Origin of the sequence: Specibacter sp. NPDC078692 (assembly GCF_040686835.1) — a bacterium.
Classification (GTDB): Bacteria; Actinomycetota; Actinomycetes; order Actinomycetales; family Micrococcaceae; genus Specibacter.
This window is the reverse complement of record NZ_JBFBLV010000026.1, coordinates 1-53537: the sequence shown is the minus strand read 5'-3', so window position 1 is coordinate 53537 and position 53537 is coordinate 1. Positions and strand designations below refer to the sequence as shown.

The window sequence follows — 53537 nt, the reverse complement described above, 5'->3', positions numbered from 1 at the left end:
CTACCGGCCGAGGGGCCACAGCGTGGGCCCACGGCCGCGAGGGACCCGGCGCGAGCTTGCGAGCGGTGGGAGCGGCTGGGGAGCGCAGCGAGGTTGGGGAGGGCGGTAGGCGCTACCGGCCGAGGGGCCACAGCGTGGGCCCACGGCCGCGAGGGACCCGGCGCGAGCTTGCGAGCGGTGGGAGCGGCTGGGGAGCGCAGCGAGGTTGGGGAGGCCGGGAGGCGCTACCGGCCGAGGCGGGCGTTCTTTCTGCGAGCCAGCTTGTACTTCTTCTTCTCGTTGAAGAAAACGGCGGCTGGGCCCATGAAGCACAGGACCATGGCAGCGACGCCGAGGATGATCTGCAGCAGCGTCGCCACGTCTCCAGGAGTGCTGACGCCCATGTAGCGCGAGAATGAAATCAGCGCTAGTCCGGTTCCGGCAAGACGCGCCCAGCCCATTCCCTTCTTCAGGAACAGAGCAATCAGCACGTACAAGATGACTGCTGCCACGGCTACGACAATGGTGGTTCCCACGGTCGCTACGGACATCATCTCCAGCATGTCGGTGGTGATGTCCTCGACGCCTGTCGCCTCTAGCTTCGTGATCGTTTGCTCACGATAGGCATCGGAGCCGGCATGCAGAACCCCGAGGATAGCCGCGATGATTTGAGCAACGGCAGCACCTATCAGCATCAGGAAGATGGTGTTCATGACGGGCGGCGCAACGGGCGCGATGGGAGCCTGCGGGGGCCGCGCATCTTGACCGGCTCTGCCGTTGTTAGGCGTCCGTTTCTCGCGTGGCTTCTCACTCATGGCTGGCATTCTTGATCGGAGTTGAAGGGGATATTCGTTGCTGAACCGAACACCACTAGATCGTGTAGTGCACGCCCGCTACTGCCGCCGCCACATCTCCTGTGTACACTTCCCGGGCTTCGGCCACCACCGTATTGCTGTCGGTCCAGACCGGGATGTGGGTGAGGAGCAGGCGCTTCACATTCGCCCGTGCTGCAGCTTCTCCGGCACGCTTTCCGGTGAGGTGGACGTCCTTGATGTGGTCGTCACGCCCCTCTTCGAAGGCCGCCTCGCACAAGAAGAAGTCAGCGTTAAGGGCGGCATCTTCCAACCCCTGGCAGCTGTCGGTGTCCCCCGAATACGTCAGGACGGCCGTGCGGTTCATGCCGGTGCCGTCGTACTCGGTGACTTCCACGCGCAGCGCATAGGCCTCGGGAACGGGGTGGTTCACCGAGTAGGGCGTGACTTTGAAGGGGCCCACCGTGACGGCTTCGCGTTCCTGCCAGTTGATGAAGTCAAATTCTTCGCGCATGCCCGGATCTAGTTCCAGACCGTAGGCTGTGGCCAACCTATCGGCTGTCGCTGCCGGGCCCCACACTGGAATCCGTCCGCGGTGCCAGCCGTTCGGGCTCCACCGGACAGCCACGTGCAGGCCACACAGGTCCATGCAGTGGTCGGGGTGTAGATGGCTGAGGAAGATCGCGTCGATGTCCTCAAGATCCATGTACTTTTGAGCGGCCCCCAAGGCGCCGCTACCCAAATCAATGAGCACCCGCCACGGCCGAACGCCGTCGTGCGCTGTGAGCAGGTAACAAGACGCGGGCGACGCCGGACCGGGAAAGGACCCGCTGCATCCAACAATCGTCAACTTCATGTTCGCTCCCCCGTAACGTTTCCCGGAACAGCCAGTCTGCCCATGGAATCTTCCAAAACAAAATTTGAGTGCCGTGTGACCCCCGCACCGGACACATTTTGCCGGGCGGCGGCAATCATGTCGGGGGTGATTCGTGCCAGTGACGCTGTGGGGTAATGCGCTGAAACATGGCTGACCTGTTCCACGCCGCGCACCTCCGGGCCGAGGAAGCGCCGGGCGAGGACACCAAAACTGTTAGCGTCCCCGGTGGAGAGAAATTGGTGGGTCGGCGCAGACTCTGAAACACGTTCCAGATCGTGGTTCACCAGGGCCTTATAGACGTCCTTGGCGGTTTCCTCGGCACTGGAAACCAGTGTCACAGAATCCCCCATGACAAAGGAAATGACACCTGTCAGCAGCGGATAGTGGGTGCAACCCAGCACCAAGGTATCCACGCCGGCGTCCTTGAGAGGAGCCAAATACTCCTGCGCCGTGGTCAACAACTCTGGACCCGTAGTGATGCCAGATTCCACGAACCGAACAAAGTCGGGACATGCCACGGAGGTAATGGTGAGATCCGGTGCTGCAGCAAAAGTGTCGTTGTAAGCGCGCGAGCCCACCGTGGCGACGGTGCCAATGACTCCGACGTTCCCGGTCCTGGTGGCCGCAACAGCGCGGCGGACGGCAGGCTGAATGACCTCGATGACAGGAATGCCATAACGGGCCGTGTAGCGCTCCCGGGCATCGCGCAGCACCGCCGCGGAGGCCGAGTTGCACGCGATCACGAGGAGCTTGACGCCAGAATCGACCAGCTCATCCATGACCCCGAGCGCATTGGCCCGAACCTCGGCGATCGGTAGCGGACCATAAGGGCCCTTTGCCGTGTCCCCCACATACAGGATGGACTCGTTGGGCAGCTGATCAATGACCGCACGCGCCACAGTCAATCCGCCAACCCCGGAATCAAAAATTCCAATGGGCCGATCCGTCACGTCGCTGGCCCGGGGCCTCGCCACAGGTGTGTTCTGGGGATTGAGTGAATGTGTGCTCATGATCGATTCAACAATAGTTCGTTTGCCAGCCAGAGCGTATCAATTGCGCCCAACAACACAATTTTCTATTGCAGCCACAGGAGGCTACTTGCTCCGCGCCATCGCCGCCAGCATGGCTTGAACCAGACTTTCCTGGAGCCAGGAGACAAAGTTGTAGACCAGTGAAAGGTAACTTTCGACGTCGTCCGCCTCGCCCCAGTCTTGGACCTCGTGGATCCGGTCGGCATCCTCTTCGTCTCGGATCTCCAGCCGTTCGGCCAGCACCAGGCGGACGTCGTTTAAGGCCATGGCCCAGAGCTTGGCTGCTTCCTCGTTCAGGACCAACTTCTCGCTTTCCAGGCCCAAGGAGGCCGCACGGAGGGCGCCAATCTTGGTTTCCCGCAGCGAGCGTTCGGTGAGCTGACGGAACTCGAGGGCGGAGTCGGCGTCGTCCTTCACAGCGTCTGGAAGCAGCCGAAGGAGGGCGGGATCCACCGGCACGGAAACGTCCATGTCCAAGCCAATCAGGGCAGCCAAGGGGTCCTCATGCGCCGGGGTTTCCGGTTCGAGCATGGTGATGATGTCGGTGAAAAGTTTGCGAAGGAGGTCGCGTTCGGCAGGTTCTAAGAAACCGGTGATGCCGCGGCGGCCGGCGGAGAAGGCCTTAGCCACGGGGGCCGCCCTTCTGAACTGTCGCCCAGAGCCCAAAACCGTGCATGGCAACGGCGTGGGCTTCCATCTTTTCCTTGGCACCATGGGCCACGGCGGACTTGCCCTCGGTGTGGACCTCAAGCATTAATTTCGCCGCCTTTGCCTCTGAATAGCCAAAATAACTTTGGAAGACGTAACTGACGTAGCTCATCAAATTAACCGGGTCGTTCCACACGATTAATTCCCAGGGGATGTCCGGGGAGATGAGTTTGCGCGTTGATACTTCCCGGTCTGTTTCCGGGGCTGTGCTGACACTCATATGTCCATTCTAGTGTTGCCCCACTAAAGTGAATTCCGTGACTACTCCATCAAGCTGGGGCCAGCCCCGCACATCACTGTTTACGGATCACTACGAGCTGACCATGCTTCAAGCTGCTCTGCACTCCGGTGCCGCGCATCGCCGTAGCGTGTTCGAGGCGTTCGCCCGGCGCCTGCCCGACGGCCGCCGCTATGGCGTGGTGGGCGGAACAGGGCGCATCCTGGAGGGCTTGGAGCAGTTCCGCTTCGGTCCAGACGAGCTGAATTTCCTCGCCCAAAACAACGTTGTCAATGACGAAACTCTGTCTTGGCTGGCCGATTTCAAGTTCTCCGGCAGCATCTACGGTTATGCAGAGGGCGAACTTTATTTCCCGAATTCACCCATTTTGACCATTGAATCCACGTTTGCCGAAGCCTGCATCCTGGAAACCTATGTGCTGTCCATCTTGAATCACGATTCCGCCATTGCCTCGGCTGCCTCTCGCATGACAGGTGCCGCCGGCGCTCGTCCGTGCATTGAAATGGGTTCGCGGCGCACGCATGAAGAATCCGCTGTGGCTGCCTCGCGCGCCGCCGTGATTGCTGGCTTCCACAGCACCTCCAACCTTGAAGCCGGGTTGCGGTACGGCGTCCTCACCCAGGGCACCGCCGCGCACTCCTTCACCCTCCTGCACGACTCCGAGGAAGCGGCCTTCCGCGCCCAGATCGGTTCCATGGGCGCCGGCACCACGCTGTTGGTTGACACGTACGACGTCGAAACCGCCGTCCGCAAGGCCGTCGAGATAGCGGGCCCCGCCTTGGGCGGCGTGCGGTTGGATTCCGGCGATTTGCTAGCCCAGGCGCGGGACGTTCGGGCCTTGCTGGATTCGCTCGGCAACACGAACACGCGCATCACCGTCACCTCGGATTTGGATGAGTTTGCCATCGCAGCACTGGCCGCCGCACCTGTGGACTCCTACGGCGTGGGTACCTCCTTGGTCACCGGATCTGGCGCCCCTACGGCGTCGATGGTCTACAAATTGGTCTCCCGCGAAGGTGATGACGGCGAATTCGTCTCGGTTGCCAAGGCCGCCAAGGGCAAGGCCAGTGTTGGCGGGCGCAAGTACGCCACCCGCCGCCTGAACGAATCTGGCACCGCGACTGCTGAAGTGGTGGGCATTGGCCACCACCCAGAGGCGGACGCCAATGACCGCCCCCTGCTGGCTCAATTCATGAGCGACGGCGTGCTGGCCCCAGGTTGGACCGGGGCCGAAGGTGTAGAGCGAGCCACTGCGCGCCATGCCGCATCCATGGCAGAAATGCCCGGAGCAGCGCGACGGCTGCAGCGCGGGGAGCCTGTCATCCCCACCGAATACGAACAAGCAATTGCAGTAGCGAAGTAAAGGAAACTCCATGGCCAAGGCTCTCATCATTGTTGACGTGCAGAACGATTTCTGCGAAGGCGGTTCACTGGCCGTCACCGGCGGGGCCGATCTCGCCACCGAGATCAGCGAACTGCTCTCCGAGGCAACGGACTTCGATTTCATCGTGGCGACTCAGGACTGGCATATCGATCCGGGCACGCATTTCTCCGAGACCCCGGACTATGTCAAGAGCTGGCCGGTGCACTGTGTGGCAGGTTCAAAGGGCGCAGCTTTGCACCGTAATCTGGACACCGAGGACATTGACGCTTACTTCCGCAAGGGCAAGTACGACGCCGCCTACTCGGGCTTCGACGGACTTCTCGCACCCGAAGACGAGGTCGCCGTGGGCGAACGCGAGGCCCACGAATCGGTGGATGAGGACGGCGACGCCCCGATCAGTTTGGATGACTGGTTGCGCGAGAACGACGTCGACGATGTCGTCATCGTCGGCATCGCCACCGACCACTGCGTCCGCGCAACCGCCTTGGACGCCATCAATGCCGGTTACAACACCACCGTGCTGCGTGACTACGTCGCCGGCGTTGACGAAGACGCCAGCGAAGAAGCCCTCGAAGAACTCGAAGACGCGGGCGTAGAGGTTAAATAGGCTCATGCAACGACTGATCGGTAGTTAGCCACCAAAAAGGCGTTCTAACTACCGATCTCGGGGCTAACCCCAGCCCAAGTGAGAATCCAGGCCCCCAACTGAGAGGACAGGGGACTATTTGCGCCCGATGAACCAGTCTTGGAGTTTCTTCAACCGCGTCTGCAGCTGTTCTTCATTGGCCTGGGCCACGGCGGGACCGCCGCACATGCGGCGCAGTTCGCTGTGCACCATGCCGTGGGGCATGCCGGAACGGGCGCTCCACGCCGACACGTTCTTCGCCAGCTCTCCACGCAGATCCATCAACATGCGGTGATCAATCAGCGGCGGGGCTTCAGGCTCAGCCGCCGGGGCCTTCTTGCGCTTGCGCGTTTGCTGATCGGCCTGACGCTGGCGCAGCAACAGTCCCATCTGATCGGCGTCGAGCAGCCCGGGAATACCCAGGAAATCCAGCTCGTCTTCGCTGCCAATAGCACCGCCGGTGCCGAATTCACCGCCGTCGAACAACACGCGGTCAAAGGACGCCTGAGACTCCAGGGCTTCGAACTTGAATTTCTCCAGTGTGTCAGAGGCCTTTTCCTCGCGGTTGGCCTCCTCCATCTCATCGTCTTCCTCCATGAATCCGTCGGGATCCTTGTCGGGACGGTCAAGTGCATGGTCGCGCTCAAGCTCTAGCTGGTTAGCGAGCTCCATCAGGTTCGGTACCGACGGCAGGAAGATCGACGCCGTCTCTCCCCTTTTGCGGGCACGCACAAAACGGCCCACGGCCTGAGCAAAGAACAACGGTGTCGCCGTCGATGTCGCATACACGCCAACAGCCAGACGTGGCACGTCAACACCTTCAGAGACCATGCGCACCGCCACCATCCAGCGGTTATCGCCAGCCGAGTAGGCATCGATCTTGTCTGAGGCTTTGGCATCGTCAGAGAGGATTACCGTGGGAGACTCGCCCGTGATCTTCTTGATCTCGGCGGCGTAGGCACGCGCATCCTCGTGATCCGTGGCGATCACCATCGCGCCAGCATCTGGAACAGCCCGGCGTACTTCGGTGAGCCGCTTGTCGGCAGCGGCCAGAACGGCCGGGATCCACTGTCCCTCAGGGTTCAGCGCGGTCCGCCAGGCATGAGCGGTAACGTCCTTGGTCACGGCTTCGCCCAACGTGGCGGCCATTTCCTCGCCAGCACTGGTGCGCCACCGCATCTGACCCGAATACGCCATAAACATGACGGGCCGGACCACATGGTCCTTGAGCGCCTCGCCGTAACCGTAGGTGTAATCGGCTTTTGAGCGGCGGATGCCGTCCTTGTCCTCGGCGTATTCAACGAACGGAATAGCGGCCGTGTCGGATCGGAACGGGGTACCTGTCAGGGCAAGCCGGCGAGCCGCAGGATCGAAGGCCTCACGGATACCATCACCCCAAGACAACGCGTCACCACCGTGGTGAATTTCGTCCATGATGACAAGAGTTTTGGCGGCCTCGGTCTTGGCCCGGTGCAACAGCGGCTTACTGGCCACCTGTGCGTACGTCACGGCCACCCCAATGAAACCCTTGCCGTGGCGGCCGTCGGCATTCTTGAAGTTGGGGTCAATGGCGATCCCCACCTTCGCCGCGGCATCAGCCCACTGACGCTTAAGGTGGTCAGTGGGGGTGACAATGGTGACCCGGTTGATCATCCCGCGGGCAATCAGCTGGGTCGCGATATGCAGGGCAAAAGTCGTTTTACCTGCACCCGGTGTTGCCACCGCCAAGAAGTCCTTCGGGTTATCACTGAAGTACTTCTCCATGGCTTCGGACTGCCAGGCACGCAGCTTTTGGGCCGTGCCCCACGCCGCGCGCTCAGGATAAGCCGGAGGCAGCGACGGGCCACCAAACAATGTCTCCGTCACGAAATCTCCGCCATCCTTGTCACAGTCACACTTTCACGCTTCCGCACCCAATTCCGGGCACGGCCAATCAACGGCTTTTCGCCGGTAACATCAAAAATTACGAACCCCAGTTACTTCTTGGGTTTCTTCGGGCCCTTGCCCTTGCCGCCCTCAGGCCGCAGTCCGTCATAGACTTCTTTGCATTCGGGGCAGACAGGGAACTTCTGCGGATCCCGTCCAGGCGTCCACACCTTACCGCAGAGTGCGATCACTGGCTCGCCCGTCATGGCCGATTCCATGATCTTTTCCTTGCGCACATAGTGTGCGAACCGTTCGCTGTCGCCCGGTTCTACTTCTTGGCGCAATTCCTCGCGCTCAATAACGGCCGTTGAGCCACCAGTCTGACCGGGGCTGTGCAGGGGATCATTTTCGAAAGGATCTGGAGGCAAACTCATGAGACAAGTCTACCGTGTTCGCGTCCGCGACTCACCGAGGCACCAACTTTCCTGAAGGTGATTTCACTCCCCGCCAGGTGAGATAGCGTTGCCAAAAACACTGCATAAGGTGCGCTAGCGTCCTTTAAAACGGGCGACGGCGGGAGCCCACCTTTGATTCTCAGGTGGGCTCCCGCCGTCGAAAGTCTTTTTAGACGCCTTGCCAAGCAGGCTTGTTCTCGTAAGCGTGGCGGTAGCTGGCTGCACCGGCAAGCTTGGACGCCGCTGCCTCATCAATGATGACGGTGGCACGCGGGTGGAACTGCAGGATCGAGGCGGGGCACGATGCCGAGAGCGGACCCTCGACAAAATCGCGCACAGCGTCTGCCTTGCCAGCGCCGAAGGCAACCAAAACCAGGTGGCGGGCGTCCATGATGGTGCCCAGACCCTGGGTCACCACGTGGTGGGGCACCTGATCGATGTTGTCGAAGAAGCGCGCGTTGTCCTGGCGGGTCTGCTCGGCCAAGGTCTTGATGCGCGTGCGCGAAGCCAGCGAGGAACCCGGTTCGTTGAAACCGATGTGGCCGTTGGTGCCAACGCCCAGGATCTGCAGGTCAATGCCGCCGGCTGCGGCAATCGCATCCTCGTAGGACTGGCAGGCAGCTGCAACATCGTAGCTGGCTCCGTCCGGGCCGTGCACGTTCTCAGGGGAAACGTCTACACGGTTGGTGAATTCGCGGCGGATGACTTCGCGGTAGGACTCGTAGTGACCAACAGGCAAACCCACATACTCATCCAGCGCAAAACCGCTGACGCCTTCAAAGCTCAAGCCTGCCTCGTGGCGGCGGGCCAACTCGTCATAGATGGGCAGCGGGGAGGAACCTGTGGCCAGACCAATAACAGCGTTGGGCTTGTTGCGCACCAAAGCCTCGATCGAGTCGGCGGCAAGCGCCCCAATTTCCTTGCTGCTCGGGAGGATGATGACCTCCATGAAACACGCTTCCTTTCGCTGCCGCCCGGTAGGCGGCCCATGGCTTAATGCAGGGGCAAACACGTACAGCAGCGCCCCGTCGATACCGGCCGCACGCGGCGGTGGACAGGGCGCTATTGCCATGCATCTGCTGTGTAGCTCTAACCTTATCCAGAGTCAGCGGTGGACAGAAACGGTCTGCAATAACTCTGGCCCGCGATTGTTATATTGCTTCGCCCCGAAACGGATGCCAAGGAACACGTACAGTGCGCCCAGGCCAACACCGGCAGCCAATGCCAACCAGGCAAAGAGTGCCAGCTGAGTCACCGCACCAATGATGATCAGCACGATAACAGGGACCGCAAGAAGACCCGCTCCGCCAAATCCTGCAAGCTGGATGATTAGCGTGGAGAAGTTATTGCCCGGTTTGGATTTCATGGGGCTCTCCCCCGGCAATGGCACCACCATGGTGAACCTCGAGGAGAACACACTGGCCAGCCCCAGACCTGCACCTGCGGCACCCATTAACATGCCAAGCGCCGCCGGCAAGATCTGCCAGTCTCCAGCAACCACCGACCCGGCCACGGCAAAGAGCAGTCCCAGCGGCAGTGCCAATACGGCCGCCGCCATGACGCGTCCAGTTCTATCTGCCTTGCCGGAAACCCCTGTGGCCAGGTGCAGCGCAAAGGCGGTGTTGTCGTAGGAGATATCAGCCGAGATACTCCAAGCCACCATGAACGCCGCAAACGCTCCACCGTAACTAAGGATCGGCCCTACAGCTTCAAGTCCAGCAGTCTGTGTGCCACCAAACACCATGACCAGCGGAATCAACGGCGCAATGAGAAGCCCGGCGCTGTAGCGCGGATCCCGGAACCAATACGTGAGGCAACGCGCGGCAACGGCCCCTGTGGGGGTCTGCGGGAAAAGGGCAAAGAAGCCCAGCTTGCCAGCAGCCCTGCGGCCGCCACCGGAGAAGGCAGGAGTCACCAGAGCTTTAGCCAGGCAGGCCTGCCAGATCCAGGTCAGAACAGCAACGGTGCCCAGCGCGATCAGCAATTTCAGCCCCGCCGGCCCCCATGCGCCGATGGCGATGTCTGCGGGAACTGCCCACACGGCACCCAGCGGCGTCCAGGACAAGGTGTTGGCCAGCTGAGGCAAATACACCGAAAAATCACTGATGCCTGTGGAAACACCGGCAATGATGGGTCCCATGAGCATGAGCGGAACCAGCACCACAATGCCGCTAACATCCTTGAAGCGGCGCGACGAGGCCAGGCTGGTGCTGGCTGCGGTGATGGCGCGTGAGGCAATGATGCACGTCAGCGCACCGAGGGCGCCACAGATCAAAGGGGCCACGGCCGCCGCCGGATAACGCCACCATCCAACTGCGGTGCCCATAGCGGCAACAAGCGTGACTGCGCCAGGGACACCGATGAAGCTCGAGAGTGCCAGACCTGCCAGCAGTTGTTTCATAGGAATCGAATAGGTGACAAAGCGAGCCGGGTCAAGTGTCATATCTAGGCCGGAGGCCAACACAGGTATGACCAGCCAGCCCACCAACAGTGCAGAACCGGCCAGTATGATCACCATGCCCACCAACTCTGCATCGCCCGTGCTGCCGGCAAAGCCCAGCCCCACCAGGAGCATGCCCAGCACACCCAGACCGTACAGGGCGGCGAAGATCAGTCCCACCAGTTGCCAGGGACTGCGTTTGAGGGAGTTGCGCAGCAGCGCAACTTTCAGCCTTAGGAGGTGCGCAACCATTGCAACCCCGCAGTCTGGTTCCGGCCGCCAACAAGCTCTACGAACCTATCTTCCAAGCTCTTCTCGCCACGCACCTCATCCACGGTGCCTGCCGCAAGAACTCGTCCAGCAGAAATGACGGCGACGTGATCGCACATCCGCTGGACCAAATCCATGACATGACTGGAGACAATCACAGTACCGCCGGAATTCACGTAGTCGTGCAGAATGTCTCGGATGTTGGCCGCAGATACTGGATCCACTGACTCGAAGGGCTCATCCAAGACCAGCAGGCTCGGTGCGTGGATCAGTGCCGAGGCCAATGCAATCTTCTTCGTCATACCCGCGGAGTAGTCCACTACCAAAGTCCCGGCATCCTTTGCCAGGTCCAGGGCCGCCAGTAGGTCCTTGACGCGCGCGGCCACAGTGTCTTTGTCCATGCCGCGCAACAAACCCGCATACGTGACCAGCTGCTCACCTGTGAGCCGATCGAACAGCCGGACGCCGTCGGGTAGCAAACCCATGAGGCGCTTGGACTCCAGCGGACTCTGCCAGACGTCTACACCGTGGGCCCACACTTGCCCGGCATCCGGGCGCAAGAGTCCGGTGGCCATAGACAGCGAGGTGGTTTTACCTGCACCGTTGGGTCCCACCAAGCCATAGAACGAGCCTGCGGGAACATCCAAGTCAATGTTGTTAACGGCGATCTTCTCGCCGAAATGCTTGGATAATCCGCGAATCGATAAGGCTGGTGGGCGCCCGCCGGTTGAAATACTCCCCAGAGAATTGTTCATGCCTAAAACCCTAGCAATCCACCAGGGAACTGTGACTTATCCCAAAGGATGACATTGCTGGCCAAACGGTGCTGGCTAGAGCTGGCTAGAAGAGTGCGCGGGCCAGAGCCTGGCGTGACGCCGAGACGCGCGGATCACTGACACCAACCACGTCGTACAGCTCCAGCAGGCGAACTCGTGCAGATTCTCGTTCTGGCCCGAAATGCAGGGCGATATATTTCACCAGACGTGCCAGGGCGTCCTCGACATGACCGCCGGAGACATCAAGATCGGCCACGGTGAGGGCTGCGTCGAGGTCATCCGGGTCACCGGCAGCTCGGGTTCGGAACTCCTCAACTTGGACCACATTGATTTCGGCAGTGCGGCGCATCAGCTTAACCTGGGCCAAGCCGATCTTGGCGTCAGTGTCATTGGGCTTTTCTGCCAAAGCCTTCTCATAGCTTGTCTGCGCCGCTGCCAGATCCCCGGCGTCAATGGCGTCGCGGGCTGCTTGGTGCAGCGGTGGAAGCTGCGGTTCCGGTGCCGCTGCAGGGGCCTGGGCGCCGCCCAAGTTTCCTGTGACACCGTTGCTGGCTGCCACCTTGAGAAGTTCAGTGAAGAATTCCTTGACTTGTTCTTCCGGCAGTTCGCCCTCAAACATAGGCACGGGCTGACCCTTGATGAGCGCCACCACGGTGGGTACGGCAGTGATGCCGAAGGCTTGGGCGATCTGGGGGCTGGAATCAATATCAACACGGCCCAGTGCCAGCTGCCCGCCGTACTCATTGATGACCTTTTCTAGCAGAGCCGTCACCGTGGCTGACTGCTGTGAGCGGCCTGAGCCCATGGCAACCACCACGGGGACCTGCTGCGAGAGCTGGACAAATTCTTGGAAGCTCTGCTCGTTGACGTCCACAGCATACGGTGAACCACCGGATGGCGCGCCGGAGGCAGCGGCCGTTGCGCGGTTCTTCAGGGCTGAAAGATCGACTGCGCCGCGAAGGTTAATTCCAGACGGGCTGCTCTGTGGCATAGGGCTTTTTTGACTCATGAACTCACTCTAACTGGGCTGGGTGGCGGTCTTGGGTGAATCTCGCCGCGGGTGAAATTGACAAGTGAAACGCATTGATGAACTGACAGTGGAAACTGACAGAGGCGGGCTCAAGCACTCCGTGCCTGGCCCGCCTCGGCGGCGTAACTACTGAGTGAAGCTGCCGCCCACGAGGTTGCGGGTTGCGGACAAGATGGTGATCTTACCGTCCCCGTCGGCAGGGGGAATGTACATGACTACGGGCTCGGCGTAGTTGAGCGTGTAGCCCTTGGTGGTTTCCTTGCCGCCAGTGAACACTGCAGCATCGTCGCCAACGGTCAGCGTTGCGTTTTCTTTACTGGTGCCGTTGATGGCAAAGGTATAGCCCACCACTACCATGGCGCCACCATCAGCGGTACGCAAGCTGACGGCCGCATCACTGCTGGCCTTGTGACTGAACACATGGCTGGCATCTTTGGCATTCTCGACGATCGTGGACTGGGTGTCCAGAACGCTTTGGATGTAGACGCTGTCGTTGAAGGAATCCTTGAACTTACTGTCGCTCTTGGTGAGGCGGTCGCTGAGTGCGGCAATGGCGTCAGCAGGGCTCATCTTCAATCCCTCGGCAAAATCCAGTGCAACTTCCTCGGTGCCTTCCTTATCTACTTTGGGGAAAGTCTGGCCGGGCAGTAAGGGGGTGGCCTGGATCATTTTGTAGTTCTCACGCGGGCTGGCCTGAACCAGCGTTAGCAATTGCGGGAGGGCATTGTTCTCACCCTTGGTGACCATCATGGCAGAACGGGGCCACGTATCGGTGGTGGTGACCACTTTGGCCAGCAGGGGTGCGGCGTTCACAGGCTCCATGGCAGCCTGCGCAGAAACTTTGGCGCGGATCTTGTAGTTGGCAGCCCTTGCTTCCAGAGCCATACCACCCACGCGAGATTCGAGTTCCTTGGAATCCTTGGCGTTGTCACCAGCAGTGACAACCGCGGCAACAGCCGTGGCGATGCGCTGGACCTGAGCGTCAAGCAGCCCGGGGAATCCTGGGGTGGACGGCGTAGCGGTGGCCTCCGGAGTGACACTCATGCTAGGTTCCGGCGCGGTCGGGTCGGCGGCAACTGCGGGGCTGAGACTGCCAGCCACCAGCACAGCAGCCAAGGCAGCACCCCATCGAGCAGCCTTCATAGTCTTCTTCACCGGCCCTCTCGGACTTTCACTGGCACTGAACTCGGACTTGTCCTGGCCAGCTGTGTCGCCGCTAGTTTGGGTTCCCGTGGCTTTGTCTCCGCTGGCTTTCTCTCCGCCGGCTTTCTCTCCGAAGAGGCCACCCTTCACGCCTCTCTTGTTCCGGGTCCGAGGCTTCCTTGGACCCTGCTTCTTATCTGAGCCGCCGCTGTTTAAATCTTCGTCATGATCCTTACCGGCGGTTCCGCCCGCATCAGAGCCTGAATCAGAACCCGACTCTGAGTTCGAATCTGAATCAGCGGCTGAATCCTCATCAGCCGGTAGAGCAGCTGCTGCGGTGCTGACGTCGTTATTTTCCTGCTTCTCTTGCGGGTCCTGCTTATTGTTCTTCTCGCCCTGATCGTCTTGCTCCTGATCACGAGCCACATTCACGGCAGCAGAGTCCACGCCAGGCTCGGAGGTCGTGCTGGGCTTGTTAAGCAGGACAGCCGGAAGCGCCGATGTGGCATCGCTAGGCATAGCCGGACGTGCAGATCCGGCACCACCACTCGTAGACTCACTGCCAGACTTAGCGTCGCTGCCTGAATCGTCCGCGGCATCTTGCCCAGCACCCTCGCTTGCCTTCGCATCTGATGACGCGGCCTTCCGGGCCTCGGCAATTGTGGCGGGAGCTGAGTCAGCTGCCGACTTCTTAGCAGCTTCACGGGCAGCCACAATCTTGTCTACTTCCAATGCACCGGTGGCTGGATCTGTAGGAACACGACCCGCTGCGCGTCGGCCGACAGCAGCAGTTTGAGCACCCTTGGGCTTGTTCGGGGACAGCAGGAACAACAGTGCGGCCAAGGCCAGAAGTGCGGAACCGATAATCATCAAGGGCACTGCCCAAGGCGTTCCGGCCTCGTTGTCCACGGTGACGGAAATATCGGTGGGAGCAGCTGCCTTGCCGTCAACCGAGAGCAGCAGCGCCCAGTCTCCGTGTCCCGGCGCCTGCCAGGTGTAGCTGAGTTCGCCGGTAGCCTTTTCTTCGCTGACCCACATATCTGAGCCGGCGGGGTTGGGCACGGTGGCCTCACCTGCGGTGCTGGTGGCAGTCAGCTGGGAGAAGTCCTCAGCTGCTGCACCAATCCGGGTGTAGGCGGCGTCGCCGATCCAACCGATGATGTCGTCCTCGCGGGCCACTGCCAGCTGCATAGGACCATCGCTCTTAATGGTCATGGTGAACTTTCCATCACGGGTCTTGAGAAGATCAGGACCAATAACCGTCAGCGGTGCAGCGGCCAGCTCCGCCGGTGCGGCGGCCGTGACAGTGGCTGGCGGGAGCCAGATGGTGCGCTGGCCAATGCCAGTTCCTAACACCAAAAGACCCAAGACGGCCAGAATAATTGCAATTTTTGAACGCAAGAACTTACCTAACATCGGCGGAACACTGCTGTGAACGTTAATTCAAGGGTAACCGAACCGTTATCTGATGAGCATGCCTCTTTGACTTTTCTCACGTTATACCCCCGTGGCTTGCGGATCGAAGTGCGATGCGCTGGTAACCTCTATTCACTATTGGGAGTGGAACAATTTGCCACCACACCACCATTTATGAAGGCAGCTACAAGTGAACTCTTCCCCCGATCCAAGCTCACCCAATCCCCCCTCGGATGTGACCCCTTCCTCAGCTGTTCCTGCTGCTCCGGTTCGCTCTGATCCGGAAACAGTAGAAGAAACGGTCACCACCGAGTCCACACTGGCCGCTCCCGTTGCCGCATCCGCCACTTCTAACGCCACGGCCACGCCGGACCGCGGCAAGGGTTGGCGTGGCTGGTTGGTGGAAAAAATCCGCCAGCCGGTTCCCGGCGCCCAGCCGCGCGTGCGTTTTGATCTTCCGGTGGCGCCCAGCGGCCCTGGTGAGACCGCCGCCATTATCGAGGCCTCCTCTGGGAGCAGCTTGTTCCGTCATCCCATCTATTTTGGATTCATGGGAACAGTGGGTGTTGGCATTGCCTTATTCCTGAGCTACATGCTGGCGAACACCGAATCGCTGCTTCTGTGGATTGTGACCGCGCTATTCATTTCGTTGGGTCTGGATCCGGTGGTTCGATGGCTGGAACGGCGCAAGGTGCCCCGCCCCTTGGGGATCGTCATAGTCTTGGTGGGCCTGCTCAGCGTGGTGGCATTGTTCTTCGCCACGCTCATCCCCACCATCGTGGAACAGACGTCCCAGCTGATTAACAAGGCCCCCATCTGGATCAGGGACTTTCTGAATTCAGAGTTTTTCAAGCAGCTCGATGTCCAATACAACGTCCTTGACACCATCAATGAGCAGGTAGCCAAGTTCTTCCAGGATGCTCAGGCTGTGGGCGGTATCTTTGGTGGCGTCGTGGGCGTGGGCACCAACATTGCTAACGGGCTCTTCGGTACTTTGATCGTGCTGGTACTGAGCCTGTACTTCCTGGCGTCTTTGCCGGCCATCAAGAAATGGGGATACCGCCTTGCCCCACGATCACGCCGTCCCCGGGTCGAAGAGTTGAGCGAAGAAATCACCCGAGGTGTGGGCAACTACGTGATTGGTCAGGTCTGCGTGGCAGTCCTGAACGCTACCTTCGCTTTTATTGTCATGACCATTCTTGGCGTACCATTCAGCGTCTTGCTGGCCTTTGTTGTTGCGCTCCTTGCCTTTATCCCACTCGTGGGCGGAATGATCGCCGCAATTGTGGTCATTGCGGTCAGCCTGACAGCTGGCTGGCAGACCGCCCTGATCTACGCCATTGCCTACTTCGCCTACCTGCAATTCGAGGCCTACTTCATCTCACCGCGCATCATGCAAAAGGCAGTTGCCGTACCGGGAGCAGTTGCTGTCATCTCAGTCATTGCCGGTGGCAGTCTGCTCGGTGTCCTCGGGGCCCTGATCGCCATCCCGACCGCAGCAGCTGTGATGCTGCTGGTCAAGGAAGTCTTCATTGCTCGGCAGGATAAAAACTAAAGCATCAAGCCAGCGGCAAGGTGTAGAAACTAGGAACCCGTCAGGCGGGCTGAGCGGCCACGGGTCCGCTCCATTCTGCGGGCAGCTCTACGGCTGCACCGAGAACGGTGGAAGCGATCTCGTTCAGGGCCCGGGACGCGTACTTCTCACCCACCCACAAGTGCTTGGCCCCGTCTACGGCCACTAGCTTGGCCTGTGGTACCAGCGAGAACCGAGCCGTAGCCGCTTCCGGCTGCAGATAGTCATCAAACTCCGGTACCAGCACCGTCAGCGGCTTCCCGTAGGAAGCCCAAGTCTCCAAATCAGCGTCAACGGCTCGGTGCAGTGGAGGTGATAGCAACACCGCTCCTTGGACGTGCTGGGCAACGGGGTCAGCCGCGCCATATTTCAACACTAGTTCGGTGCCAAATGACCAGCCAAGGAGCCAGCGGTTGGGCAGTCCGCGCTCCACAGCAAACTGAACCGCGGCGGCAATATCGTGCCGTTCCCCAATGCCTTCTTCAAAACCGCCCTCGCTGGTGCCTCGGGGTGAGGACGTGCCGCGGGTGTTAAAGCGCAGCACGGCAATTCCAGCCAGAGCCGGAAGTCGGTACGAGGCCTTCTTGTAGACGTGCGAATCCATGAAGCCGCCATGTGTGGGCAGCGGATGCAGGGTAATCAGCGTGGCCCGGACTACGCCGTCGGCCGGTAGTGCCAATTCACCGACCAGGGTGAGGCCATCTGCGGTCCTCAGCTCAATATTCTCGCGCACCGCGGGCAAGATCGTGGAGGCTCGGACAGGCACAGGGGTGCCAGCATCAACAAAAGCAAGGGAACTCGGATCAAAAACCATGCGCCCAGCCTACCTGTACCGGTAGCTTCGTCCTCGCCAGCAGTTGCTGTGCCAATGCCTGCGGTCGCGCAGACCGGCCTCAGCACCAAACAAGGCGTCTTCCTGCCAGACCACTAAATGAGCCAAACCTGGGGGAACCAAACGGTGGCAGCCGGGGCAGGTGTATGACTTTTGGGCGTTTCCAGCGCTGATGCTCCGCACCGCCCAGACTCCGTCGGGCGCTGATTCGGTGGCCGGGACCCCCAGCCGGACACGGTTCAGATCAAATCCATCGTCGTCCGGATCGGAAGTCCCTGCACCGGGCTGCCCTCGACCACGGGAGTTGCTAGAACCCCTGGCATTGGAGGTGCGGCGGCGTGGATGGTTCGAACGGGGCATTCCTCCATTGTGCCGCACAGTTCAATCCCGTGCAGTCGCACCTTGCAGGACCACCGCAGGATCGTCTCGACGCACTTGCTGCTCCAAACCGCTACAGTGGAAGGCGTGCGTTTAGTGATTGCCAAGTGCTCCGTCGATTACGTCGGACGCCTCAAAGCCCATCTTCCCCTCGCCGTTCGGCTCCTAGTAGTCAAGGCTGACGGCTCCGTTCTGGTCCATTCCGACGGCGGCTCCTACAAGCCACTGAACTGGATGAGCCCTCCGGCGACCCTGCGCACGGTGGGCCCGGAGGATACAGAGCTGGAAGAAGGCGTGATCTCACAGTGGATTGTGAAATCAACCAAAGCCGATGACCAACTCATCATCAACATCTATGAAGAACTACACGAGTCCAGCCATGACTTGGGGACCGATCCTGGACTGATTAAGGACGGCGTTGAAGCCGATCTGCAGCGTCTCCTGGCCGAACAGATTCATCTGCTCGGCACCGGCTTCACCTTGATTCGCCGTGAATACTTCACGGCGATCGGCCCGGTCGATATCTTGGCCAGGGATGCAGCAGGTGCCACCGTGGCCATTGAACTCAAACGCCGCGGCGACATTGACGGGGTGGAGCAACTCACCCGCTACCTTGAACTCCTCAACCGTGACCCGCTACTGGCTCCGGTTCGCGGCATCTTCGCAGCACAGCAAATCAAGCCGCAGGCCAAGACCCTCGCTCTGGACCGCGGTATTGAGTGCAAGACTCTGGACTACGACGCCATGCGCGGAGTGGACGACAGCGCCTCACGCCTCTTTTAGATCTTTGAAGCCACCCGTCTTTTAGAGCACAGGGGCCCCTTCCTGACTAGACTTGGGCCATGACTGTTCCTTCGCCTGCGCCCGTGTCCACCAAATACCTGATCCAGGGTGCCGTTGTCACCGATCACGGCATTATTGAGGGCGGGCTGCTCGCCATTGAGGGCGACAGAATCGTGTACGCCGGGCGGGCAGATCACTTTGACGAGCCAGGTTTTGATCAGGCCGATATGGACGCCGTGAACGTCATTTCACTGCCTGCCGATCAGCGTCTGATCCCCGGCCTGATTGACGTGCATAACCACGGCGGAAATGGTGGCGACTTTCCCAGCGGCGACGAGGCCTCAGCCCGTATTGCCGTGGATTTCCTCCATCGCGCCGGCACCACCACGCTTCTGGCCAGCATGGTCACCGCCTCCCCCGAGGACCTCATCAAGGGCATCGGCATTTACGCTGGCATGACCGCTGAAGGGCTGCTGGCTGGCATCCACCTTGAGGGCCCCTTCCTCTCCCATGCGCGCTGCGGTGCCCAGAATCCGGCTTTCTTGCTGGACCCGGATCTGGAGCTCATGTCCTCGCTCATTGAAGCTGGTCAAGGCGCCATCGCAACCATGACCTATGCGCCCGAGCTTCCCGGCGCGGCAGACCTCGTGGACCTGCTCACCACCCACGGCATCACCCCTTCGGTGGGCCACACAAACTCTGACACCGTGACAGCGGCGGAGTCGCTTGAGCAGGCCCGTGAGGGCCTGGAATCTGCTGGGTACGACGGCGTCTCCGGACGGCCCACTGTGACTCACCTTTTCAACGGCATGCCACCGATGCATCACCGCTCCCCCGGCCCTGTTGCCGCCTGCCTGCGGGTAGCCAGTGCCGGGAACGCCGCCGTCGAGCTTGTTGCCGATGGCACCCACCTAGATCCAGAAACGGTCAAGACCGTGTTCGATATTGTGGGTGCGGCCAATATTGTGCTGGTCACCGACTCCATGGCAGCGGCAGGGCTTGCTGATGGCAGCTACATGCTGGGCCCCTCACCGGTGACTGTCGCCAATGGAGTTGCCACCTTGGACGCCACCGGTTCCATTGCCGGGGGCACCGCAACCTTGTTGGAGGTGCTGGGCCGAACCACAGCCGCAGGGGTCCCTTTCAGGGACGCCTTGCAGTCGGCCACTTCGGTGCCCGCTGCAGTTCTGGGGCTCACGGACGAGGTTGGCGCGTTGCGTCGCGGGCTCCGGGCAGATGTGCTGATTGTCGACGCGCAGCTGGAGCTGCAGCGTGTCATGCGTGCCGGCACCTGGTTGGAGTAGTTAATATAGGCGACTCTTTGGCGTCACTCGTTGACCTTGAATGTGACTCATGTCATGCTGAATGAGGCTTGGCACGCAATTGTTGCCCGGCTCAGGCAGTACAGATAGCAGTACAGCATGGACGTTCATCACAAGGAGAAAAGTATGGCACAGGGAACCGTCAAGTGGTTCAACGCTGAAAAGGGCTTCGGCTTCATCACCCCGGACAACGCCGACGGCGATGTGTTTGTCCACTACTCAGAAATCCAAAGCGGCGGCTTCAAAACCTTGGATGAAAACGCCCGGGTTGAATTTGAGATTGGTCAGGGCAGCAAGGGCCCTCAAGCAACCGGCGTAACAACGCTCTAGGCTGGCTGCCCCAACCACGGTGGCACCAAAAGAAAAACAAATAACCCCCGGTCTTATGGCCGGGGGTTATTTGTTTGCCCAGCGCAGCGGGTGTCCAGCTATTTCTTCTCTTGTTTGCGCAGGATCCGGGCCAGTGACTGCACGGACACGTTGGGCATATACGCTTCCCCCACAGCCCGGCCAATGGCAGGCAGGGAGAGTGGATCTTGATACATCAAATACAGGGATCTATGGCGTGGTTTGAAACGTTGTTTGAAATTGGCCAACGACGAAAACCCATACACCGGTTCCAAGGTGCGTGCCAGCAGCGCCAGAATCCGCCCCAGCGTATTCTCCTCCAACGACTTCTGCTTCACCGTGATCTCCGGCAAGGCCCCCTCCTGGCCACGGCCCTTCGGCTCCTGCCGCGCTGTTGCTGTTCCCGCTGTTGTTGCTGCTGTTGCTGTTGTTTTCGCAGTTTCGGTTTCACTGGTTACTGCCAAGGGCGATCCTGAAAGTGAAATGTACTCAACGGTGGCCGCGAAATACTGCACAGCTTGAGCAATGAGATACTCCATGACCCCGCTGAAGGCCCCTGCATTGCGGCGCATGAAGTCCAACGTCCAGCTGACAACCTGACCTTCGGCATACACCGGAAGCCAGCTGGTCACGGCATGGATCCGTCCCGTGTCGTCGATGGCTAGGCATAGCTGGACATTGTCATCCTTCAGTTCTTCTAGGCCACCCAGCGTGAAGCCGAGCTCGGGAAGCGCCTGAGAGGAAACCCAGTCCTCGGAAATCTCATGTACTTGGGTGCGCTGTCCCGGGCTCAGTTCCCCGTAGCTTGACCAAAGAGCCGTGACACCGAGTTTGTTTGCCTTGTTCAGGGCCGTGCGAACGTTCTGCCAGTCCTTGCCCTTGAACTCCATGTTGTGCACGTCAAGGAGCGTTTCGGAGGCCACCTGAATCCTTCGGAAACCGCGCTGTTCCAACAAGGTTGCCGGCGTATCCGTCACAGAATAGAAGCACGGGGTGAGTGAAACATCGGCGCAAAAATTCAGGAACTTATCGACGGCGCCATCGTACTGCAAGGGATCACCAATGGGACGGCCCACCGTGACGGCAACACCATTGTGGGGTTGGTAAGCCACAGCAACGGTCCCGGCTGCATTGAACCAATATTGGTTGTTGGGCCACTGCGTCATCCATGACAGGGAATCCCCGCCCTCGCGGACCAGTTCCCGTGCCTTCGCAGCCTGGTCCGTGCCACTGTGAAGGTGCCGGCTCAAGAACAACGCCAGCACCGTCCCCGCACTCACCAGCCACAGCACTGGACCGCCAAAACTGAAGATGAATTCGGAGAAAAACCCATGCGGATAAACGTTCGCAGCATAAGTGAACGGGAACGGGTAGGGCAGCACGATCCGCGGAAGACCGGCAATCAGGGCCACCAGCCCCAGATGGTTGTTCAGATTTCCTTCAACCAGCCAGGCGAGCGTGTACAGCCCCACCAGCACCAGCAGCAGCAGCGGCAAAAATGACAGGGCACGCCGGCGCAGCACCGGGTCCGGGTCAACCCGAAAGTGTCGTCGAAAAACGAACAAAGCTATCGCTATGAGCACAGGAACCAGCACCACCGGCAGCAGTTCCCACACTGATTCGTTGATGGTTAGGCTACGATGGCCGCGCGGCAGAGAGAGCCCCAGCCCGGAAAAAACTTGGAAATAGGCGGCCGATACCAGCCCAATCACCACATGCAGATACAGCGCCACCCACAACGCCAGACGGCTCCCACGCCGCAGCCCTTCCGCACACACCAGCAGTAACACCATGGGCATGAGCGCCAGCAGATGACCTCCGGAGCCCAGCAAGCCCAGATTATGAACCATCCCCTGACATGCGGCGTCGGCCGCATGACAGCTGCCATGCCACTGCGACAGCGTGGGCTCCTGATTGGTGATCCACGTGCGCATCACGGCAAGGGGTCCCACTGCAATATGTGCCACGGCAGCAGCTAACGGCCCCACGGCAAAGACCGCAACCACCATTGCCAAAATGGTGCGCACTTCACGGCTGGTCGAGCGCCCCGGGATCCGGCGCCCCAATGCCCTCACAAACACCAGCCCCAGAGCCAGTCCGGCCAGCGCCGCGAGCACAATGAACACGTGCTGCGCGTGGCCCACGTACACGCTGAGCATCAATGCCAACGCCAGAATCAGGACCCGTACACGGCGCCGCCACAGCAGACTAATACCTTGGCTGGCCGCCATCAAGGTTCCGGCTGAGGCGGCAAAGGGCCCCAACAACGTTGCCTGATCCATCCCCGCGGGCCAGTCAATTTCGCTCAGATTCCCTACGCTCAGAAGAACACCAAAGAGGACGACGGCGGTCACTTGCGTTCCGCAAAAAAGTGCGGCTGTGCGCCAGCTACCAACTGTGACTTCGGCTATCCCTACGGCAACTCCCACGACGCCCACAGCTAACAGCATGGAGGCTGTGTTGGAGCTGAGAAAGAGTGTCGTGATCAGGTTCCACCACTGCGCGCTGAGCAAATCAGTGGACTGATAGCCCCACGTCCCCGCCACGGCGCTGGGCAGCTTGCCAAGGAAAGCTCCGGATACTCCATGAACCACAACTAGGGCAATCATCAGAGCCGAACTAAAGGGGGTGCGCCGTAGCCAACTCCATACCCTCATCGCAAGCCCAATCTGGCAAAAACAAAAGTCAATCCCTGAGGCAGAGCAGCATTGGCCACAGCCCAAGAATGCCCTCCGGGAAAGGCTGCACGTTCGGTGCTCATGCCGGCTTTGTCGACTGCTTCTTGAAGGACTCACACATTGGCAGAATACGCCGCATCTTGGCTCCCCACGGCAAACCAGCCAGAAGTTTCTGGATACTTATTCTTCGCCAGCAGAGTCAGCGGCAGCTGTGCATTGAAAGCCGCGGTGTCTCCGTGGAAAGCCCTGTGGACGGTAACGGACCTGTTCACGGCCAGTGCGGGCTCGCGTTCCGGGGAAATCGCCATGAACGTCTTGTAGATTTCTGGGTGGCGGGTCACCATCTGCAAAGCGCACGTACCGCCATAGGAGAAGCCACCCACAGCCCAATGTGCGGGGTTGGTGTCAGCCTCAAGATGTGTCTTGATCCAGTGAGGCACGTCGACGGACATATAGGTATCGGCCGGGGCCAGAGCGGAGTCCATGCACATCGTGTTGGCTTGATCGCTACCATTGGGATCCGGCATGACCACCACGGGCGCCAGACCGCCGTGCGCGGCAGCAAAGGAGTCTAGCTGAGTGACGAGGCTGGTAGAGCGCAGCCACGACTCTGGCGAACCCGGTTGTCCGCTAACTAAGAGCAGCACCGGCAAGACCGGCCGATTTGCGGCTGAATAGGCCGGGGGCAGGTACACCACAGCGTTGCGGGCTTTGAAACCCGAGACCGTGCCTGCAATATCGACGGAGCGCACAGTTCCTGTTGCGGGTAAACCAGCAGGTGCCTTCCAACCGGCCGAGACGCCAGCTGTCATGAATCGCGAGCCAAGCTGATGTGTCACAACTGGGACGGCTGCCGTGGAGAGATTTGTTGTTGGCGAGCTAAACAGGCTGCCCACAGTGGGAAATTCACCAAAGTCAGAATTGAGCGAGAGGCCCACGCTGGTCAATGCCACCAAAGTGGCAAGCACAGTGACGGTACGCCGGAGAGGTGAGGTGCGGCGGCGGGGCCGGGTATTGGGGTGCGGTGAGCTCGGCTGTGAAGTCCTGGCAGCGTCGCAAACTTCAGCGTCCCTAACCTCCACATCGCTAACCCCGCAACAACACCTCGACGTTGACGGCGTAAACCGGCCAACGCCGTCGTGCTTCCCAGCGTCAGGAGCCACAGCACCAGGGCCACGCTAATGACAACAGGGGTTGGGAGATCTTCGGGCCAAACATATAACACGTGGATGACTGCCCAGCAGGCGGCGCTACTGACGGCGAACGCCAGCAGGGCACTGACAATCACAAAGATCCACCAGCGCAGGGAACGGCGAAACAACAGGAAGAGCAGCGAGGCTACACCTAAGCACAGGACCATGAGAGGAAGCGGACCGTCGATAAGACTGAGATTTTCAAGCTCTTGAATCATTGCCACAGTGTTACCGCACTCTATGAGAATTATCTGCCCTGAAAGGCAGCTGCACAGCGAAAGTAGTGGCTGCGACCGAACGTTTACTCGGCGCTGGCTGGGAGGACACTGACAACACACTGGCCGTAAGCACTGTGTTTGTGAGTGAGTTAGCCGCAGTGTTCGCGGCCGTGTTAGCGCCGTGTAGAGACACCAGGCTGCGGACCGGCTTCCAGCCATGAGGAGAGGCCGGCATAGGCGCCGAACTTCATGGCGAGCAGGATTTGTGTGCCCTCGTAATCAAGAATCACAATCACGGTGGCGGGTGGAACTCGGGTCAGCTCAGTCTCGTTAGGTTCGCGACGGCCTACCAACACAATCTTGTTGCGTTGCATGGTCTTCGCCGGAATCGGGCTGAGGGACAGGGCCCGGAGCCATTGCAGATTTGACTCCTGATAACGACAAACCCCCATGGCCCAGCGATTTCCGCTTAGGCACATGGAGGAGTCGACCGTGCCAAGGGCGCGCCGCAAATGCATGCGGCGCACCCCGTACAGGCACAGTGTTAGAACAACTAGCAGGAGTAATCCTGCCAGTACGATGAACGGAATACCGAGTTCGTTCATCAATTGATTGCTAGCGAATCCCTGCGCCAGACGTTGCGCTGTCTTTCAACTGCGCATTGTCGGCAACGATGACAACCCGGTTGCTGTCAACCGAGAAGAAACCGCCGTCCACTTCAACAAGGAAGCGGGATCCGTCTACAGGAGCGATCTCCAACAAGCCCGGCGCCAAAACCGCGAGCATCGGGGTGTGACCGGGCAAAATGCCGATCTCGCCCTCGCTGGTGAACCCCTTGACAAGGGTCGCTGCACCGGACCACACGAAGTGGTCCGCCGCTACGATTTCAACTTCGAGGTTAGCCATGCTTACTTGGTCGATTCCTGGATCGCAGCCCACTGACGCTCTACATCATCCATACCACCGATGTTGAAGAACGCCTGCTCGGCAATGTGGTCCACGTCACCGTCGCAGATAGCGGTGAAGCCTTCAATGGTGTCCGCAATGGAGACCGTGGAGCCTTCGACGCCGGTGAACTGCTTCGCCGTGTAGGTGTTCTGTGAAAGGAACTGCTGGATACGACGGGCGCGTGCCACGACGATCTTGTCCTCTTCACCGAGCTCGTCGATACCGAGGATCGCGATGATGTCCTGCAGTTCCTTGTTCTTCTGAAGGATCTGCTTGACACGAACAGCGGTGTCGTAGTGGGCCTGGCCAACGTACTGCGGGTCAAGGATACGTGAGGTTGAAGTCAACGGATCGATGGCCGGGTACAGACCACGTGAAGCGATTTCACGGGAAAGTTCCGTGGTCGCATCCAAGTGGGCGAAGGTCGCGGCCGGGGCCGGGTCGGTGTAGTCATCAGCAGGCACGTAAACGGCCTGCATGGACGTGATCGAGTGACCCTTGGTCGAGGTGATGCGCTCCTGGAGGATACCCATCTCATCGGCCAGGTTGGGCTGGTAACCCACAGCTGAAGGCATACGGCCCAACAGTGTGGAAACTTCGGAACCGGCCTGTGTGAAACGGAAGATGTTGTCAATGAAGAGCAACACGTCCTGGTTCTGTACATCGCGGAAGTACTCAGCCATGGTCAAACCTGACAGAGCAACGCGAAGACGCGTTCCCGGCGGCTCATCCATCTGGCCGAAGACTAGCGCGGTGTCCTTGAGAACGCCGGCTTCTTCCATTTCAACCCAGAGGTCGTTACCTTCTCGTGTTCGCTCGCCAACACCGGCGAATACCGAAGTACCACCAAAGTTACGGGCCACACGGGTGATCATTTCCTGGATCAGAACGGTCTTACCGACACCGGCACCACCGAACAGACCAATCTTTCCACCCTTGATGTAGGGGGTCAGCAAGTCAATGGACTTGATACCGGTCTCGAGCATCTCCGTGGAGCCTTCGAGGCTTGCGAAAGCCGGGGGCTTGCGGTGGATGGGCCAACGCTCGGTGATGTTCAGTTCCGATTCCTTCACGTCGAGGGGGTCGCCCAGGACGTTGAAGATGTGGCCCTTGACGACGTCGCCGACTGGTACGGAAATGGGCGCGCCCAAGTCCTTGACAGCGGTTCCGCGGACAAGTCCGTCGGTAGCCTGCAAGGAGATGGCGCGAATAACGCCGTCGCCCAGGTGCTGGCTAGTTTCGAAGGTGATGGTTTTGGTCTCACCGTTGAGAGTGATCTCGGTGGTGAGTGCGTTGTAAATGGCGGGAAGGCCGTCAGCCGGGAATTCGACGTCGACAACCGGGCCGATAACGCGCGCAATGCGGCCAGTGGCACCAGCCTTCACGGCGGTTCCCTGCTCGTTGAGTTGGGCAGTCATCTCTCTCACTTCACTTGTGTAGATGGCATTGAATAAGTATGAATTGGGCTGCTAAGAGGCGTTGAGCGCGTCAGCGCCCGCAACAATCTCGGAGAGCTCCTGCGTAACTTCAGCCTGCCGGGCGTTGTTACGAAGACGCGTGTACTTCTTGATCAGATCATTGGCGTTGTCACCTGCGGACTTCATAGCCCGCTGGCGAGCTGCGAGCTCGGAAGCTGCCGCCTGCAAGAGTGCAGAGAAGATGCGTGACTCAATGTACCGCGGCAGCAGGGCGTCAAGGACGTCCTCGGGCTGCGGCTCGAACTCGTACAGCGGCAGCAGGTCGTTTGAGGATTCGACTTCTTCCTCAACAACTTCCAACGGCAGCAGACGAATTACTGTCGGCTCCTGAACAACCATTGACTTGAACTGGGTGTAAACGACATGGATTTCATCCACGCCACCCTCTTCGAAGTCGGTTGCGAAGTCCAACAGCAGGGCCTCGCGGAGTTGACGTGCAGTTTCAAATTCCGGTGCATCGGTGCCACCGGTCCACACCTTGGCGTAATCGCGTCCGCGGAAGTCAAAGTACGCCTGAGCCTTGCGGCCGACCAAATAGGTCGTGACGTCTTTGCCTTCTCCGTGCAGCAATTCGATAAGGTGCTCTGCCTGCTTCAAAACGCTGGCGGAGTAGGAACCGGCAAGACCACGATCGGAAGTCATGACCAACACTGCAGCCCGACGGATAGAATCCGGTTCGGTTGTCAGCGGGTGGTCGACCTCGGACTGGGACGCAACGGCAGAAACGGCACGGGTGATCGCATTGGAATACGGCAATGACGCCGAAACACGCATGCGTGCCTTTCCAATGCGGGACGTAGCGATCAGTTCCATCGCCTTGAAGATCTTTTGCATCGACGTGGTCGAGGCGATCTTCTGGCGGTAGACCCGGATCTGGGCTCCCATGTTTGTCCTTTCCTTATCCTTGTTTAGCTTGCCGGCCCCGTGGGACCGGCAAGCTATTCAAAGGATGGTGTCAGCGTTTCTGCTTAACGATCTTTTCCTGGTCGACGTCTTCAGCGGCAAGCGCATCGAACTCTTCATGGCCGGCGCCAACAAGCTTGCTGTCGCCCTCCCCGAAGAAGCCCTTCTTGAAGTCAACAATGTTGGACTTGAGTGCCTCAACCGTCGAGTCCTCGAGCAAGTTGGTTTCAGCCAACGTGGTCAGGACCGATGTGCGCATGCGCAGGTGGTCAAGGAACTCGGTCTCAAAGCGGCGAACGTCTTCTACCGGGACATCGTCCAGGTAACCGTTGGTGCCTGCCCAGATTGAGACAACCTGGTTTTCGACCGGGAACGGTGCGTACTGACCCTGCTTGAGCAGTTCCATCAGGCGCGCTCCGCGAGTCAGCTGCTGCTTGGAAGCGGCATCCAAATCGGAGGCGAACATGGCGAATGCCTGCATGTCGCGGTACTGAGCCAGTTCCAGCTTCAAAGTACCGGAAACCTTCTTCATGGCCTTGACCTGTGCTGAACCACCAACACGGGAAACAGAGACACCCACGTCAACAGCGGGACGCTGGTTGGCGTTGAAGAGGTCCGACTGAAGGAAGATCTGACCATCGGTGATGGAAATAACGTTGGTCGGGATGTACGCCGAGACGTCATTTGCCTTGGTTTCGATGATCGGCAAGCCGGTCATGGAACCTGCGCCGAGCTCGTCAGAGAGCTTTGCACAACGCTCCAGCAAACGGGAGTGTAGGTAGAACACGTCACCGGGGTATGCCTCGCGGCCCGGCGGGCGACGCAGCAACAGTGAAACGGCGCGGTAAGCCTCGGCCTGCTTGGAGAGATCATCAAAGACGACCAGAACGTGCTTGCCACCGTACATCCAGTGCTGACCAATGGCCGAACCGGTGTAAGGAGCCAGGTACTTGAAACCAGCCGGGTCAGATGCCGGTGAGGCAATGATGGTGGTGTATTCCAAAGCATCGTTATCTGCCAGAGTCTGGCGGACTGCTGCAATGGTCGATGCCTTCTGGCCGATTGCTACGTAAATGCAGCGAACCTGCTTCTTGACATCCTTCGAAGCCCAGTTGGCCTTCTGGTTGATGATGGTGTCAACGGCAAGAGCCGTCTTACCCGTCTGACGGTCACCAATGATCAGCTGACGCTGGCCACGGCCGATCGGGATCATGGCGTCGATGGCCTTCATACCGGTCTGCAGCGGTTCGTGAACCGACTTGCGCTCGGTAACGCCAGGAGCCTGAAGCTCCAGGGCGCGGCGGCCTTCGGGTTCAATCTCGCCCAGGTCATCCATAGGCTGACCCAAGGGGTCAACTACGCGGCCCAAGAAGTTATCGCCCACCGGTACGGAGAGGATCTCTCCGGTGCGGTGAACTTGCTGGCCCTCAGCGATACCAGCGAAGTCGCCAAGGACAACCACACCGATCTCGCGAGTGTCCAAGTTCTGGGCCAAGCCCAGTGTGCCGTCTTCGAATCGAAGAAGCTCGTTGGCCATGACAGAGGGAAGACCCTCTACCTTGGCAATGCCGTCACTTGCGGTGGTGACGCGGCCAACCTCGACGCGCTCTGCGTTGCCCGGTTCATAGGACGCTGCGAACTCATTCAAGGCATTGCGGACGTCGTCGGCATTGATGGTCAAGTCGGCCATCTGCAGTCCCTGCTCTCCTAAGTTGTGGTGGCCACCCGAAGAAAAGGTGTGGGTGGCGACCTAAATGTTTGATTCAGTCAGTTGTGGACTGGCTGTTGCGGGAAACCTGAAGTGGTTTCCTAAACTGCCAACCGGCGGCGAAGATCGGAAAGTCGCGTTGCTGCAGTTGCGTCAACAACTTCAGCCCCCACAACAACCTTGATCCCGCCGACTAATGTCGGGTCGATATTGACGTTGATCTTCAAGTTACGACCATAGAGATTGTTCAAGCCGGCCTGCAGACGTGCGATCTGCTCTGCGCTCAGGTCACGGGTGACGCTGACGTAGGCAATCCAACGTTGCTGGCGTTTGGCAACCAATTCCACGAACCGTTGCACCAGAGCCGTGGGCTTGAGCCCGCGGGGGGCGGTTACGGCCTGGCGGATCAACAGCGCGGCGACGTCACCGGACTGCGGAACAACCTTGTGCGCCAAGGCGCTCTTGGCTGATGCCGAAGCCTGTGCATCGTCAAATGCGCGCTGCAGATCATGACTGGACCCAACAACTCGGATAAACGTGAAGAGTTCCTCTTCCAGCGCATCCAGGTTGGCAGAGCCGTCACCTTGACCTTCAGCAACCGCGATCGCCGATGTTGCTGCCAAGACTTCCAGTGCATCGCCCAGGTCACGAGCCGAGCCCCAGCGAGCGGAAACCAACTCCAAAAACACGTTCTGTGCTTCTGCGCTGACCTTCCCGGCAATGAGCTTGGTGGCCAGTGCCGACTTCTCCGCACCCTGACGGGTGGGATCGGTCAAGGCGCGGCGCAGGCCGGCGTTGCTGTCCAGAAGCCCCACAATTGCGAAGAGATCCTGAGCCAATGCGATAGACGCAGTGGCAAGCTTGGGTTCCAGCGACTCAAGAGCCGCTGCCAATGACTTGCTCGATACACCTGCCATTACTTCGTTACACCCGCGTTCGACTGGTTTTCCAGATCTGCCAGGAAGCGCTCAACAACCCGGTTGGAACGCGCATCATCATCGAGGGCTTCGCCAACGATTTTGCCTGCCAGCTGTGTAGCCAAAGTGCCAACCTCACTGCGGAGGGAGTTCACTGCAGCAACACGCTCAGCTTCGATCTGGACCTGTGCCTGGGCGGTGATGCGTGCAGATTCCTCTGCAGCCTTCGCCTTCAGGTCTGCCAAGATCTGGGCGCCTTCTTCACGAGCGGTTTCACGGATGCCATTGGCTTCCGTGCGGGCCTCCATGAGCTGGGCCTTGTACTGCTCCAAAAGGGCGTTGGCTTCGGCCTGAGCCTCTTCTGCCTTCTCGATCCCACCCTCGATGGCCTCTACACGGTCGGTGTAGGACTTCTCGAAGGTCGGTGCGATGAACTTCTTCACCACGAAGAGCAGGACAGCGAAGGATACAGCAGTTACTAGTATTTCCCATACGTTGGGAACCAGAGGGTTTGCACCCTCACTAGCAGCGAGGATTACTTCTGCGGTAATCATTTCTCACTAATCCTTAATCTGATATTTGTCCAGGAAATTTCGTGCCCCGGAAGACCGGGACGAGAAGTCTTTGGACTAGACGCCAACGACGAAGGCGAAGACCAGGCCAAGAATAGCCAGTGCTTCTGCAAGGGCGAAGCCCAGCAGAGCGATAGGCTGCAGGATGCGCTGAGCTTCCGGCTGACGAGCTACACCGTTGATGTAAGCGGCGAAGATCAAGCCCACACCAATTGCCGAGCCGATAGTGGCCAGGCCGTAGCCAATCATGTTGAGCGAGCCGTGGAGTTCCATTTGGTTCCTTTCAAGATACCGGCGTTGTGCCGGCAGGTTGTGAGGTGATACTTATTTTTGAGGAAAACTTTTTGGTGTTGCGGGGGAAGCTAGTGAGCGTCCGCTTCGAGGCTGCCCTGGATGTAGATGGCGGTCAGCAAGGCGAAAACAAATGCCTGCAGCACCATGATCAGCAGTTCCAGGAAGTACATGGCCACGGATCCGGCAATAACTGCCACACCCGTCGCGTTGAGCAGGATGCTGTCCTGAACAATGATCAGGTACTGTGCACCGCTACCTGCCAGAGCCACGATCAAGTGACCGGCGAGCATGGTTGCCATCAAACGCAAGGAGTGCGTCAGCGGGCGAACAACGAAGTTGGAGAGAATTTCCAACGGCACCAGCAGCGGCAGGATCCAACCGGGAACACCGGAGGGAACAACTGCCAGCTTGAAGTAACGGATGCCGTGCTTCTGCACGCCAACAGCAATCCACGTGAAGTAGATGATCAAGGCAATTGCATAGGCGCTGCCTGCGTGTGAGAACGAAGGCAACTGCAGCAGCGGAATGGCACCGAAGATGTTGTTCAGCAGCACAAAGAGGAACACTGAGAAAATCAGCGGGACCCACGGGCGGAAGTTCTTCTCACCCATGATGTCGCGGCTAATAGTGTTACGCGCGAAGCTGTAGAAGCCTTCGGCGAAGAACTGGGTTCGGCCCGGAACCAATTTCGGGTTTCGGATCGCTAGTTTGAAGAAGACAGTGATCAGCACAACCGACAAGATGACCATGATCATCTGCTTGCCCAGTCCGGTGCCGTACTCGGCCATCCAGGGCAAAACGTCGGGGAGGTGGGTGTCACTAATTGTCGGTGGAACGAAGCCACCGTCATTCGAGGCCATCGGAAGCGCAAACGCGGTCAACGCGCTGTCCTCTCTGCAGTTTCGGTCATAGGGCAAGTGCGGTGGCCCATCAAAAGATGGTCAGCACCAAAGGAAAGTCTGATGGTGGGATTCATTGCTTGTGGTCATTGTCAGGGCGGCCATGCCGTTGATAATGCCGAGCTAGGTAGTACCCACAGGCGGCTCCAATAGGAACTGCAGCAAACACAATCCAAGCTTGGTGCAATAAAAAGTCCAGTCCCCACCCTATCAAACCCCAGAGCAGGATTCCGCCAATAATGTAGGTGTAGTCCAGCTTTCCGGCATTCGACTTCGGTGGGATTACCACGTGGTCGCCTTGGCCGGGATCGGGTGTCTTCTTAGTCATGACTGGGCTCCTTCGCCATCGCGGTCAGCATCAGCGTTCTCCTGCGCCTTCAGGGCTGGAGCCGAATCATCAAACAGTAAAAAGCGCTGTTTACTGAATATGACGACTTCCGTTGCCTGCCACACCAGCACCGAAGCCACGGCTGCCCCTGCAAACCAGGGTTTATTCAGCCACGATGGTGCCGCCAAAGCGAAAAGTATGGCGGAGAAGCCGAAGACTTTGACGATGTAGCTCATGAAGAAAATACTCATGACGGCCTTCGGCCGGTTTCGGCCGAATACATGGGCAGCGAAAAGGCTCAAAGCGAAGAAGAGCATGACCACCACAGCGCCGCACAACACACTGATGACGCCTGGCATATCCGTGAAAATGAACGCGGCTAGTGCCATGACGACCGTAGCGATCCCGCCAGTCTGAAGACATTTCTTCAGGATGTTCCAGCTGGGGCTCGCAGTGGGACCCGAGGCCGTTAATGGCCTTGGTGCAGCGCTATTGTTCGCGCTTGCGTCCTTCATGTGAACTCCATCTGGGGAAAATCCCCTCGTTGCTCAGCCCTGCCACGGCACAGCTGCAAGCAGCGTGAACGCGTGGGGGCATGGAAAGAGGGCGGTGAGTTTCACCACAAATTATTCTACACGAGATAGAACTGGGTGTGGACGGGCCGCCGCGGGCTTGGGCCCTCCCCCAAGCCTCTAAGCCTTTTCGGCCCTGCGTCGGAAGTAGCTCTGAAAAAGTGTTGGGGTCCGCAGATACGCCAGCACCACGGCAAAGCCAACAGCGGTGGCCACCACCTGGGTGACACTGCCGCCCTCGGCCGCCACTATGCCCAAAACACTGACCACGATCGTGGCGCCACACACCACAGCCGTGGCTTGGACGTGGCTCAAGCCCACAATGGTCAAGCGCTGGTACACGTGCTGCCGGTGCGCCGCATACCACCGTTCACCGGCCAGCAGCCTCCGCAAAAATGTCACAAACGTGTCCACTAAATAGATCAGCACCGGCGAGAAAATATATTCCGGCGGCACTCCGGCAAGAAATGCACACATGGCTGTGACGGCGATCGAAGCACCGAGCAAATAGCTGCCCACATCACCGAGAAACACCTTGTTGCGGCTCAGGTTCCAGGGCAGGAATCCGCCAAATGCCATGGCAATCGCGATTCCCACATAGACCATCCAGCCGTGCCCCGCCACGTACCCGGCGTAGGCGTAAAAGCCGCCCACAAGCAGGCCATGCGTCCCGGAGATGCCATTGATGCCGTCCATAAAATTGGCCACGTTGACATACGCCGCCACCGCGATGGCTCCGATCGGAATCAGCCACAGTTGCTGCTCCCCCGGGTCCAGAATGGCCACGGCTGCGGTCGCCAATCCACCCACGGCCAGTTGCATCCCGGCCCGAATTTTTACTGACAGGCCGCGAATATCTTCGATCCAGCCAATGGCGCTGGCGGCCAGTACGACGCCGAGAATCACTACCAGCGTCAGCGCACCCTGACGCGTGTTCCCCGACTGGGGCAAAAACACGGCCACCAGGACAGCGGCAGGCAAGGCCACCGCCGTCGTAATTCCCATGCCGCGGATGGTGGGTGCAGTGTGGGAGGAACGTGCGTTCGGCACATCCAGCACGCCGGCCTTTGCCAGCAGCGGCCGGACAAAGATCGGCAAGAGCAGTGCCAGCGCCAGCGCTACGGCGCCTACGGTGATTGCGGCCCAGGTTTCCATCATGCTCCTGCCGCGACGTCGCCGTCGGACTCATCAATGCTGGCACCGTTGGGGCCTGCCTCGTCGATGCAGCGCTGGAGCCACAAGGACAGATCAAGCTCGTCCGGGGACAGCGGTTTGGCGTGCGTGTGGGAGATCTTGGGGTGGCCGTCAGGATCCTTGATCTCGTCATCTCCGGTGAGCTGCTCGTGCAGTTTTTCGGAGGGGCGCAGGCCGGTGATCTTGATTTCAATTTTTCGTCCGGACATGGCGATCATGCGTTCGGCCACTTCCATAATGCGGACCGGCTCGCCCATATCCAGGATCAGCACGTCGCCGCCGTGGCCAATGGCACCGGCTTGGATGACCAGCTGGCAGGCCTCCGGGATGGTCATGAAGAAGCGGGTGATATCGGGGTGCGTGACGGTGACGGGGCCGCCCTTGTTGATTTGATCAGTGAACAACGGCAGCATGGATCCCCGGCTGCCCAAGACGTTGCCGAAGCGGACGGAAACGTAGCGCTGACCCGTCTCCCGCGCCATCCACGAGGTGAGCTTTTCCGCCGCTCGTTTGGAGTGTCCTAGAGCCGTGGTGGGGCTAGCGGCTTTGTCTGTTGAGACATTGACGTAGGTTTCCACCCCAACGCTGCGGGCGGCCTGGAGCACGTTCAGGGACCCCAGAACGTTGGTCTTCCAGCCTTCTTCCGGGTACATCTGCAGCAGGGGCGCGTGCTTGAGCGCGGCGGCGTGGAAGACCACTTCCGGGCGGCGAGCGGCAAAGATCTGATTCAAGGAGTCGGCGTCACGAATATCTGCTAAGACAATGTTTTCATTATCGAGCAGACCGTGGCCCTCAATGGAGAGTTGTGTGTGCTGGAGTCCGGATTCGTCACGGTCCAGCATGATCAACGCGGCCGGCTCAAAACCAAATAGCTGGCGGCACAGCTCCGAACCAATAGACCCGCCGGCGCCGGTGACTAGGACGCGTTTGCCTTTGATGTAGCCGGCAATCTGCGACACTTCGGTTTCAACGGGGCTGCGGCCAATGAGATCGGCCACATCGATTTCGCGGAAGTCGGTCAGTCCACCCTGGTTATCCCGGTTGGTATCCGGGCTGAGCATCTCCTGGAGTGGAGGCAGAATCAAAACCTTCACACCAAGTCCGGAAACGCTTTCGGAGATCTCCCGAATCCGTTTGGAGCTCAAATGTGCCATGGCCAGAACAACCACTGTTGACTTGGTGCGCTTGATCAACTCGGGCAGTTCGTGCCCGCCACCCAGAACGCTTACCGAACTCAGGCGCAGGTGCTTTTTGGTGGAGTCGTCATCTACCAAACCCACGGGGACATACGGGGATTCCGGATCCTGGACCATGCGGGTAACCAGCGAGTTACCGAGAAAGCCAGCACCGTAAATGAGGGTCTTTTGTGCTTCCTCACCAAAAATCGGCTTGCCCTCAACGTAGAGCCTCTTGGCGTAACGGATTGCGGCCATTGCCAGCGCCGCGAAGGGGAACGCAATAACGGCCACGGAACGGGCCACATGAAGTTCACTGATGAAGATTGAAAGCACAATGCTGGTCACGACACACACGATCAGCGTCACTGCCACCAGCACGCGGGCCTCGTGGATACTGCCAAAGCTGTAGCGTCCGCGGTACAGCGCCATATACCAGCCAGCAATCAGCTGCGTAGCAACAGCAACGGCAATCAAAACGCCAAGACCGGTGAAATTGATGAGGCGTATATCCAACTCGTAGCGCAGCAATACGGCCAAGAAGATGGCACCGGTCCACGCCAGAGAATCCAAAATCGCTTGCGACCATAACCATAAACGAGGTTTGCGATCACTCTCCACGGAGATGGGCGCGGCTTCTGGGTCTGACTGTGTGCTGGTGGTATTCAACGTGATTCGTATTTCCGATTTCTGCCAAAGGTCTTTTTCGGCGGGGCACTGTTGTCCACGGCGTAATGAGGTCGATGATGGCGACTGTACTAAAGTGGAAGGTACACAAGAATAGTAATCCCTTGCCGATGATTACATGCTCTTTAGCCATGCCGGATGCCGCGCACCGCCGCGGGCACCACCCGAGAGGACCCCCCCTTGAGCGATACCATAGCCGTTGCTGCCGTCACCTTTGACCGGCCAGACGACGTGCGAATCCTGCTGGGTGCCCTTGCACAGCAAACCCACGCTCCCCATGCCATTGCCTTGGTGGATTCCGGGACCTCCGATGTGCGTGAGATCGCGGCCGCTGCCCCTGCCGAGGTCACGTACGTGCGCTCCCTGGCAAATCTAGGCGGGGCCGGCGGCTTTTCACTGGCTATCCTGAATGCCATAGCCTCGGGTGCGGAGTGGGTGTGGATTATGGACGACGACGCCCACCCGGAAGATCCTGCCTGCCTGGCCACACTGCTGGCGGCGGCCAAGGCTCGCAATCTCGATGTTGTGGTGCCCTTGATAGTGGCCCCCGGCGAACCCAGCAAGCTCTCCTTCCCGTTCCGTATCGATGGCCACCTGACCCATGACCGTTCCGTGGTTGAACCCCTTGGCTTCATCGACAACGTGGGCCAGTTCTTCAACGGCGCGCTGATCCGCACCGACGTCTTTTTCAAGGTTGGCCTGCCGGATCTGCGCTTGTTCATCCGCGGTGACGAGACCGATTTCATGCTCCGTCTGCGCGAAGCCAAGGTGAAGTTTGGCACCGTCACCTCCGTGGCACTGACCCACCCCGCCGGTTGGGGTGAGGTTCAGGAAGTTCTCGGCGACCGCCTGCACGTACTGGTTCCCGAGACTCCGTTCAAGCGTTTTTACTACTACCGCAACCGCGGCTTCCTGACCCGCAAGCACCGCCGAGTCCGGTCATTGGTGGCCGACGCCGTGGGTTACCCGCTGTTCTTCCTCAAAAAGGGTGATTTCAAGGGCCTCGCCATGTGGGCCAGCACCTATTCGGCAGGCCTGCGCGGCGCCAAGTTCGGCCCCATGAAGGACCAAAAGTTTTGAGTCTGGGCCGTCACGAACAGTTCTTCATCGTCATCACCACTTTCAACCGTGCTGACTATCTTGAGGGGCTTTTGGACTCGGTTGCGGCGCTTGCCCCGGCCCCCGATGGGGTGATCGTGGTCAATAATGCCAGTACCGACACCACGGCCGCGGTCATCGAGGCTGCCACGGCTCGCTTCGCCGCGCTCCCTGCGCCGATTCCCGTCATTCACCACGAGTTGGCAGAAAACTCCGGCGGGGCTGGTGGTTTTTCGGCCGGTGTTGAGCGGGCTTTGGCCGAGGGTGCGCAGTGGATGTGGCTGATGGACGACGACGTCACGTGCGTTCCCGATGCGATCGGTGCCTTTGCGCCGTGGATGGGGAAATACGACGCCATGATTGGCCGCCGCTACGACGCCGAAGGCGAGCCCTTCTTCTGGCAAAACAACTTCAACACTTTTCTGGGCTTCCCGATGCCTGTCCGCGGCAACGTCTTTTCCTCGACCAACGAATTTGCCACCAATGTTGGCTGTTTCGAAGGCATGTTGCTCCACGCTGACGCGGCGCGCGGTGTGGGCCTGCCAGACCCGCGGTTTTTTCTCAACTGGGATGACACCGTCTACGGGTGGCTGATTTCGCTGCAGCGCCCGGTCAGGTACGTCAATGAATTCGTGCTGCACAAGGCCCGTTCCCAGCGCAGCATTGATCTGCGCATCAGGCACTTGAACGATTCTTCCGATCTCAGCCGCTTCTATGTCATGCGCAACCGTGGCTTGGTGGGCCAATACCTACGTGTTCATGGTCGCTTCAACCCGGTGGGCTTTGCCCTCGGCACGGCGCTGACGGCGTCCAAGGAACTATTGCGGCTGGTGGGTGTTGAGAAGACCCTGCGTGGCAGTGGCCGGCTACTGGCTGGTTGGCGTGAATCACGGCGAATTCTTGCAGCCTCCGACTTTACCCCGATGCCTCCTCTGGAAGGTCCACGCTAACCATGGCCGTTGATTCACATGAACTGCGCTGGTTGGTGATCGGTGCCTCGGGTTTTGTTGGCAGCGCCATTGTCGACGACCTCCGGCAACGCGGGGCCACGGTTGTCGCCATGGCCGCTCCCCGGCTGCGAAGTACTGCTGTCTCTTCCCATGAGATTGTGGCAGAGGCGGGATCCCCCACACCGGGCTCCCCGATCTCTTCCTCCCGGGAAGAACTCAGCGCCGCGTTTTCTGGAATTGACGTTGTGATCAATGCCGCTGGCCTGGCAACGCCGGGCGAGGGCGAATCGCCCGAGCTCACCGGCGCTAATGCCTTGTTGCCAGTGGTGCTTGCCATGGCGGCCAAGGGGGCCGGGGTGAATAGATTTGTGCATCTGAGCAGCGCCTCGGTGCAGGGACATCGCCGCGTGATCGACGAAAGCAGCAATCGGGCACCCTTTTCGGCCTACTCGCGGTCCAAGGCCCTGGGTGAAGAAGCTCTGGAGTTGGCGGCAGCACAGTGCGCACAGCTTTCAGTGGCCACCGTCCGGGCCACCTCGGTTCAGGGTGCCAGCCGCCCCACCACCCAGTCGTTGGTCAAGGTAGCCCGCTCCCCCATCGCCTCCGTTGCCACACCCGGCGACTTCCCCACACCAGTCAGCTCCATCGATGCCCTCGCATGGTTCGTTGTTGAGACAGGCCAGTTCGCGGGCGATGTTCCGTCCGTGGTCTTGCAACCGTGGGAAGGATTGTCGGTCAGCGAGGTCCTAGCTGCTGCAGGTGGCCGCCCTCCTCGCCGTTTACCCCGATTCCTGTGCAAGGCGGTCCTGTCCGCCGGATATTTCGTCTCGGGCTTGCTGGGCGAAAGGCTGCACGGCTCTCTTCGCCGGGTGGAGTTGATGTGGTTTGGTCAAGAACAAACTCCCGGCTGGGCCGAGTCCGTAGGCCTCACTCCTGCTCCCTCAGTAGCCACGGTGCTGGAGAACGCCCGCTTGGGGAAATAGCACCCGCACTTCCGCTAGCGCTACCCTGATCCTGCGTAAATGAGGTCCTAGGAAGCAGCCTCTTCTGGCTTCTCGAGATTGATCGACTCTGAGTCAATTTTCTGAAGGTCAATTTTCTCTGGGTCAATAGCTAGTTCTTCAGCTGCCGCATCACTCATCGACTCGCCGGCGGTTTCCGCGGATTCCATGGAATCCTCGTCCAGGACCTCGTCCTGATCCTTGCCCAGATTCGATGGCTCCCACATTTTAGGTTCCACGTCAGGACCCAAGGCGCTAGGGATCATCTGCTGAATCTCGGCCAGGCTGATAGCACCTTCGCGGACCACACGCAGCCGCAGACCTGTTGCATCAACGATGGTGGATGGGGTGCCAGCCTTACCGTCGACCGGGCGGAATCCGCCCTCCAAATACACTTCGACGGAATCCGCGAGTTGGCTCCTGGCCTCGGAACCTGTCTGCGCAGCCGCCTGTCCGGTTCGGTTTGCACTTGAGACGGCCAAGGGACCCGTAATGGTGAGCAGGTCAAGTGCCAGTTGCTCATCCGGAACGCGAAGGGCAACGGTTCCCTTGGTTTCACCCAGGTCCCAGGTCAAGGTGGGCTGCGCATGGAAGATCAAGGTGAGCGGGCCAGGCCAGTATTTCTCGGCAAGTTTGCGGGCATCATCGGGGATGTCGGTTGCCAGACCCTCCATGGTGCCAATGCGCGGAATCAGCACGGGCGGCGGCATATTGCGGCCACGGCCCTTGGCAGCCAGCAGCGTGGCCACCGCCTGCGGGGAAAACGCGTCAGCTGCGACCCCATACACAGTGTCCGTAGGCATGACGATAATCTGCTTCGCAGCAATGGCCTTCTGCGCATGGGCCAAGCCCTCGGCGCGCTGTTGCTCATTGGTGCAGTTATAGGAAGTGGTACTCACAAGACCATTCTTTCATCACGGCGCCCACTTACGTGGAACGCGTCCCATCAATCACGAAGTTTCGGCGCAACAGATTAGCGCCGCAAGCCGCTGGTGGCCCTGTCCCGTCCGGTCAGGTCCGGGTGTGTGCGTACGTTGACCCAGTGTCCGCTGTTGTTGAAGAGTTCTGCCATTTGCGGAGCCTGAACTTCAGCGTGCTCCATAACGAAGAACCCTCCTGGGCGCAATAGCCGGGCAGCCGTGGCCTCTGCGGCGGTGGGCATTTCCATCCCGTCCGCTCCCCCGCCGTACAGTGCCATGTGGGGATCGTGTAGCCGTACTTCCAGATCTCGCGGGATGGCGTCGGCAGGAATGTACGGCGGATTCGAGACCACTACATCTACTTCTCCGTTAAGCCCGGCAAAGGAATCGCGCATATCTCCGTGTACCAAGTTAACTCCGGTACCGGCTAGATTCTTTTCCGCCCAAGGGAAGGCGTCATCACTGAGTTCCACGGCATAGACAGTACTGCCTGAAACCTCGGTGGCCATGGCACCAGCAATGGCGCCCGAGCCTGTGCCCAGGTCCACGGCAACTAGCTCCGCGGTATCCCCACGTTCCTGGCGCAACTGAGTTAATACATCGATCCCCAGCTGGACCACCGATTCCGTTTCGGGTCGCGGAACAAAAACGCCCGGGCCCACCGCCAATTCCAGGTGCCGAAAATAGGCTACGCCCGTGATGTGCTGCAACGGTTCCCGTGTGGCTCGCCTAGCTATCAGCTCATCATAACCAGATGGTGCTACAGCTGTGCCAAATAACATGGCTGCCACCTCGCCCCGGCTCACACCGAGGAGATGGGCGGCCAAAAGCTGGGCATCCACCGCTGGGGTGGGCACACCAGCGGCCGCAAGAACCGCCGTCGCACTGCGAACAGCGTCAGCCAAAGTTACGGCTGTTCCTGAGGCGCAGGAGCTGGTGGCATCAGTCGCCAATGGCGTCCAATCGTGCCTGCTCGTCCATTTCAATGGCCGACTGCACCACAGGTTCCAAATCACCATTCATGACGGCATCAAGGTTGTAGGCCTTGTAACCGGTGCGGTGATCGGCGATGCGGTTTTCCGGGTAGTTGTAGGTGCGGATTCGTTCCGAGCGGTCCATGGTACGGATCTGGGACTTACGCACCGCGGAGTTTTCGGCGTCGATGATGGCTTGCTGGTGCGCCAGAATACGGGCACGGAGCACGCGCATGCCTGCTTCACGGTTCTGCAGCTGCGACTTCTCGTTCTGCATCGCCACCACAATTCCGGTGGGAAGGTGAGTAATGCGGACTGCGGAGTCCGTGGTGTTCACGGACTGGCCACCCGGGCCGGAGGAACGGTAGACATCAATCTTGAGATCGTTTTGGCTGATGTCCACTTCTTCGGGCTCGTCCACTTCGGGGAGCACCAGAACACCGGCGGCCGAGGTGTGGATTCGTCCCTGAGATTCCGTAGCCGGAACGCGCTGCACACGGTGCACGCCGCCTTCAAACTTCAGGCGAGCAAATACGCCCTCGGCGGGATCATTGGAGCGGCCCTTGACGGCAATGGAAATATCCTTGTAGCCACCCAGATCAGATTCCGTTGCGGAGATGATTTCCGTCTTCCACCCACGCTGGTCGGCGTAACGGGTGTACATGCGCACCAGATCGGCGGCGAACAAGGCTGCCTCGTCTCCACCTTCACCCGCCTTGACTTCCAAGATGACATCGCGGGCATCATCGGGATCGCGCGGGATCAACAGACGGCGCAACTTCTCCTGCGCAGCAGCCAATTGTTCTTCTAACACGGGAACCTCGGCGGCAAACTCTGCGTCCTCGGCGGCCATCTCGCGGGCAGCTTCCAGATCGTCACCGATAGATTCCACCTGGTGATGACCCTCCACCACGTTGCTCAATTCGGCATACCGGCGGCCCAGTTTGCGCGCCAAGGCCTGATCGGCGTGCACTTCAGGCTCGCTCAGACGCATCTGCAGCTCGGCATGCTCATCAAGCAAACCGTGGATGGATTCAAACATTTCAACAACCTCTCTCGACGTAAGTCAAGTCTAATAACTAAATTCGTTCCAGCGGGAAGGAGCAATAACGCCAAGAGGCGGGCCCGCACAGTGATGTACGGTCCCGCCTCTTACGCTTAGCTACTTGTCTTGTTCGGCCTTGGAGCCCAGAGTTGTCTTCTGGATCTGCATGAGGAACTCGACGTTGGACTGGGTTTCACGCAGCTTGGAAGTCAACAGTTCAAGCGACTGCTGCATTTCCAAACCGGAGAGCACGCGGCGCAGGCGCCACATGATCTTGACTTCCTCAGGGGACAGCAGGTTCTCTTCACGGCGTGTACCGGAGCCATTGACGTCAACAGCAGGGAAGATGCGCTTGTCAGCCAGCTGGCGTGAGAGGCGGAGTTCCATGTTGCCGGTGCCCTTGAACTCTTCAAAGATGACCTCATCAGCCTTGGAACCGGTTTCCACCAGTGCCGTGGCCAAAATGGTCAGCGAGCCGCCGTTTTCAATGTTGCGGGCTGCTCCGAAGAAGCGCTTGGGCGGGTACAGGGCTGCAGAGTCCACACCACCGGAGAGGATACGGCCCGAGGACGGAGCCGAGTTGTTGTAGGCACGGCCCAAGCGGGTCATGGAATCCAACAGCACCACTACGTCCATACCCATTTCCACGAGGCGCTTGGCGCGCTCGATGGAAAGTTCGGCTACCTGTGTGTGGTCATCGGCGGGGCGGTCAAAGGTTGAAGCAATAACTTCGCCCTTGACCGTGCGCTGCATGTCGGTGACTTCTTCAGGACGCTCATCAACCAACACCATCATTAGGTGAACTTCAGGGTTGTTGATGGTGATCGCATTGGCGATCGACTGCAGGATCAGAGTCTTACCGGCCTTGGGCGGGGACACGATCAGGCCACGCTGGCCCTTACCGATCGGTGCCACCAGGTCAATAACGCGGGGACCGATCTTCTTTGAGTCGGTCTCCAAACGCAGACGCTCCGACGGGTACAGCGGTACCAGCTTGGCGAACTCAACGCGGTTCTTGAGTTCATCCGGGTTCTTGCCGTTGACACTGGTGACGCGCACCAAGGCGTTGAACTTCTGGCGGGCACTCTGAGCATTGCTGCGGTCTTCGCCTTCGCGAGGTGCACGGATGGCACCTACGACGGCGTCGCCCTTACGCAGGTTGTACTTCTTGACCTGTGACAAGGAGACATAGACATCGTTGGAACCGGGCAGGTAGCCGGAGGTACGCACAAATGCGTAGTTTTCCAAGATGTCCAGGATGCCGGCTACGGGCAGCAGGACGTCGTCCTCGGTCAGCTCGGTGTCATCGAAGTCCGGGCCCTGGGTACGGCCGCGGCGGCGTTCGTTGCGGTCGCGGAAACGGTCGTTCCGGTCATTGCGGTTGTTGTTGCTATTGCTGTTGTTTCCGCTGCGATCGTTGCGGTCGTTGGAATCGTTAGAGTTCCGGTCCCGGCGGTTACGACGGTTGCGGTTGTTACGCGATCCGTCTTCGTCGTCGCCTGCACTGTTGTTGCCGTTATTGCTGTTGGCGTTATTCGCGCTGTTATTGCTATTGGCGCTGTTCCGGTCGTTGCTGTTCCGCTGGTTGCGCTGGTTATTGTTGCGCTGGTTGCGGACGTTGCGCTCACCGTTCTCGGCATTATCGCCCTGAGCGGATTCACTGTCGGTGGCCTCGGGCGTCTCGGCAGCTACGTTGTCAGCAGAGGTAGCACCGTCGCTGTGTGCATCCTGCTGGCGTGAACCACCCTGTGAACGGCGGTTGCGGGTACGGGACTGGCGGCGGTTTTCGCCGTCGTTCTCGTTGCTCTCCTGAGCAGGTGCACCGGAAGTTTCGGTGGAAGTGGACTCAACGGCGGTAGCTTGCGCAGAAACCACACCGGAGTGCGAGGCCGAATCCGTGGTGATGATGCCGTCGCTGCTGGCAGCACGGCGGGTGCGGCCGCGGCCGCGGACCGGACGCTCGGGAGCCTCGGTGGCAGCTGCGTTTTCACCGGTGTTGTTGCTGGTGCCTGCCTCGACGGCAGCGTCAGGAGCGGCAGACCCTACGGCAGCCTCATTGTTGCTCTCGGCAGCAGCCTTGGTTGCGGAGCCGCGCCGGGTTGAACGTGTTGCCGTCCCGGTCTTTGCCGCCCCGGTCTTTTCGGCTGCATTCTTGCCAGCAGCTGCCGTGTCGGCGCCTGCGCCAGCGTTGGAACTGGAGCGAACCGGCCGATCAGCAACGGAAGAACCGCGCTGATGAGCTGAGATGGCTTCAACAAGGTCGCCCTTGCGCATCCTAGAACCACCGGTGATGCCCAGCTGTCCAGCCAAGACCTGCAGCTGGGCGAGCTTCAACCCAGCTAGACCTGCGGACTTTGCAGGTGCGCCAGTGGTGTTTGATTCAGCAGCCTTGGGAGCAGCGGCTGAAGTTGCGGTTTCGGTCACGAAGGATCCTTCCCCCTCGATGGCGGGCCCAATTCTTGGGGCCGCGATGATTAGTGTCGAGCTCCCCTATTGCTGCCGCACTGGCTAACAACGGGACATACCCGAGGTTCCATTCCCGTAGCCGAAAAAACGGTTTGTGTTCCGGAAATGGTGTGATTCACCTTTTGAATCGAGTCTCAAATGGAGCGATCCCAGAACCAAACCGGCGGCTGCCATGCGTTGATCCAGCGGTCACTGCGCACGAATGGCGCAGGCTGCAAAGGCGGCATCATGGGTCAAATAAACACTGTTCGTTTCCGCGCTGGTCAAATAGCAACCAAAAGGGAGAGTGTCTATGAACTACGGATGCATCTCCACTTTAGCACCTTCGAGGTCAACTTCGAGCCGGAAAACCCGCCAAGACACGCCGTTTGAAGCGGAATTTTCATTGTCGTTGCGCAAATTTGTGATTCGGCCCACGATTATTTCCGCTTCGGCACCACCATTGGCAAGCACCATGACCGTGGGGCCGGCACCAGAAATGAAGGCTGCGTGCCCGTCTCCGCGCAAAAGCTCCACCAACGCGGCGCTGGCAGGCATGGCCTCGGCCCGGTAATCCTGGTGCAGATAATCGCGGGTTCCGGCCAATAGCAGTGACGGATCATTGGTGAGCGCGTGCATGAGCAAGGCTGCTCGGCCAGAGTTGGCGGCAGCGTCAGCGTGCGGCACGGTGGCCGGCAGCATGCCACGGGCCCGTTCGGTTTTGAGTTCCACATCGGGGATGGCTACTACGGGAACCACCACGTTCGACGGCGTGAGCTTGGCGCTGGCGAATTCCGCACCTTCCTGCCACGAAACGGCCACGGCACCAAAGATGGCGGGCGCGACGTTATCCGGGTGGCCTTCGAGTTCGGAGGCCAGCTGCAAAACCCAAGCCTTATCCTGCTGATCCTCGGGCGCCACCAGCGCGTTCGCTGCCATGATCGCGGCCACAATCGCCGAGGCCGAGGACCCCAGGCCACGGCCGTGCGGAAGCACATTGTTCGCGGTTACCCGTACTCCCACACGGCTGTAGCCCAGACGTGCCCAAGCGATATCAAGCGTCTTCACCACAAGGTGGCTGGCGTCCCGAGGGAGCTCCGCCACACCTTCCCCGCTCAGCTCAAATTCCAGTTCCGGACCAGCCAAGGTGGTGATGGTCAAGGTGTCATAGAGCGAAACCGCCAAGCCCAGCGAATCAAAGCCGGGGCCAAGATTGGCGCTGGTACCGGGAACCCGCACGGTGGCGGCGGTTCCTGAAAGCGGAGTTTTCAGAAGCGGTTGATGAGGCAGCGGGGAAGTCATGCTTGAACCTGTCATGGTGGACCCTGTCATGATGGTGTGCTGCTAGTCCGTCAGGCCAAGTGCATCGGCAACTGTGACCACGTCAAAAGCCACAGACTTGGGCTGTGCGGCGCTGCCGTCGGCGTTCTTCAGGGCCCAATCGGGGTCCTTCAGGCCATGGCCGGTCACGGTGATGACAAAGGTCTTGCCGGAGGGCACTTCGCCGGCCGCATGCTTCTTGATCAGACCAGCAACGCCGGCTGCGGAGCCGGGCTCCACAAAGACGCCTTCCTTGGCCGAGAGCCAGCGGTGTGCTGCGAGGATTTCATCATCCGTGACAGCTTCAATGAGTCCGCCGGACTCATCCCGTGCAGCTATGGCCATGTCCCACGATGCCGGGTTACCGATACGGATGGCCGTGGCAATCGTGTCGGGTTCCAGAATGGGGTGACCGGCAACGAACGGTGCGGCGCCGGCTGCTTGGAAGCCCCACATGATGGGCGTGTGTGTGGAGACAGCAGGCAAGGTACCGGCCGTGGCAGATTCGTACGGGGCCGCGTATTCGCGGTAGCCGCGCCAGTAGGCGCTGATGTTGCCAGCGTTACCTACGGGAAGCACATGGTAATCCGGGGCATCGCCCAGGGCATCCACCACTTCGAAGGCACCGGTCTTCTGCCCTTCAATGCGGGCGGGGTTGACCGAGTTGACCAAGAAGACCGGGTAGGACTCGGCCAGCTTGCGGGCCACATCCAAGCAGTTATCGAAGTTACCGTCTACCTGCAAGATGGTGGCGCCGTGCGCCACCGCCTGGCTGAGCTTGCCCATGGAGATCTTGCCTTCAGGCACCAACACTGCACAGGTCAATCCGGCAGCCTTGGCGTAAGCTGCTGCCGACGCCGAGGTGTTACCAGTTGAGGCGCACACAACAGCCTTGGCCCCGGCTGCGACAGCCGCCGTCATGGCCATGGTCATGCCGCGGTCCTTGAAGGAACCGGTGGGGTTCATGCCCTCCACCTTCAGGTACACATTGGAACCCGTCAAGGCTGAGAGATGCTGCGCGTACACCAACGGTGTGCCGCCTTCACCCAGGGTAATGATTTTGGTGTCTGCCGTTACCGGAAGACGCTCTGCATATTCGCGGACAACTCCACGCCACTGATGAGCCATTAGACTCCCTCCACCCTCAAGACACTCGTCACTGAATTAATGATGTCAAGACCCTTGATGGCCTCAACAGTTGCCGCCAAAGCGGCCTCGCTTGCGCGGTGAGTAACAATGCGCAGCTCAGCAGTTGCCGGGCCGCCATTCTCAGACTCGTCGCGGTCGCGGTGCACCGTCTGCCGCATGGTCTCAATGGAGACCCCGTTCTCGGCAAACAACGCAGAGATCTTGGACAGGACACCGGGCTGGTCCGCGGCGTCCATGCCAATGTAGTAACGGGTTCTCACTGCATCGATAGGCAGCACCGGCAGCACCTCAATGGTGGAATCCGTGCGGCCCGGGCCACCCAGAACCAAACGACGTCCAGCTGAGACAACGTCACCCATGACAGCTGATGCCGTGGGGGAACCGCCTGCTCCTGCCCCATAGAACATGAGCTCACCGGCATTTTCCGCTTCGACAAACACGGCGTTGAACGCGCCACGCACCGCACCCAGAGGGTGTTCGCGCGGAATCAAGGTGGGGTGCACACGCACACTCACGCCCGAGGTGGGGTGGGCGCCGTCGTGAGTGCCGGCGTCGTGCTTGGCATCAATCTTTTCAGCGATCGCCAGCAACTTGATGACATAGCCGGCATCCTTGGCGGCGGCAATGTCTCCCGCCGTGACCCCGGTGATGCCCTGGCAGTGCACATCTTCCAACGCAAAGCGCGTGTGGAAGGCCAGGGAAGCCAAGATGGCACCCTTGGCTGCGGCGTCGTGGCCCTCAATATCGGCGGTGGGATCAGCTTCGGCGTAGCCCAGGCGCGTGGCCTCGGCCAGTGCGTCAGCAAATTCAGCACCGGTGGAATCCATGGCGTCGAGGATGAAGTTCGTGGTGCCGTTGACAATGCCCATGACGCGGGTGATCTTGTCCCCGGCCAGCGAATCCGTGATGGGACGCAGGATGGGGATGGCACCGGCCACGGCGGCCTCGTAGGAGAGCTGGACACCGGCGGCGTCGGCCTTCTCGTACAGGGTGGGACCGTCCACGGCCAGCAGCGCCTTATTGCCGGTGACCACGGTGGCCCCGTGCTCAATGGCTTCCAGAATCAGCGCGCGGGCCGGCTCAATGCCACCCATCAGCTCAATGACAATGTCGGCATTGCGGACCAGGGCGGAGGCGTCGGTGGTGTAGAGCTCGCGGGGCGCCTGAACGTCGCGCGGAGCGTCAACGTTCCGCACCGCAATGCCTACCAGCTCGAGCCGGGCCCCTGTTCGGGCTGCCAGCGCATCTGCGTCTTCTAGCAAAATGCGGGCAACTTGCGAGCCCACATTTCCGGCGCCAAGGAGCGCCACTTTCAGGGTCTTGATATTGGCGGACACATTGGTGTCCACGGTATTGCGCTCTGTCAAAGGTCTCTAGGCCCCTAAATCGCGTGCCAGCAAATCGTCTTCGGTTTCTCCCCGCACAATCAAACGTGCGGTGCCGTTCTTAACAGCCACAACGGGCGGACGGGGCACATAGTTGTAGTTGCTGGCTAGTGCCCAGCAGTACGCGCCCGTTCCGGGAACTGCAAGCAAATCCCCGGCCGCCACGTCATTGGGCAGATATACATCTCTAACAACAATGTCACCACTCTCGCAATGTTTGCCCACTACTCGGGACAACGCGGGAGCCTGCGCCGAGCTACGGCTGGCCAAAACTGCCGAATAATCAGCCTCATAAAGCACCGGACGGGCGTTATCGCTCATTCCGCCATCCACCGACACATAACGGCGCGGAGCCGTCACATCCGCCTGCCCATCCACCTCAACTTGCACGGTTTTCAGCGTGCCGGTCTCATAGAGGGTGAACGTGGTGCTGCCAACAATGGCACGGCCTGGCTCAATGGAGATCCGTGGGGCGCTCATACCCAGTTCCGCGCACGTATCACGCACGACGGCGGCCATCGCCTGAGCGACTTCGGCAGCCGGGCGCGGGGTATCCACCGCGGTGTAGGCAATGCCGTAGCCGCCACCAAGGTCCAGTTCCGGCAAGGTGACGCCGTAGCTTTGCTGGATTTTGTGCGTGAACGCCAGCAGCTTGCGGGCGGCAATTTCAAAGCCTTCGGCTTCGAAGATCTGCGAACCAATGTGCGCGTGGAACCCTAAGAAGTTAATGCTTTCGGCTTCTACGGCCAGCTTCGCGGCAGCCTCGGCAGCGCTCATACCGGGAGCTTCGGGATCCTCAGCGATGAAACTGAGGCCGAATTTCTGGTCCTCATGTGCCGTGGCAATGGACTCGTGAGTGTGAGCGTGTACGCCGGGGGTCAGGCGCAACATGACGTTGGCTTTTTCCCCGCGGGCCGCAGCAATCTCGGCCACGCGCGCCAGTTCGTGGAGGCTGTCCACCACAATCCGGCCCAAGCCCATGTCCAGAGCCCGGTTGATTTCCGCAGCCGACTTATTGTTGCCGTGCAGGCCCAGGTTTTCACCTTTGAGCCCGGCACGCTTAGCCACAGCCAACTCTCCGCCGGAGCAGGTATCCAGACGCAGTCCTTCGGAATCAACCCAGCGGGCTACCTCGGTGGATAAGAAGGCCTTGCCTGCGTAGTAGACGTCCACGCCTCCGCAAATGTCTTTGAAGGCCGCATCGAAGGCGTCTTTAAACGTCCGGGCACGGGCGCGGAAGTCGTCCTCGCTCATGACGAACAGCGGGGTGCCAAACTGCTCTTTGAGTTCGCTGACGGGAATCCCGCTGATGGTGACTTCACCGCTGTGGCCGCGTTCGACGTCGTGCGCCCACATGGCAGGCACCAACTCATTTACGTCCCCTGCGGCAGGCAACCACTCAGGTGCCAGCTGGGCGCCAGCGATCTGCGTTTGGGTCATTTTCTTACATCCGTTCCGGAGCGGAGACACCCAGCATGGCCAGACCGTTGGCGAGAACCTGACCCACGGCGTCGTTGAGCCAGAGACGGGTACGGTTCACATCGGTGACAGCTTCCTCGCCCATGGGGGTGACGCGGCAGGCGTCGTACCAGCGGTGGTACGCGCCGGCGATAACTTCCAGGTGGCGAGCCACGCGGTGCGGTTCGCGGAAGCCTGCGGCCTGGGACAACATGCCCGGGTACTGGCCCAGAACGGCCAGCAGCTCCGACTCGGTGACGTGGCTAAGCGCAGCGGCGTCGAAAGCTGTGCGCTCAACCTTGGCTGCGGCGGCGTTGCGAGCCACGGCGCAGGTGCGGGCGTGGGCGTACTGGACGTAGAACACCGGGTTCTCGTTGGACTTCTTGGTCAGCACGTCCAAGTCAATGTCAATGTTGGAATCGCTGGAGAAGCGGGCCAGAGAGTAGCGGGCGGCGTCGGTGCCCACGGCCTCCACGAGGTCTTCCATGGTGACCACGGTGCCGGCACGCTTGGACATGCGCACGGGCTTGCCGTCCTGAACCAGATTCACCATCTGGCCGATGAGAACCTCAACGCGGTTGGCGTCATCGCCCATGGCTGCCGCGGCGGCCTTGAGGCGGGCAACGTAGCCGTGGTGGTCGGCACCGAGCATGTAGATGCACAGGTCGAAGCCGCGGTCACGCTTGTTCTTGAAGTAGGCGATATCACCGGCAATGTAGGCTGCGTTGCCATCGGACTTGATGACCACACGGTCCTTGTCGTCACCGTAATCGGTGGAGTTCAACCACCAGGCGCCGTCCTTGAGGTACATGTTGCCAGAACCCTTGAGCTGGTCCAGGAGCTTCTCAACGGCGCCGTCTTCAAAGAGTGAGTTCTCGTGGAAGTAGACGTCAAAGTCGACGCCGAACTCGTGCAGGGACTTGCGGATCGCAGCAAACATGAGCTCCACGCCCTGGGCGCGGAATTCTTCCTGCGGATCTTCGCTTTCGAGGATGCCGGGGTTGTTCGCCATGACCTCGGTGGCGATATCAACGATGTACGCTCCACCGTAGCCATCTTCGGGTGCGGGCTCACCCTTGGCGCTGGCCAGCAATGAGCGGGCAAACTTATCGATCTGGTTGCCGTGGTCATTGAAGTAGTACTCACGGGTTACGTCGGCACCCTGCGACAAGAAGATGCGGGCCAGAGAATCGCCCACGGCAGCCCAGCGGGTACCGCCCAAGTGGATAGGGCCAGTGGGGTTGGCGGAGACAAACTCCAAGTTGATCTTGGTGCCAGCCATGGCAACATTGGTGCCGAAGCTTTCGCCGGCTTCGACGATCGCTTTGGCCAGTTCTCCGGCAGCAGCGGCGTCTACGGTGATGTTCAAGAAACCCGGGCCAGCGATATCGACCTTGGAAACACCAGGGATTTCACTCAGGCGGGTCTGCAGAATCTCGGCGATTTTGCGCGGCGGAACACCGGCCGGCTTAGCCAGCTGGAGCGCGATGCTGGTAGCCCAGTCGCCGTGGTCGCGGCTCTTGGGCCGCTCCACCCGGACTTCCGAGGGCAGCGCTTCGACGGGAACAGTGAGTTCACCGGCGTCGAGCGCATCTTTTAGGCAAGTGGTAATGGCGGCAGAAAGTTCTTCAGGAGTCACGCCTCTAAGTGTACGGTTCCGGCCGGGCCCTCCCCCAATCCGTGGCCATCACGCCCAGAATGTGGCAGATCCGGTGCGTTGCTGTCCGCCAAGCCGCGGCCGGGCGCCGGAGCCCCTCCATTTCGACTCCATAGATCATCGGTCCGTGAGCTTTGGTCGTTTAGAAGCACCAGAACGACCAGAGCTCACGGATCAATGCATGGCGGCCGCGGATTACGACCACGCTCCTCTAGGCACCGACGGGCACCGGAGCGAAATCGTCCTCGAGCATCTTGGGGCGGCAAATGATCCAGGCGCCGACACCCAGCAGCACCAAGGACCCAAACAAGAACATGAATGGAACAGTCCAAGAACCCGTCCACTGGTGCAGCAGCCCAAAGAACAGCGGCCCCGTGCACGCCAACGCGTATCCCATACCCTGGCTGAACCCGGACAGAACCCCCGCACCGAGTTGAGTGCGCGTGCGGTGATTGATCAGCAGCAGCGACAGCGGGAACGTGCCGGGGCCGAGTCCGGCCAGGGCCACCCAGATCCAGGTCCCCTCAGCCGGTGATAGCAGCAGGCCCATGTATCCCACCACGAAACAGGCCAGCATGACTACGACTGCAGGGAACGGGTTGCGCATCTTGGCAGCAATGATCGGAATACCTAGGCTCAGGGGCAAGCCGAGGGCGGCAAAGAGAGCCAGCATGGACCCAGCCTGTCCCCTATCCAGCCCCGCCCCCGTCAGGATTTCAGGAAGCCACGCAAACATGGCGTACGTGTTCAGCGATGTGCACCCAAACATGAACGTCAGCCCCCACGCGGTGGGCGAACGCCACAAATTCATTTTGGGCACTGGTGCCGTGGCCACCGCCGAATGAATCACCGGCGTCTGAACCACGACGGCGTGAGGTGTCTTGGAAGGGTTGGCGGAGGCCGGCGTCGTGCTTGGGGAAATGAGCGCTACCAGCCAAGGGATCAAGGCGATGGTGCTGATTCCTGCCCAAGAGGCGAGGGAGAACTGCCAACTTGTGGCGTCGGCCACGGGGACCGAAAGCTGTGCCGGCAGTGCCGTGCCCACTGAAATGGAAGTGACGTACAGTGCCGTCATGAGCCCAATCCTGGTGGGGAAATACTTCTTAACCAAGGGCGGCAACAGCACATTGCCAGCGCCGAGACCACCGAATGCCACCACGGAAAAGAGCAGGAAAAGTGGAGTATTGGGGACCAAAACTCGCGCGATCTGGCCAACGATTCCGACAAAGATGGCCAGCACGATGAGCTTTTCCAGCGGTGCCCGGCGAATCACATACGGCGTCAGGAAGCCGAATAGTCCAAAGGCGGCGGTCGGCAGCATGCCCAGGATCCCGATGGTCGAGGCGCTGAGCGGGAGGTCTTCGTTGATGGTTGAGATCAAGGGTGGAACGACTGTCACGGCCGCCCGCAGCGTCAGGGCTGTCAGGATGATGGCGGCCGCGAAGAGCCACGCCCTCTGCTGTTTTTTTACGCTCATGAGTTCCCCATTGGCCCAACAATACCCGCCATATGGTGGTCTTTATCCTGCGAGTTTTTCTTCCGAGCCCCTGCACCTGCTAAGCTCTTCTCGTTCCCATTGGCAGCCACGGTTGCCACGCCTTCGTAGCTCAGGGGATAGAGCGTCGGTTTCCGGTACCGTAGGTCGGGGGTTCGAATCCCTCCGAGGGCACAAAATGAAACACCCTGATCCATGGATCAGGGTGTTTTTTTGTTGGGTGGCTCGGGTTAGCGGTTAGCGGGAGCGGTTAGCGGGGGCGGTTAGCGGGGGCGGTTAGCGGGATTAGCGGGACTAGCAGGATTAGCGGGATTAGCAGCCAAAATGTACGCACAGCCCGGGCGGGTCCGTGGCTTCTTTCGGGTTAGTGGCCACAATCCCCGCGGTCCCCAATTCGGGTCTCCAAACTCCAGATACTGTGATGAGCCTATTCGAAACGGCAGATGACGCGATCGCCCTAGTCGAGTCGACACATATGGCCCCAAATTTACCCAAATTTGGGCTGAACTGGTGGACGATGTTCTGGCCGTTATCAAGGAGTTGGCCGAAGAAGGCTGGACCATGGTGATCGTGACCCACGAACTCGCCTT

At 59.9% G+C, this 53537-nt stretch carries 49 protein-coding genes, 1 tRNA gene and 1 pseudogene; 11 read left to right on the top strand and 40 right to left on the bottom strand.

From position 1 onward, the window contains the following. Positions 1-224 precede the first annotated feature (224 nt). The 5 genes from AB0O97_RS15905 to clpS all read right to left on the bottom strand — a co-directional run bounded on the left by AB0O97_RS15905 (position 225) and on the right by clpS (position 3627). The gene (locus tag AB0O97_RS15905; protein WP_363883923.1) at positions 225-794 is read right to left on the bottom strand and encodes a hypothetical protein; all 570 of its coding nucleotides are present in this window, start codon (positions 792-794) and stop codon (positions 225-227) included. A 55-nt stretch (positions 795-849) separates the two neighbouring features. Continuing rightward, positions 850-1647: an MBL fold metallo-hydrolase gene (locus AB0O97_RS15900; RefSeq protein ID WP_363883922.1), complete on the bottom strand. Its 798-nt coding sequence runs from the start codon at positions 1645-1647 to the stop codon at positions 850-852. Next, positions 1644-2678: a glutamate racemase gene (murI, locus tag AB0O97_RS15895; RefSeq protein WP_363883921.1), complete on the bottom strand. Its 1035-nt coding sequence runs from the start codon at positions 2676-2678 to the stop codon at positions 1644-1646. The genes AB0O97_RS15900 and murI overlap by 4 nt, the downstream gene beginning before the upstream one ends. 84 nt (positions 2679-2762) lie before the next feature. Next, positions 2763-3329: a DUF2017 domain-containing protein gene (locus tag AB0O97_RS15890; protein ID WP_363883919.1), complete on the bottom strand. Its 567-nt coding sequence runs from the start codon at positions 3327-3329 to the stop codon at positions 2763-2765. Continuing rightward, on the bottom strand, positions 3322-3627 hold the full coding sequence (gene clpS, locus AB0O97_RS15885; RefSeq protein ID WP_363883917.1) for an ATP-dependent Clp protease adapter ClpS: 306 nt from the start codon (positions 3625-3627) through the stop codon (positions 3322-3324). The genes AB0O97_RS15890 and clpS overlap by 8 nt, the downstream gene beginning before the upstream one ends. Positions 3628-3664: 37 nt before the next feature. On the opposite strand from clpS, the gene AB0O97_RS15880 reads away from it, so the two are divergent. Together AB0O97_RS15880 and AB0O97_RS15875 are read left to right on the top strand one after the other, a co-directional pair. Further along, the gene (locus tag AB0O97_RS15880) at positions 3665-5008 is read left to right on the top strand and encodes a nicotinate phosphoribosyltransferase (protein WP_363883916.1); all 1344 of its coding nucleotides are present in this window, start codon (positions 3665-3667) and stop codon (positions 5006-5008) included. Positions 5009-5018: 10 nt separating this feature from the next. Next, complete coding sequence (locus AB0O97_RS15875; protein WP_363838718.1) at positions 5019-5636, top strand: isochorismatase family protein; 618 nt, start codon at positions 5019-5021, stop codon at positions 5634-5636. Between the two features lie 114 nt (positions 5637-5750). On the opposite strand, the gene AB0O97_RS15870 is transcribed toward AB0O97_RS15875, so the two are convergent. The 7 genes from AB0O97_RS15870 to AB0O97_RS15840 all read right to left on the bottom strand — a co-directional run bounded on the left by AB0O97_RS15870 (position 5751) and on the right by AB0O97_RS15840 (position 15035). Further along, positions 5751-7520, bottom strand: coding sequence for a DEAD/DEAH box helicase (locus tag AB0O97_RS15870; RefSeq protein ID WP_363838716.1), 1770 nt, complete (start codon positions 7518-7520; stop codon positions 5751-5753). A 110-nt stretch (positions 7521-7630) separates the two neighbouring features. Then, positions 7631-7954: a DUF3039 domain-containing protein gene (locus tag AB0O97_RS15865; protein ID WP_363838713.1), complete on the bottom strand. Its 324-nt coding sequence runs from the start codon at positions 7952-7954 to the stop codon at positions 7631-7633. Positions 7955-8144: 190 nt separating this feature from the next. Next, positions 8145-8924 carry a glucosamine-6-phosphate deaminase gene (nagB, locus tag AB0O97_RS15860; protein WP_363883914.1) on the bottom strand — a complete coding sequence of 260 codons (780 nt, stop codon included), beginning with the start codon at positions 8922-8924 and terminating at the stop codon, positions 8145-8147. 156 nt (positions 8925-9080) lie between these two features. Next, the gene (locus AB0O97_RS15855) at positions 9081-10667 is read right to left on the bottom strand and encodes a transporter (protein ID WP_363883912.1); all 1587 of its coding nucleotides are present in this window, start codon (positions 10665-10667) and stop codon (positions 9081-9083) included. Further along, a complete protein-coding gene (locus AB0O97_RS15850; protein WP_363883910.1) occupies positions 10649-11440 on the bottom strand; it encodes an ABC transporter ATP-binding protein in 792 nt (263 codons plus the stop codon). The genes AB0O97_RS15855 and AB0O97_RS15850 overlap by 19 nt, the downstream gene beginning before the upstream one ends. An 85-nt stretch (positions 11441-11525) precedes the next feature. After that, positions 11526-12470 carry a tetratricopeptide repeat protein gene (locus tag AB0O97_RS15845; protein ID WP_363883909.1) on the bottom strand — a complete coding sequence of 315 codons (945 nt, stop codon included), beginning with the start codon at positions 12468-12470 and terminating at the stop codon, positions 11526-11528. Positions 12471-12617: 147 nt separating this feature from the next. Then, positions 12618-15035, bottom strand: a complete 2418-nt coding sequence (locus AB0O97_RS15840) for a hypothetical protein (protein WP_363883908.1) — start codon at positions 15033-15035, stop codon at positions 12618-12620. Between the two features lie 412 nt (positions 15036-15447). Here AB0O97_RS15840 and AB0O97_RS15835 point away from each other — a divergent pair, with 412 nt between their 5' ends. Beyond that, entirely contained in the window at positions 15448-16605 is a 1158-nt protein-coding gene (locus tag AB0O97_RS15835; RefSeq protein WP_363883937.1) for an AI-2E family transporter, read from the top strand. 40 nt (positions 16606-16645) lie between these two features. Here the strand turns inward: AB0O97_RS15835 and AB0O97_RS15830 are convergent, their stop codons facing one another. Continuing rightward, a complete protein-coding gene (locus tag AB0O97_RS15830; RefSeq protein ID WP_363883907.1) occupies positions 16646-17437 on the bottom strand; it encodes an alpha/beta hydrolase in 792 nt (263 codons plus the stop codon). Between the two features lie 9 nt (positions 17438-17446). Continuing rightward, complete coding sequence (locus tag AB0O97_RS15825) at positions 17447-17815, bottom strand: ATP/GTP-binding protein (protein WP_363838693.1); 369 nt, start codon at positions 17813-17815, stop codon at positions 17447-17449. Between the two features lie 105 nt (positions 17816-17920). Here AB0O97_RS15825 and nucS point away from each other — a divergent pair, with 105 nt between their 5' ends. The 3 genes from nucS to AB0O97_RS15810 all read left to right on the top strand — a co-directional run bounded on the left by nucS (position 17921) and on the right by AB0O97_RS15810 (position 20268). Further along, positions 17921-18616 carry an endonuclease NucS gene (gene nucS / locus AB0O97_RS15820; RefSeq protein ID WP_363838691.1) on the top strand — a complete coding sequence of 232 codons (696 nt, stop codon included), beginning with the start codon at positions 17921-17923 and terminating at the stop codon, positions 18614-18616. A 59-nt stretch (positions 18617-18675) separates the two neighbouring features. Continuing rightward, positions 18676-19920, top strand: coding sequence for an amidohydrolase family protein (locus AB0O97_RS15815; protein WP_363883905.1), 1245 nt, complete (start codon positions 18676-18678; stop codon positions 19918-19920). A gap of 144 nt (positions 19921-20064) precedes the next feature. Beyond that, on the top strand, positions 20065-20268 hold the full coding sequence (locus AB0O97_RS15810; RefSeq protein WP_363838685.1) for a cold-shock protein: 204 nt from the start codon (positions 20065-20067) through the stop codon (positions 20266-20268). Positions 20269-20366: 98 nt separating this feature from the next. On the opposite strand, the gene AB0O97_RS15805 is transcribed toward AB0O97_RS15810, so the two are convergent. From AB0O97_RS15805 to AB0O97_RS15730, 16 genes are all read right to left on the bottom strand, one after another. Continuing rightward, a complete protein-coding gene (locus AB0O97_RS15805) occupies positions 20367-22895 on the bottom strand; it encodes a DUF2156 domain-containing protein (protein WP_363883903.1) in 2529 nt (842 codons plus the stop codon). Positions 22896-23077: 182 nt separating this feature from the next. Continuing rightward, the gene (locus tag AB0O97_RS15800) at positions 23078-23932 is read right to left on the bottom strand and encodes an alpha/beta hydrolase-fold protein (RefSeq protein WP_363883902.1); all 855 of its coding nucleotides are present in this window, start codon (positions 23930-23932) and stop codon (positions 23078-23080) included. Further along, positions 23908-24375: a hypothetical protein gene (locus tag AB0O97_RS15795; protein ID WP_363883900.1), complete on the bottom strand. Its 468-nt coding sequence runs from the start codon at positions 24373-24375 to the stop codon at positions 23908-23910. The genes AB0O97_RS15800 and AB0O97_RS15795 overlap by 25 nt, the downstream gene beginning before the upstream one ends. 173 nt (positions 24376-24548) lie before the next feature. Further along, positions 24549-24980 carry a DUF2550 domain-containing protein gene (locus AB0O97_RS15790; protein ID WP_363838675.1) on the bottom strand — a complete coding sequence of 144 codons (432 nt, stop codon included), beginning with the start codon at positions 24978-24980 and terminating at the stop codon, positions 24549-24551. Positions 24981-24990: 10 nt separating this feature from the next. Continuing rightward, the gene (locus AB0O97_RS15785) at positions 24991-25281 is read right to left on the bottom strand and encodes a F0F1 ATP synthase subunit epsilon (protein ID WP_110106640.1); all 291 of its coding nucleotides are present in this window, start codon (positions 25279-25281) and stop codon (positions 24991-24993) included. Between the two features lie 2 nt (positions 25282-25283). Next, positions 25284-26741, bottom strand: coding sequence for a F0F1 ATP synthase subunit beta (gene atpD, locus AB0O97_RS15780; protein ID WP_363883935.1), 1458 nt, complete (start codon positions 26739-26741; stop codon positions 25284-25286). Positions 26742-26792: 51 nt separating this feature from the next. Then, positions 26793-27686 (bottom strand): F0F1 ATP synthase subunit gamma, encoded by an 894-nt coding sequence (locus AB0O97_RS15775; protein ID WP_363838673.1) that lies wholly within the window; start codon positions 27684-27686, stop codon positions 26793-26795. A gap of 70 nt (positions 27687-27756) precedes the next feature. Beyond that, positions 27757-29394, bottom strand: a complete 1638-nt coding sequence (gene atpA / locus AB0O97_RS15770) for a F0F1 ATP synthase subunit alpha (protein ID WP_363838670.1) — start codon at positions 29392-29394, stop codon at positions 27757-27759. 119 nt (positions 29395-29513) lie between these two features. Further along, complete coding sequence (locus AB0O97_RS15765) at positions 29514-30329, bottom strand: F0F1 ATP synthase subunit delta (protein ID WP_363838667.1); 816 nt, start codon at positions 30327-30329, stop codon at positions 29514-29516. Then, positions 30329-30883, bottom strand: coding sequence for a F0F1 ATP synthase subunit B (locus tag AB0O97_RS15760; protein WP_363838665.1), 555 nt, complete (start codon positions 30881-30883; stop codon positions 30329-30331). Before AB0O97_RS15760 ends, AB0O97_RS15765 begins: the two co-directional genes overlap by 1 nt. Positions 30884-30958: 75 nt before the next feature. After that, positions 30959-31174 (bottom strand): F0F1 ATP synthase subunit C, encoded by a 216-nt coding sequence (locus tag AB0O97_RS15755; protein ID WP_363838662.1) that lies wholly within the window; start codon positions 31172-31174, stop codon positions 30959-30961. 89 nt (positions 31175-31263) lie between these two features. Beyond that, complete coding sequence (gene atpB, locus AB0O97_RS15750; protein WP_363838660.1) at positions 31264-32076, bottom strand: F0F1 ATP synthase subunit A; 813 nt, start codon at positions 32074-32076, stop codon at positions 31264-31266. A gap of 91 nt (positions 32077-32167) precedes the next feature. Beyond that, positions 32168-32422 (bottom strand): hypothetical protein, encoded by a 255-nt coding sequence (locus AB0O97_RS15745; protein ID WP_363838658.1) that lies wholly within the window; start codon positions 32420-32422, stop codon positions 32168-32170. Further along, positions 32419-32937 (bottom strand): hypothetical protein, encoded by a 519-nt coding sequence (locus tag AB0O97_RS15740; RefSeq protein ID WP_363838655.1) that lies wholly within the window; start codon positions 32935-32937, stop codon positions 32419-32421. Before AB0O97_RS15740 ends, AB0O97_RS15745 begins: the two co-directional genes overlap by 4 nt. Positions 32938-33114: 177 nt before the next feature. Beyond that, complete coding sequence (locus AB0O97_RS15735) at positions 33115-34152, bottom strand: glycosyltransferase family 4 protein (RefSeq protein ID WP_363883898.1); 1038 nt, start codon at positions 34150-34152, stop codon at positions 33115-33117. Then, complete coding sequence (locus AB0O97_RS15730; protein ID WP_363883897.1) at positions 34149-35936, bottom strand: nucleoside-diphosphate sugar epimerase/dehydratase; 1788 nt, start codon at positions 35934-35936, stop codon at positions 34149-34151. Before AB0O97_RS15730 ends, AB0O97_RS15735 begins: the two co-directional genes overlap by 4 nt. A 294-nt stretch (positions 35937-36230) precedes the next feature. Here AB0O97_RS15730 and AB0O97_RS15725 point away from each other — a divergent pair, with 294 nt between their 5' ends. From AB0O97_RS15725 to AB0O97_RS15715, 3 genes are read left to right on the top strand one after another with little or no spacing between them, the layout of a single operon-like run. Beyond that, positions 36231-37130, top strand: coding sequence for a glycosyltransferase family 2 protein (locus tag AB0O97_RS15725; protein WP_363838648.1), 900 nt, complete (start codon positions 36231-36233; stop codon positions 37128-37130). Beyond that, positions 37127-38098 (top strand): glycosyltransferase, encoded by a 972-nt coding sequence (locus tag AB0O97_RS15720; protein ID WP_363883895.1) that lies wholly within the window; start codon positions 37127-37129, stop codon positions 38096-38098. The genes AB0O97_RS15725 and AB0O97_RS15720 overlap by 4 nt, the downstream gene beginning before the upstream one ends. A gap of 2 nt (positions 38099-38100) precedes the next feature. Then, a complete protein-coding gene (locus AB0O97_RS15715; protein WP_363883893.1) occupies positions 38101-39081 on the top strand; it encodes an NAD-dependent epimerase/dehydratase family protein in 981 nt (326 codons plus the stop codon). 47 nt (positions 39082-39128) lie between these two features. Here the strand turns inward: AB0O97_RS15715 and AB0O97_RS15710 are convergent, their stop codons facing one another. From AB0O97_RS15710 to AB0O97_RS15665, 10 genes are all read right to left on the bottom strand, one after another. Then, positions 39129-39998, bottom strand: coding sequence for an L-threonylcarbamoyladenylate synthase (locus tag AB0O97_RS15710; protein ID WP_363883892.1), 870 nt, complete (start codon positions 39996-39998; stop codon positions 39129-39131). Between the two features lie 74 nt (positions 39999-40072). Further along, the gene (gene prmC, locus AB0O97_RS15705; protein ID WP_363883890.1) at positions 40073-40924 is read right to left on the bottom strand and encodes a peptide chain release factor N(5)-glutamine methyltransferase; all 852 of its coding nucleotides are present in this window, start codon (positions 40922-40924) and stop codon (positions 40073-40075) included. 37 nt (positions 40925-40961) lie between these two features. Beyond that, a complete protein-coding gene (prfA, locus tag AB0O97_RS15700; protein WP_363838635.1) occupies positions 40962-42035 on the bottom strand; it encodes a peptide chain release factor 1 in 1074 nt (357 codons plus the stop codon). Positions 42036-42155: 120 nt separating this feature from the next. Then, complete coding sequence (rho, locus tag AB0O97_RS15695) at positions 42156-44462, bottom strand: transcription termination factor Rho (protein ID WP_363838632.1); 2307 nt, start codon at positions 44460-44462, stop codon at positions 42156-42158. 339 nt (positions 44463-44801) lie between these two features. Further along, on the bottom strand, positions 44802-45785 hold the full coding sequence (thrB, locus tag AB0O97_RS15690) for a homoserine kinase (RefSeq protein WP_363883888.1): 984 nt from the start codon (positions 45783-45785) through the stop codon (positions 44802-44804). A 42-nt stretch (positions 45786-45827) separates the two neighbouring features. Next, positions 45828-46931 carry a threonine synthase gene (gene thrC, locus AB0O97_RS15685; protein WP_363838627.1) on the bottom strand — a complete coding sequence of 368 codons (1104 nt, stop codon included), beginning with the start codon at positions 46929-46931 and terminating at the stop codon, positions 45828-45830. Next, positions 46931-48277 (bottom strand): homoserine dehydrogenase, encoded by a 1347-nt coding sequence (locus AB0O97_RS15680; RefSeq protein ID WP_363839351.1) that lies wholly within the window; start codon positions 48275-48277, stop codon positions 46931-46933. The genes thrC and AB0O97_RS15680 overlap by 1 nt, the downstream gene beginning before the upstream one ends. A gap of 48 nt (positions 48278-48325) precedes the next feature. Then, complete coding sequence (gene lysA, locus AB0O97_RS15675; protein WP_363883887.1) at positions 48326-49777, bottom strand: diaminopimelate decarboxylase; 1452 nt, start codon at positions 49775-49777, stop codon at positions 48326-48328. Between the two features lie 4 nt (positions 49778-49781). After that, positions 49782-51434: an arginine--tRNA ligase gene (gene argS / locus AB0O97_RS15670; RefSeq protein ID WP_363883886.1), complete on the bottom strand. Its 1653-nt coding sequence runs from the start codon at positions 51432-51434 to the stop codon at positions 49782-49784. Between the two features lie 229 nt (positions 51435-51663). After that, positions 51664-52929: an MFS transporter gene (locus tag AB0O97_RS15665; RefSeq protein WP_363883884.1), complete on the bottom strand. Its 1266-nt coding sequence runs from the start codon at positions 52927-52929 to the stop codon at positions 51664-51666. Positions 52930-53048: 119 nt separating this feature from the next. Between AB0O97_RS15665 and AB0O97_RS15660 the strand changes: the two genes are divergently transcribed. Then, positions 53049-53121, top strand: a tRNA-Arg gene (locus tag AB0O97_RS15660). Between the two features lie 330 nt (positions 53122-53451). Then, positions 53452-53537 (top strand): annotated as a pseudogene (gene glnQ, locus AB0O97_RS15655) (glutamine ABC transporter ATP-binding protein GlnQ); the annotation flags it as partial.

Excerpts from the sequence above, each read along its gene's own strand:
- AB0O97_RS15665 (WP_363883884.1), bottom strand. The coding sequence starts at position 52,929 with ATGAGCGTAAAAAAACAGCAGAGGGCGTGGCTCTTCGCGGCCGCCATC.
- AB0O97_RS15765 (WP_363838667.1), bottom strand. The coding sequence starts at position 30,329 with ATGGCAGGTGTATCGAGCAAGTCATTGGCAGCGGCTCTTGAGTCGCTG.
- murI (WP_363883921.1), bottom strand. The coding sequence starts at position 2,678 with ATGAGCACACATTCACTCAATCCCCAGAACACACCTGTGGCGAGGCCC.
- atpA (WP_363838670.1), bottom strand. The coding sequence starts at position 29,394 with ATGGCCGACTTGACCATCAATGCCGACGACGTCCGCAATGCCTTGAAT.
- lysA (WP_363883887.1), bottom strand. The coding sequence starts at position 49,777 with ATGACCCAAACGCAGATCGCTGGCGCCCAGCTGGCACCTGAGTGGTTG.
- AB0O97_RS15785 (WP_110106640.1), bottom strand. The coding sequence starts at position 25,281 with ATGGCTAACCTCGAAGTTGAAATCGTAGCGGCGGACCACTTCGTGTGG.
- AB0O97_RS15825 (WP_363838693.1), bottom strand. The coding sequence starts at position 17,815 with ATGCCCCGTTCGAACCATCCACGCCGCCGCACCTCCAATGCCAGGGGT.
- prfA (WP_363838635.1), bottom strand. The coding sequence starts at position 42,035 with ATGTTTGAATCCATCCACGGTTTGCTTGATGAGCATGCCGAGCTGCAG.
- AB0O97_RS15735 (WP_363883898.1), bottom strand. The coding sequence starts at position 34,152 with ATGATGGAAACCTGGGCCGCAATCACCGTAGGCGCCGTAGCGCTGGCG.
- AB0O97_RS15900 (WP_363883922.1), bottom strand. The coding sequence starts at position 1,647 with ATGAAGTTGACGATTGTTGGATGCAGCGGGTCCTTTCCCGGTCCGGCG.
- AB0O97_RS15760 (WP_363838665.1), bottom strand. The coding sequence starts at position 30,883 with ATGATTACCGCAGAAGTAATCCTCGCTGCTAGTGAGGGTGCAAACCCT.
- AB0O97_RS15715 (WP_363883893.1), top strand. The coding sequence starts at position 38,101 with ATGGCCGTTGATTCACATGAACTGCGCTGGTTGGTGATCGGTGCCTCG.
- AB0O97_RS15905 (WP_363883923.1), bottom strand. The coding sequence starts at position 794 with ATGAGTGAGAAGCCACGCGAGAAACGGACGCCTAACAACGGCAGAGCC.
- AB0O97_RS15810 (WP_363838685.1), top strand. The coding sequence starts at position 20,065 with ATGGCACAGGGAACCGTCAAGTGGTTCAACGCTGAAAAGGGCTTCGGC.
- AB0O97_RS15740 (WP_363838655.1), bottom strand. The coding sequence starts at position 32,937 with ATGAAGGACGCAAGCGCGAACAATAGCGCTGCACCAAGGCCATTAACG.
- AB0O97_RS15855 (WP_363883912.1), bottom strand. The coding sequence starts at position 10,667 with ATGGTTGCGCACCTCCTAAGGCTGAAAGTTGCGCTGCTGCGCAACTCC.
- AB0O97_RS15830 (WP_363883907.1), bottom strand. The coding sequence starts at position 17,437 with ATGGTTTTTGATCCGAGTTCCCTTGCTTTTGTTGATGCTGGCACCCCT.
- AB0O97_RS15815 (WP_363883905.1), top strand. The coding sequence starts at position 18,676 with ATGACTGTTCCTTCGCCTGCGCCCGTGTCCACCAAATACCTGATCCAG.
- AB0O97_RS15795 (WP_363883900.1), bottom strand. The coding sequence starts at position 24,375 with ATGATTCAAGAGCTTGAAAATCTCAGTCTTATCGACGGTCCGCTTCCT.
- AB0O97_RS15805 (WP_363883903.1), bottom strand. The coding sequence starts at position 22,895 with ATGATTGCCCTAGTTGTGGTTCATGGAGTATCCGGAGCTTTCCTTGGC.
- AB0O97_RS15755 (WP_363838662.1), bottom strand. The coding sequence starts at position 31,174 with ATGGAACTCCACGGCTCGCTCAACATGATTGGCTACGGCCTGGCCACT.
- AB0O97_RS15865 (WP_363838713.1), bottom strand. The coding sequence starts at position 7,954 with ATGAGTTTGCCTCCAGATCCTTTCGAAAATGATCCCCTGCACAGCCCC.
- nagB (WP_363883914.1), bottom strand. The coding sequence starts at position 8,924 with ATGGAGGTCATCATCCTCCCGAGCAGCAAGGAAATTGGGGCGCTTGCC.
- thrB (WP_363883888.1), bottom strand. The coding sequence starts at position 45,785 with ATGACTTCCCCGCTGCCTCATCAACCGCTTCTGAAAACTCCGCTTTCA.
- atpD (WP_363883935.1), bottom strand. The coding sequence starts at position 26,741 with ATGACTGCCCAACTCAACGAGCAGGGAACCGCCGTGAAGGCTGGTGCC.
- AB0O97_RS15875 (WP_363838718.1), top strand. The coding sequence starts at position 5,019 with ATGGCCAAGGCTCTCATCATTGTTGACGTGCAGAACGATTTCTGCGAA.
- AB0O97_RS15790 (WP_363838675.1), bottom strand. The coding sequence starts at position 24,980 with ATGAACGAACTCGGTATTCCGTTCATCGTACTGGCAGGATTACTCCTG.
- clpS (WP_363883917.1), bottom strand. The coding sequence starts at position 3,627 with ATGAGTGTCAGCACAGCCCCGGAAACAGACCGGGAAGTATCAACGCGC.
- AB0O97_RS15775 (WP_363838673.1), bottom strand. The coding sequence starts at position 27,686 with ATGGGAGCCCAGATCCGGGTCTACCGCCAGAAGATCGCCTCGACCACG.
- thrC (WP_363838627.1), bottom strand. The coding sequence starts at position 46,931 with ATGGCTCATCAGTGGCGTGGAGTTGTCCGCGAATATGCAGAGCGTCTT.
- AB0O97_RS15745 (WP_363838658.1), bottom strand. The coding sequence starts at position 32,422 with ATGACTAAGAAGACACCCGATCCCGGCCAAGGCGACCACGTGGTAATC.
- AB0O97_RS15850 (WP_363883910.1), bottom strand. The coding sequence starts at position 11,440 with ATGAACAATTCTCTGGGGAGTATTTCAACCGGCGGGCGCCCACCAGCC.
- AB0O97_RS15845 (WP_363883909.1), bottom strand. The coding sequence starts at position 12,470 with ATGAGTCAAAAAAGCCCTATGCCACAGAGCAGCCCGTCTGGAATTAAC.